This is a genomic window from Burkholderia sp. MSMB1459WGS, assembly GCF_001534535.1.
Classification (GTDB): Bacteria; Pseudomonadota; Gammaproteobacteria; order Burkholderiales; family Burkholderiaceae; genus Burkholderia.
Window position 1 is genome coordinate 56,082 of sequence record NZ_LPMU01000072.1, and the last position, 56,318, is coordinate 112,399.

Annotated in this window: 51 protein-coding genes (2 of these 51 cut by a window edge); 17 read left to right on the forward strand and 34 right to left on the reverse strand. The window is 67.2% G+C overall.

Features of this window, described 5'->3' with window-relative positions; all coding sequences use genetic code 11:
* The 3 genes from WT97_RS28410 to WT97_RS28420 form a co-directional block, all read left to right on the forward strand.
* Positions 1-261: the final stretch of a hypothetical protein gene (locus WT97_RS28410; RefSeq protein WP_059505921.1), read on the forward strand. The gene continues 960 nt to the left of window position 1, outside the view; 261 of the gene's 1,221 nt are visible here — the last part of the coding sequence; its start codon lies beyond the left edge, outside the window; the stop codon is at positions 259-261.
* 31 nt (positions 262-292) lie between these two features.
* A complete protein-coding gene (locus WT97_RS28415; protein WP_060354862.1) occupies positions 293-979 on the forward strand; it encodes a hypothetical protein in 687 nt (228 codons plus the stop codon).
* A gap of 117 nt (positions 980-1,096) precedes the next feature.
* Positions 1,097-2,062: a DMT family transporter gene (locus WT97_RS28420; protein WP_059790575.1), complete on the forward strand. Its 966-nt coding sequence runs from the start codon at positions 1,097-1,099 to the stop codon at positions 2,060-2,062.
* A gap of 42 nt (positions 2,063-2,104) precedes the next feature.
* On the opposite strand, the gene WT97_RS28425 is transcribed toward WT97_RS28420, so the two are convergent.
* On the reverse strand, positions 2,105-2,428 hold the full coding sequence (locus WT97_RS28425) for an RnfH family protein (RefSeq protein WP_050012887.1): 324 nt from the start codon (positions 2,426-2,428) through the stop codon (positions 2,105-2,107).
* Between the two features lie 4 nt (positions 2,429-2,432).
* The gene (locus tag WT97_RS28430; protein WP_034188832.1) at positions 2,433-2,870 is read right to left on the reverse strand and encodes a type II toxin-antitoxin system RatA family toxin; all 438 of its coding nucleotides are present in this window, start codon (positions 2,868-2,870) and stop codon (positions 2,433-2,435) included.
* A 99-nt stretch (positions 2,871-2,969) separates the two neighbouring features.
* Here WT97_RS28430 and smpB point away from each other — a divergent pair, with 99 nt between their 5' ends.
* On the forward strand, positions 2,970-3,416 hold the full coding sequence (gene smpB / locus WT97_RS28435; protein ID WP_034181129.1) for an SsrA-binding protein SmpB: 447 nt from the start codon (positions 2,970-2,972) through the stop codon (positions 3,414-3,416).
* A gap of 153 nt (positions 3,417-3,569) precedes the next feature.
* On the opposite strand, the gene WT97_RS28440 is transcribed toward smpB, so the two are convergent.
* The 3 genes from WT97_RS28440 to ppsA all read right to left on the reverse strand — a co-directional run bounded on the left by WT97_RS28440 (position 3,570) and on the right by ppsA (position 7,572).
* Complete coding sequence (locus WT97_RS28440; RefSeq protein ID WP_059505918.1) at positions 3,570-4,505, reverse strand: SPFH domain-containing protein; 936 nt, start codon at positions 4,503-4,505, stop codon at positions 3,570-3,572.
* Between the two features lie 32 nt (positions 4,506-4,537).
* Positions 4,538-4,972, reverse strand: coding sequence for an NfeD family protein (locus WT97_RS28445; protein ID WP_059505916.1), 435 nt, complete (start codon positions 4,970-4,972; stop codon positions 4,538-4,540).
* 200 nt (positions 4,973-5,172) lie between these two features.
* On the reverse strand, positions 5,173-7,572 hold the full coding sequence (ppsA, locus tag WT97_RS28450) for a phosphoenolpyruvate synthase (RefSeq protein WP_034207651.1): 2,400 nt from the start codon (positions 7,570-7,572) through the stop codon (positions 5,173-5,175).
* A 376-nt stretch (positions 7,573-7,948) separates the two neighbouring features.
* Between ppsA and WT97_RS28455 the strand changes: the two genes are divergently transcribed.
* Positions 7,949-8,764 carry a pyruvate, water dikinase regulatory protein gene (locus WT97_RS28455; RefSeq protein ID WP_034207652.1) on the forward strand — a complete coding sequence of 272 codons (816 nt, stop codon included), beginning with the start codon at positions 7,949-7,951 and terminating at the stop codon, positions 8,762-8,764.
* A gap of 99 nt (positions 8,765-8,863) precedes the next feature.
* Here the strand turns inward: WT97_RS28455 and WT97_RS28460 are convergent, their stop codons facing one another.
* The 16 genes from WT97_RS28460 to rpsB all read right to left on the reverse strand — a co-directional run bounded on the left by WT97_RS28460 (position 8,864) and on the right by rpsB (position 24,500).
* Complete coding sequence (locus tag WT97_RS28460; RefSeq protein ID WP_059790573.1) at positions 8,864-9,646, reverse strand: RNA methyltransferase; 783 nt, start codon at positions 9,644-9,646, stop codon at positions 8,864-8,866.
* On the reverse strand, positions 9,643-10,287 hold the full coding sequence (rnhB, locus tag WT97_RS28465) for a ribonuclease HII (RefSeq protein WP_059505913.1): 645 nt from the start codon (positions 10,285-10,287) through the stop codon (positions 9,643-9,645). Before rnhB ends, WT97_RS28460 begins: the two co-directional genes overlap by 4 nt.
* Positions 10,284-11,453, reverse strand: coding sequence for a lipid-A-disaccharide synthase (gene lpxB / locus WT97_RS28470; protein WP_059505911.1), 1,170 nt, complete (start codon positions 11,451-11,453; stop codon positions 10,284-10,286). Before lpxB ends, rnhB begins: the two co-directional genes overlap by 4 nt.
* Positions 11,454-11,456: 3 nt before the next feature.
* Positions 11,457-12,245, reverse strand: a complete 789-nt coding sequence (gene lpxA, locus WT97_RS28475) for an acyl-ACP--UDP-N-acetylglucosamine O-acyltransferase (RefSeq protein ID WP_034207656.1) — start codon at positions 12,243-12,245, stop codon at positions 11,457-11,459.
* Positions 12,246-12,312: 67 nt separating this feature from the next.
* Entirely contained in the window at positions 12,313-12,780 is a 468-nt protein-coding gene (gene fabZ, locus WT97_RS28480; protein WP_006495559.1) for a 3-hydroxyacyl-ACP dehydratase FabZ, read from the reverse strand.
* 129 nt (positions 12,781-12,909) lie between these two features.
* Positions 12,910-13,992, reverse strand: a complete 1,083-nt coding sequence (gene lpxD / locus WT97_RS28485) for a UDP-3-O-(3-hydroxymyristoyl)glucosamine N-acyltransferase (RefSeq protein WP_060354847.1) — start codon at positions 13,990-13,992, stop codon at positions 12,910-12,912.
* Positions 13,993-14,008: 16 nt separating this feature from the next.
* A complete protein-coding gene (locus tag WT97_RS28490) occupies positions 14,009-14,506 on the reverse strand; it encodes an OmpH family outer membrane protein (protein ID WP_060354848.1) in 498 nt (165 codons plus the stop codon).
* Between the two features lie 64 nt (positions 14,507-14,570).
* On the reverse strand, positions 14,571-16,880 hold the full coding sequence (bamA, locus tag WT97_RS28495) for an outer membrane protein assembly factor BamA (protein ID WP_006478499.1): 2,310 nt from the start codon (positions 16,878-16,880) through the stop codon (positions 14,571-14,573).
* Between the two features lie 61 nt (positions 16,881-16,941).
* Positions 16,942-18,312 (reverse strand): RIP metalloprotease RseP, encoded by a 1,371-nt coding sequence (rseP, locus tag WT97_RS28500; protein ID WP_060033734.1) that lies wholly within the window; start codon positions 18,310-18,312, stop codon positions 16,942-16,944.
* Between the two features lie 11 nt (positions 18,313-18,323).
* Complete coding sequence (locus WT97_RS28505) at positions 18,324-19,520, reverse strand: 1-deoxy-D-xylulose-5-phosphate reductoisomerase (RefSeq protein WP_059505904.1); 1,197 nt, start codon at positions 19,518-19,520, stop codon at positions 18,324-18,326.
* Positions 19,521-19,535: 15 nt separating this feature from the next.
* Positions 19,536-20,357, reverse strand: a complete 822-nt coding sequence (locus WT97_RS28510) for a phosphatidate cytidylyltransferase (protein ID WP_059505902.1) — start codon at positions 20,355-20,357, stop codon at positions 19,536-19,538.
* Positions 20,351-21,133 carry a polyprenyl diphosphate synthase gene (gene uppS / locus WT97_RS28515; RefSeq protein ID WP_034207662.1) on the reverse strand — a complete coding sequence of 261 codons (783 nt, stop codon included), beginning with the start codon at positions 21,131-21,133 and terminating at the stop codon, positions 20,351-20,353. Before uppS ends, WT97_RS28510 begins: the two co-directional genes overlap by 7 nt.
* Positions 21,134-21,182: 49 nt before the next feature.
* Entirely contained in the window at positions 21,183-21,743 is a 561-nt protein-coding gene (gene frr / locus WT97_RS28520) for a ribosome recycling factor (RefSeq protein WP_006483822.1), read from the reverse strand.
* A gap of 103 nt (positions 21,744-21,846) precedes the next feature.
* Positions 21,847-22,560 carry a UMP kinase gene (pyrH, locus tag WT97_RS28525; RefSeq protein WP_006402648.1) on the reverse strand — a complete coding sequence of 238 codons (714 nt, stop codon included), beginning with the start codon at positions 22,558-22,560 and terminating at the stop codon, positions 21,847-21,849.
* Between the two features lie 156 nt (positions 22,561-22,716).
* On the reverse strand, positions 22,717-23,598 hold the full coding sequence (gene tsf / locus WT97_RS28530) for a translation elongation factor Ts (protein WP_034207664.1): 882 nt from the start codon (positions 23,596-23,598) through the stop codon (positions 22,717-22,719).
* 161 nt (positions 23,599-23,759) lie between these two features.
* Positions 23,760-24,500: a 30S ribosomal protein S2 gene (gene rpsB, locus WT97_RS28535; protein WP_034207665.1), complete on the reverse strand. Its 741-nt coding sequence runs from the start codon at positions 24,498-24,500 to the stop codon at positions 23,760-23,762.
* Between the two features lie 377 nt (positions 24,501-24,877).
* Here rpsB and map point away from each other — a divergent pair, with 377 nt between their 5' ends.
* The 3 genes from map to WT97_RS33705 are packed head-to-tail and all read left to right on the forward strand — an operon-like array spanning position 24,878 to position 30,072.
* Positions 24,878-25,693 (forward strand): type I methionyl aminopeptidase, encoded by an 816-nt coding sequence (gene map / locus WT97_RS28540; RefSeq protein ID WP_059505900.1) that lies wholly within the window; start codon positions 24,878-24,880, stop codon positions 25,691-25,693.
* Between the two features lie 43 nt (positions 25,694-25,736).
* On the forward strand, positions 25,737-28,313 hold the full coding sequence (locus WT97_RS28545) for a [protein-PII] uridylyltransferase (RefSeq protein ID WP_060354849.1): 2,577 nt from the start codon (positions 25,737-25,739) through the stop codon (positions 28,311-28,313).
* A 16-nt stretch (positions 28,314-28,329) separates the two neighbouring features.
* Positions 28,330-30,072 (forward strand): pseudouridine synthase, encoded by a 1,743-nt coding sequence (locus WT97_RS33705; protein ID WP_082751499.1) that lies wholly within the window; start codon positions 28,330-28,332, stop codon positions 30,070-30,072.
* Positions 30,073-30,151: 79 nt separating this feature from the next.
* Here WT97_RS33705 and def read toward each other — a convergent pair whose 3' ends face one another.
* The 5 genes from def to WT97_RS28575 form a co-directional block, all read right to left on the reverse strand.
* Positions 30,152-30,685, reverse strand: coding sequence for a peptide deformylase (gene def, locus WT97_RS28555; RefSeq protein WP_034207668.1), 534 nt, complete (start codon positions 30,683-30,685; stop codon positions 30,152-30,154).
* Positions 30,682-32,757: an NAD-dependent DNA ligase LigA gene (ligA, locus tag WT97_RS28560; RefSeq protein ID WP_059505897.1), complete on the reverse strand. Its 2,076-nt coding sequence runs from the start codon at positions 32,755-32,757 to the stop codon at positions 30,682-30,684. Before ligA ends, def begins: the two co-directional genes overlap by 4 nt.
* 165 nt (positions 32,758-32,922) lie before the next feature.
* The gene (locus WT97_RS28565; protein WP_060354850.1) at positions 32,923-34,206 is read right to left on the reverse strand and encodes a cell division protein ZipA C-terminal FtsZ-binding domain-containing protein; all 1,284 of its coding nucleotides are present in this window, start codon (positions 34,204-34,206) and stop codon (positions 32,923-32,925) included.
* A gap of 85 nt (positions 34,207-34,291) precedes the next feature.
* Entirely contained in the window at positions 34,292-37,804 is a 3,513-nt protein-coding gene (gene smc, locus WT97_RS28570; protein WP_060354851.1) for a chromosome segregation protein SMC, read from the reverse strand.
* Between the two features lie 139 nt (positions 37,805-37,943).
* Positions 37,944-38,885, reverse strand: a complete 942-nt coding sequence (locus WT97_RS28575; RefSeq protein WP_060354852.1) for a DMT family transporter — start codon at positions 38,883-38,885, stop codon at positions 37,944-37,946.
* A gap of 159 nt (positions 38,886-39,044) precedes the next feature.
* On the opposite strand from WT97_RS28575, the gene dapC reads away from it, so the two are divergent.
* The 6 genes from dapC to cls all read left to right on the forward strand — a co-directional run bounded on the left by dapC (position 39,045) and on the right by cls (position 45,252).
* On the forward strand, positions 39,045-40,277 hold the full coding sequence (dapC, locus tag WT97_RS28580; protein WP_059505886.1) for a succinyldiaminopimelate transaminase: 1,233 nt from the start codon (positions 39,045-39,047) through the stop codon (positions 40,275-40,277).
* Positions 40,278-40,321: 44 nt separating this feature from the next.
* Positions 40,322-41,149, forward strand: coding sequence for a 2,3,4,5-tetrahydropyridine-2,6-dicarboxylate N-succinyltransferase (gene dapD / locus WT97_RS28585; RefSeq protein WP_006759623.1), 828 nt, complete (start codon positions 40,322-40,324; stop codon positions 41,147-41,149).
* On the forward strand, positions 41,149-41,517 hold the full coding sequence (locus WT97_RS28590) for an ArsC family reductase (RefSeq protein WP_006478478.1): 369 nt from the start codon (positions 41,149-41,151) through the stop codon (positions 41,515-41,517). Before dapD ends, WT97_RS28590 begins: the two co-directional genes overlap by 1 nt.
* A gap of 90 nt (positions 41,518-41,607) precedes the next feature.
* Positions 41,608-42,747, forward strand: a complete 1,140-nt coding sequence (gene dapE / locus WT97_RS28595) for a succinyl-diaminopimelate desuccinylase (protein WP_060354853.1) — start codon at positions 41,608-41,610, stop codon at positions 42,745-42,747.
* Between the two features lie 11 nt (positions 42,748-42,758).
* Positions 42,759-43,667 (forward strand): 50S ribosomal protein L3 N(5)-glutamine methyltransferase, encoded by a 909-nt coding sequence (gene prmB / locus WT97_RS28600; protein ID WP_059780841.1) that lies wholly within the window; start codon positions 42,759-42,761, stop codon positions 43,665-43,667.
* A 145-nt stretch (positions 43,668-43,812) separates the two neighbouring features.
* Positions 43,813-45,252: a cardiolipin synthase gene (gene cls / locus WT97_RS28605; RefSeq protein ID WP_060354854.1), complete on the forward strand. Its 1,440-nt coding sequence runs from the start codon at positions 43,813-43,815 to the stop codon at positions 45,250-45,252.
* A 57-nt stretch (positions 45,253-45,309) separates the two neighbouring features.
* Here the strand turns inward: cls and WT97_RS28610 are convergent, their stop codons facing one another.
* Positions 45,310-45,789, reverse strand: coding sequence for a glutathione peroxidase (locus tag WT97_RS28610; RefSeq protein ID WP_011549528.1), 480 nt, complete (start codon positions 45,787-45,789; stop codon positions 45,310-45,312).
* 136 nt (positions 45,790-45,925) lie between these two features.
* Here WT97_RS28610 and WT97_RS28615 point away from each other — a divergent pair, with 136 nt between their 5' ends.
* Positions 45,926-47,857 carry an ATP-binding cassette domain-containing protein gene (locus WT97_RS28615; protein ID WP_059790557.1) on the forward strand — a complete coding sequence of 644 codons (1,932 nt, stop codon included), beginning with the start codon at positions 45,926-45,928 and terminating at the stop codon, positions 47,855-47,857.
* A gap of 159 nt (positions 47,858-48,016) precedes the next feature.
* Here WT97_RS28615 and WT97_RS28620 read toward each other — a convergent pair whose 3' ends face one another.
* From WT97_RS28620 to alr, 3 genes are all read right to left on the reverse strand, one after another.
* Positions 48,017-48,283 carry a DUF2866 domain-containing protein gene (locus tag WT97_RS28620; RefSeq protein ID WP_059505876.1) on the reverse strand — a complete coding sequence of 89 codons (267 nt, stop codon included), beginning with the start codon at positions 48,281-48,283 and terminating at the stop codon, positions 48,017-48,019.
* Positions 48,284-48,429: 146 nt separating this feature from the next.
* Complete coding sequence (radA, locus tag WT97_RS28625) at positions 48,430-49,806, reverse strand: DNA repair protein RadA (protein WP_034207679.1); 1,377 nt, start codon at positions 49,804-49,806, stop codon at positions 48,430-48,432.
* Between the two features lie 11 nt (positions 49,807-49,817).
* A complete protein-coding gene (gene alr / locus WT97_RS28630) occupies positions 49,818-50,888 on the reverse strand; it encodes an alanine racemase (protein ID WP_060354855.1) in 1,071 nt (356 codons plus the stop codon).
* Positions 50,889-51,106: 218 nt separating this feature from the next.
* Here alr and lplT point away from each other — a divergent pair, with 218 nt between their 5' ends.
* Positions 51,107-52,414, forward strand: a complete 1,308-nt coding sequence (lplT, locus tag WT97_RS28635) for a lysophospholipid transporter LplT (RefSeq protein ID WP_059505873.1) — start codon at positions 51,107-51,109, stop codon at positions 52,412-52,414.
* Positions 52,415-52,472: 58 nt separating this feature from the next.
* Positions 52,473-53,282, forward strand: coding sequence for a bifunctional hydroxymethylpyrimidine kinase/phosphomethylpyrimidine kinase (gene thiD / locus WT97_RS28640; RefSeq protein WP_059505871.1), 810 nt, complete (start codon positions 52,473-52,475; stop codon positions 53,280-53,282).
* Positions 53,283-53,300: 18 nt separating this feature from the next.
* Here the strand turns inward: thiD and WT97_RS28645 are convergent, their stop codons facing one another.
* The 4 genes in view from WT97_RS28645 to tsaB are tightly spaced (each overlapping or abutting the next) and all read right to left on the reverse strand, a layout consistent with a single transcriptional unit that may run on beyond the window.
* A complete protein-coding gene (locus tag WT97_RS28645; protein ID WP_060354856.1) occupies positions 53,301-54,266 on the reverse strand; it encodes a DUF1853 family protein in 966 nt (321 codons plus the stop codon).
* Complete coding sequence (locus tag WT97_RS28650) at positions 54,263-55,303, reverse strand: uracil-DNA glycosylase (protein WP_060354864.1); 1,041 nt, start codon at positions 55,301-55,303, stop codon at positions 54,263-54,265. The genes WT97_RS28645 and WT97_RS28650 overlap by 4 nt, the downstream gene beginning before the upstream one ends.
* Positions 55,290-55,790 (reverse strand): ribosomal protein S18-alanine N-acetyltransferase, encoded by a 501-nt coding sequence (gene rimI, locus WT97_RS28655; RefSeq protein ID WP_059790550.1) that lies wholly within the window; start codon positions 55,788-55,790, stop codon positions 55,290-55,292. The genes WT97_RS28650 and rimI overlap by 14 nt, the downstream gene beginning before the upstream one ends.
* Positions 55,787-56,318: the 3' portion of a tRNA (adenosine(37)-N6)-threonylcarbamoyltransferase complex dimerization subunit type 1 TsaB gene (tsaB, locus tag WT97_RS28660; protein WP_060354857.1), read on the reverse strand. The gene runs 236 nt beyond the window's last position; only the last 532 of its 768 coding nucleotides appear in the window; the start codon falls outside the window, past its right edge; the stop codon is at positions 55,787-55,789. Before tsaB ends, rimI begins: the two co-directional genes overlap by 4 nt.

Below are 56,318 nucleotides of genomic sequence, written 5' to 3' on the forward strand. Positions count from 1 at the left end.
ACCGTCGTTCTCGCGCGCCCGGTCGACGATCGCCATGCGGCCGTGCTCGCGCTCCTCGCCGACGGCGAAGCATGGTCGAGCTCCGCGCTGGCGCTCGCACTTGGCGCCAGCCAGCGCACCGTGCAGCGCGCGCTCGATGCGCTCGTGGAAACCGGCAAGGTGCAGGCACTCGGCCGCGGACGTGCGCGCCGCTGGCTGACGCCGCCGCTGCCCGGATTCGCGACGACCTTGTTACTCCCGGTTGCGTTGCCGGGCGATTAGGATGGTCTCATCGAACGACGAGGTGACGAACATGAAACGCTCCACTGCAGACATCCTTCGCGAGTACGGCCCGTTTCCGGGCGTCGACGGCGTGCACGGCGTCACGTTCGACGGGCAGCACGTGTGGTATGCGTCCGGCGACAAGCTGAATGCGCTCGACCTCGAGGCCGGCACGACCGTCCGTTCGCTCGACGTCGCCGCGCACGCGGGCACCGCGTTCGACGGCCGCCACCTGTTCCAGATCGTCGAGGACCGCATCGCGAAGATCGACCCCGAATCGGGGCGCGTGCTCGCGACGATTCCGGCGCCCGGCGGTGGCGCCGATTCGGGGCTCGCGTGGGCGGAAGGCACGCTGTGGGTCGGCCAGTACCGCGAACGCAAGATTCATCAGGTGGATCCGCAATCGGGCGCCGTGCTGCGCACGATCGAATCGAACCGCTTCGTCACCGGCGTGACGTGGGTCGACGGCGAGCTGTGGCACGGCACGTGGGAAGCCGACCGGAGCGACTTGCGGCGCATCGATCCGGGCACGGGCCAGGTGCTCGAGCAGATCGACATGCCGGCCGGCGTCGGTGTCTCGGGGCTCGAATCCGACGGTCACGACCGCTTCTACTGCGGCGGCGGCAACAGCGGCAAGCTGCGCGCCGTGCGTCGCCCGGCACGCACGCGTGCCGCGACCGACGGCACGCAGGCACCGCCCGATCCGGCAGAAGACTGATGCGCCGCCCGTCGACACCGCTCGACGCGCCCCGCCCCGAGTGCAGGAATGAACAAGACGCCGCCGCGACGGCATCGCTAAGATGCGCGCACCTCGGTCATTTGTTCGGAGCGGTCGATGCGGCGCGGCGTGGTGTACGGTGTCCTGGCAGGCGCCCTGTGGGGCATGGTGTTTCTCGTTCCGCGGCTGCTGACCGATTTCTCGCCGCTGCTGCTGAGCGCCGGCCGCTACGCGATGTACGGCCTCGTGTCGCTCGCGGCCGCGTTGCCCGCCACCCGCTCGCTGCTCGCGCGGCTGACCCGCGAGGATCTCGCCGCCCTGGTGAAGCTCGCCATCGTCGGCAACGTCGCGTATTACATGCTGCTGTCCGGCGCCGTGCACCTGATCGGCATCGCGCCGAGTTCGCTGATCGTCGGCGTGCTGCCCGTGACCGTCACGCTCGCGGGCCTCGGCGACCATGGCGCCGTGCCGCTGCGGCGGCTCGCCGCCCCGCTCGCGCTGGTGATCGCGGGCATCGTCTGCATCAACGTCGACCTGTTCACGTCCGAAGCCGCACACGCCACGACGCTCGCCCGGAAACTCGCGGGCATCGCGTGTGCGGCGGGCGCGCTCGCGAGCTGGACCTGGTATGCGGTGGCGAATGCACGCTACCTGCAGCGTCATCACCGCTTCGGCGGCAACGAATGGTCGGTGCTGTGGGGTGTCGTGACGGGCCTGCTCGGCGGGCTCTGCTGGCTGGCGATCCTCGCGCTGCCGGCCGGCATGGTGCAGGCGACCGTTCCGGCGTCGCGCTGGCAGTTGTTCTGGCTGCTGAACCTCGGGCTCGCGATCGGCGCGTCGTGGCTCGGCAACGGGCTGTGGAATGCCGCGTCGAAGCGGCTGCCGCTCACGCTGTCGGGTCAGCTGATCGTGTTCGAAACCGTGTTCGCGATGCTGTATGCGTTCGTGTACGACCGGCGAATGCCGCACGCGCTCGAGATCGCCGCGCTCGTGCTGCTGCTCGCCGGCGTATACGGCTCGGTACGACGGCACGGCGACACGCCGGGCAGCGCGCCGGCAAACGCAAACGCCGCGGCCCACTGAGCGCCGCGGCGTTTGATCCGACCAATCGGGGCGAACGACGCGTCAGCGCGCGTCCTTGTGCATCCACTTGCGGCCCTCGATCGAGCCGTCGCGGCGGGATTTGTCGACGCGCCGCTGGCGCGCGAGCTTCGGATCGACGATCAGCGGACGGTAGATCTCGACGCGGTCGTGATCGACGAGCGGCGCGTCGAGCGGCGCGAGCTTGCCGTAGACGCCCGTCTTCGCGTGCGCGAGATCGATCTCCGGATGCAGCGCGAGCACGCCGCTCGCGTCGATTGCCGAGCGCACGGTCGCCCCTTCGGGCAGCGACAGCGGAATCAGCGTCTGGCGGTCCGGCAGTGCGTAGCAGACTTCGATCGACAGCATCGCGTCACCCCTTTCCGTAGCGCTGGTCCGCGCGCTTCACGAACGAATCGACGAACGTGTTCGCGATGTGGCTGAACACCGGCCCGATGATCTTCTCGAGCAGGATGCTCGAAAACTCGTAATGCAGCGCGAATTCGATCTTGCACGCATCGGCGCGCAGCGCCGTGAAACGCCACGAGCCCGTGAACTTCTTGAACGGGCCGTCCGTGAACTCCATGTCGATCCGCGTCGGGCGCTGCTGCGTGTTGCGCGTCGCGAAATGCTGCTTGATGCCCTTGAAGTTGATGTCGATGCGCGCTTCCATTCCGCTCTCGTCCTGACGGCGAATCTCGACACCGCCGCACCAGGGCAGGAAATTGGGGTAGTCGGCCACGTCGGTGACGAGGTCGAACATCTGTTCCGCCGAATGACGGATCAATACGGTTTTCTGGACATCTGCCATAAATCGCGCGGCATCGCTCAAAGTGGGAACGCCAAGCCGGGCGATTCTCGCCCCGCTTTGCTAAAATCGTGATTTTAAACGACTTGGCCCGATCCTTTCATGAGCATCATCGACAACAGGAAAGCGCACTTCGATTACCACATCGAGGAACGCTACGAGGCGGGGCTCGTGCTCGAAGGCTGGGAAGTCAAGGCGCTGCGCGCCGGGCGCGGCCAGATCAAGGAAGGCTACGTCGTGGTGAAGAACGCCGAGATCTTCCTGATCGGCACCCATATCAGCCCGCTGCCCGAAGCCTCGACGCACATCAAACCCGACCCGGTTCGCACGCGCAAGCTGCTGCTGCACCGCGAGGAAATCAAGAAGCTGATCGGCAAGGTCGAGCAGCGCGGCTACACGCTCGTGCCGCTGAACTTCCACTACAAAGGCGGTCGCGTGAAGTGCGACATCGCGCTCGCGAAGGGCAAGAAGCTGCACGACAAGCGCGAAACCGAAAAGAAGCGCGACTGGGAACGCGAGAAGGCGCGCATCATGCGCGCCGGCGCCTGACGCTCGCGGCGCTCATCGCCAACGACACGGCCCGCTCGAAGCGGGCCGTGTTGCTTTGGTATTCCTGAATCGCGCCGGCTGGTCACCGGCTGCGCGACGATTCGCCGCACGACGACGCGCACGCGGCCACCGCGTGCGCATCGATCACCGGGCTCAGCCCTTCGCGCCGGACGCCGCCCCCGCGCTCTTGACGATCGTGAGCGCCGACGAGATCGCGGTGCCGAGATCCGCCAGGTTCGACGGCACGATCAACGTGTTGCCCTGCTTCGCGAGATTCGAGAACGCGCCGACATACTGCTCGGCGACCTTCAGGTTCACCGCGTCCATCCCGCCTTGCGACTGAATCGCGCTCGCGATTTTCTGGATCGCCTGCGCGTTCGCCTCGGCCACCGCCAGAATCGCGGCGGCTTCGCCCTGCGCCTGGTTGATCGCGGCCTGCCGCTCGCCTTCGGACTTCTGGATCGCGGCTTCGCGCGCCCCCGACGCGAGGTTGATCTGTTCCTGCTTGCGGCCCTCGGAGGCGGCAATCAGCGCACGCTTTTCGCGCTCCGCGGTGATCTGCGCCTGCATGGCGTGCAGGATCTCCTTCGGCGGCGTCAGGTCCTTGATCTCGTAGCGCAGCACTTTCACGCCCCAGTTCGCCGCGGCGTCGTCGAGCGCCGACACGATGCTGTGGTTGATGAAATCGCGCTCCTCGAAGGTCTTGTCGAGTTCGAGCTTGCCGATCACCGAGCGCAGCATCGTCTGCGACAACTGCGTGATCGCGAGCACGAAGTTGCTCGACCCGTACGACGCCTTCATCGGATCCATCACCTGGAAATACAGCACGCCGTCGACCTGCAACTGCGTGTTGTCGCGCGTGATGCAGACCTGGCTCGGCACGTCGAGCGGAATTTCCTTCAGCACGTGCCGGTACGCGATGCGATCGACGAACGGCAGCACGATATTGAGACCGGGCGACAGCGTCGCGTGGTAGCGCCCGAAGCGCTCGAGCACCCACGCATGCTGCTGCGGCACGATCTTCACCGTCTTCGACACGATCACGATCGCGATGACGAGCAGGACAACCCAGATGATCAGCGAATCCATGAATATTTCCTCCTTGTTGTATCAGCGGACGATCAGCCCGCGGGTTTCGCCACGACCACGAGGCAGTTGCCGCGCACGGCGCTCACCTGGTACACGTGCGCATCGTCGCGCTCGCCGTGCGCGAGCTCGACGTCCCAGTCGGCACCGCGATACCGTACGCGCGCGCGGCCGTCACGCCACGCGTCGACCGTGACGGTCGAGCCGATATCGAGATTGACGTCGGGATTCGTCGACGTGTCGCGCTTCTGCTTGCGGCCGAGCCCCGAGCGACGCAGCACGATCATCGCGACGATCGCGACCGCGGCCGCCGCGCCGAACTGCACGTGCGGCGCGAAACCGGCCAGTTGCAACAACCCGCCCGCGAGAAAGCCGAGCGCGATCATCAACAGATAGAACGTGCCCGTCAGCAATTCGGCGACGACCAGCACACCCACCCCGACCCACCAGAACAGATGCCCCGACATCATTGTGGTCTCCAGAAAAACGCCCCGCGCTCACCCTGTTCGCAGCCCCGCGGGGTAGTCGGCACGCTTGGGGCGGCCCGACACGTACCGACAAACAAAAACACCCCGGTGCTTACCGGGGTGTTTATAGCATGAACCTTGCATTTTGCCTTCATCGAAAGAGCGGCGATGCCGCTCCTTCGTCGAAAAGGCATGACCGACCGTTACTTCCGGTTGGCGAGCGCCTGCCACGTATCGATGATCGTGTCGGGGTTCAGCGAGATCGACACGATGCCTTCGTCGGTCAGCCATTGCGCGAAGTCCGGGTGATCGGACGGGCCCTGGCCGCAGATACCGACGTACTTGCCCATCTTGCGGCAAGTATCGATCGCACGCTTGAGCAGGAACTTGACGGCAGGGTCGCGCTCGTCGAAGTCGACTGCCAGCAGTTCCATGCCCGAATCGCGGTCGAGGCCGAGCGTGAGCTGCGTGAGGTCGTTCGAGCCGATCGAGAAGCCGTCGAAGTGTTCCAGGAACTCTTCGGCGAGGATCGCGTTGGTCGGGACTTCGCACATCATCACGAGGCGCAGACCGTTTTCGCCGCGCTTCAGGCCGAACTTCTCGAGCAGGCCGACGACGCGCTCCGCCTGCTTCACGGTCCGCACGAACGGCACCATGATCTCGACGTTCGTCAGGCCCATCTCGTCGCGCACGCGCTTCAGTGCACGGCATTCCATCTCGAACGCCTGCGCGAAATCGTCGGCGATGTAGCGCGACGCGCCGCGGAAGCCCAGCATCGGGTTTTCCTCGTCCGGCTCGTAACGCGAACCGCCGATCAGCTTCTTGTACTCGTTCGACTTGAAGTCGGACAGACGCACGATCACGGGCTTCGGATAGAACGCCGCCGCGATCGTCGCGACGCCTTCCGTCAGCTTGTCGACGTAGAACTGACGCGGCGACGCGTGGCCGCGCGCGACGCTCTCGACCGCCTTCTTCAGGTCCTGGTCGATGTTCGGGTACTCGAGAATCGCCTTCGGGTGAACGCCGATGTTGTTGTTGATGATGAACTCGAGACGCGCGAGGCCCACGCCGGCGTTCGGCAGTTGCGAGAAATCGAACGCGAGCTGCGGGTTACCGACGTTCATCATGATCTTGACCGGGATTTCCGGCAGTTCGCCGCGCTGCACTTCCGTGACTTCGGTCTCGAGCAGCCCGTCGTAGATCTTGCCTTCGTCGCCTTCCGCGCACGACACGGTGACGAGCGCGCCGTCCTTCAGGATGTCGGTCGCATCGCCGCAGCCGACGACGGCCGGCACGCCGAGTTCGCGCGCGATGATCGCCGCGTGGCAGGTGCGGCCGCCGCGGTTCGTGACGATCGCCGCGGCACGCTTCATCACCGGCTCCCAGTTCGGGTCGGTCATGTCGGCCACCAGCACGTCACCCGGCTGCACGCGTTCCATTTCCGACGGATCCTGGATCACGCGCACGGGGCCCGCGCCGATCTTCTGGCCGATCGCACGCCCCGTCGCCAGCACCTGCGACTGGCCCTTCAGCTTGAAGCGCTGCTCGGCCTTGCCGGTTGCCTGGCTCTTCACCGTTTCCGGACGCGCCTGCAGGATGAAGATCTTGCCGTCGCGGCCGTCCTTGCCCCACTCGATGTCCATCGGACGCTGGTAGTGCTTCTCGATGATCACCGCGTACTTCGCGAGCTCGATCACGTCGTCGTCGGTGATCGAGTAGCGGTTGCGCTGCTCGTGCGGCACGTCGACCGTCTTCACGCGGCCCGGCTCGCCCGGCTGCGTGAATTCCATCTTGATCAGCTTCGAGCCGATCGAGCGGCGGATGATCGGGTACTTGTCCTGCGCGAGCGTCGTCTTGAACACGTAGAACTCGTCCGGGTTCACCGCGCCCTGCACGACGGTTTCGCCCAGGCCGTAGCTCGACGTGATGAACACGGCGTCCTTGAAGCCCGATTCGGTATCGATCGTGAACATCACGCCGGCGGCGCCGACGTCCGAGCGGACCATGCGCTGCACACCGGCCGACAGCGCGACTTCGGCGTGCGTGAAGCCCTTGTGCACGCGGTACGAGATCGCGCGGTCGTTGTACAGCGACGCGAACACGTGCTTCATGCGGTCGAGCACGTCGTCGATGCCGACGACGTTGAGATACGACTCCTGCTGGCCGGCAAACGATGCATCGGGCAGGTCTTCCGCGGTCGCGGACGAGCGCACGGCGAACGACAATTCGCTCGGCGAGCCGTTCTTCAGCACTTCGAACTGCGCGCGAATTTCCTGCTCGAGGCGCGGCTGCAGCGGCGCGTCGACGATCCACTTGCGGATTTCGGCGCCGGCTTCGGCGAGCGCCTTCACGTCGTCGATGTCGAGCGACTCGAGACGCTTGGCGATGCGATCGGTGAGGTCGTTGTGCTTGAGGAAATCGCGGAACGCGAGCGCGGTCGTGGCGAAACCGGTGGGTACGCGAACGCCTGCTTCGGAAAGCTGGCTGATCATCTCGCCGAGCGACGCATTCTTGCCGCCCACGATCTCCACATCGGTCATCCGCAACTGCTCGAACGGAATTACATACGCCTGGTCCTTTGCGACGTTTGCTGCGTTAGTCATACAAGCCCCTAAGTGTGAAAAAAATACTCGATCGCGCAAGTGGGCTCGAACGCGGGCGCTTGCAAAAAGGCGCGGCGCGTCTTGCGCAACCTGTTAGATAAACACTCGCAGCAGCGGAAATCTTCCGACCCGATTTGCAAAAATCCCGGCAGAAGGGCGATATTTTCAGACAAATCGCCAGACTTGCCGGGAATTCGGGAATCGCGCGGCCCAGCCACCGGGCGCCGTTCGCGCCCTGCCCCCGCAATTGCTTATCCAACAGGTTGCCGCTATTCTACCGTGCCGGCTGCCGGATGTGGCGCGACCTTGTCACTGGGTCTGGAGGCTCGCCTCCAGCCGCCCGCGCAACTGCCCTTCACGCTCGACGTCCAGATTCATGCTGCCTACCGTATTCATCGTCTCCGACGGCACCGGGATTACTGCCGAAACCTTCGCGCATTCGATCCTTTCCCAGTTCGACCAGAAATTCCGCCTCGTGCGCGTGCCGTTCGTCGACTCGCTCGACAAGGCCTATGCGACCGTCGAGAAGATCAACGAGGCCGCCGTGCACGACGGCCGTCGCGCGATCGTGTTCACGACGCTCGTCGACAGCGAGTCGAACGACATCGTCAAGCGCTCGAACGCGCTCGTGCTCGACATGTTCCAGCGCTTCGTCGAACCGCTCGAGCAGGAACTGGAACTCAAGTCGAGTCACGCGATGGGCCGTGGCCACCAGAATGCGGACACCGAGGAATACAAGACGCGGATCGAGGCGATCAACTTCTCGCTCGCGCACGACGACGGCCAGTCGAACCGCAACCTGTCGGAAGCCGACGTGATCCTCGTCGGCGTGTCGCGCAGCGGCAAGACGCCGACGAGCCTGTACCTCGCGATGCAGTACGGCGTGAAGGCCGCCAACTATCCGCTGATTCCGGAGGATTTCGAACGCGGCAAGCTGCCGTCGGCGCTGTCGCCGTACAGCGACAAGCTGTTCGGGCTGTCGATCGACCCGCAGCGCCTGTCGGAGATCCGCAACGAGCGCCGGCCGGGCAGCAAGTATGCGGCGCCCGAGAACTGCCGCTACGAGATCAACGAGGCCGAGGCGATGATGCGCCGCGAAGGGATCAAGTGGCTGTCGTCGACGCACAAGTCGATCGAGGAAATCGCGACGACGATCCTGCAGGAAATCCGCCTCGACCGGCAGTCCTACTGAGCGCGAAAGCACTGGCGGCGGTCCGGCCGCCGCCGAAAGCAACAAGGCCGCGTCGAACGCGGCCTTGTTTCGTTTTACGGCGAATACGCGCGTGCGGCGTCACGCAGGCCGCTGCTGCCGCACCTGCTCGAACAGGCATACTGCCGCCGCCGCCGCAACGTTCAACGACTCCATCCCGCCCGGCTGCGGAATCGTCACGCGATGCGTGGCCGCGTCGCGCCAGAATGCCGACACGCCGGCGCCTTCGTTGCCGAACACCCACGCGACGGGCCCCGACAGATCGCAGTCGTAGACCGCCTGCGCGCCATGCGAGTCGGTCAGCGCGACCGGTACGTCGAGGCGTTCTGCAAGCGCCGCCGCGTCGACATCCTCATGGATCGACAGCAGGAAATGCGCGCCCATGCCCGAACGCAGCACCTTCGACGACCACGCATGGGCCGTTCCCGGCGCGCAGAACACGTGACGCACGCCGGCCGCCGCCGCGCTGCGCAGGATCGAACCGACGTTACCGGCATCCTGCACGCCGTCGAGCACGACCGACGTATGCGTCACGCGTTCGGGCAGCGGTTGCGCCGGCCGGTCGACCAGCAGCAGGAAACCGACGCCGTTGACGACGTTCGACAACTGCCCGAACAACGCGTCCGGCAGCGTGACGATCCGCTGCGCGTCGATACGCGCGACGATCGCTTGCGCGTCGGCGTGGCCGAGCGCACCTTCGGTCGTGACGCACAGCTCGGGTGTCGCACCCGTGTCGAGGTACGCGCTCGCCAGATGGAAACCTTCGAGCAGCGCCTGGCCGCTGCGGCGCTGATGGGGCGTCGAACCCGCGAGCACCTTCAGGCGCTTGTACAGCGGGTTGTCGCGGGAAGTAATGCTTTTCATCGAATCAGATCAAGCGCCGCACGCACGGGCGCGAACGAGCGCCGATGCGCTTCGCACGGGCCGTGCTCGCGTAATGCGGCAAGATGTTTCGCGGTGCCGTAGCCCGCATGTACGTCGAAGCCGTACACCGGGAAGCGTTCGTGCAGATCGACCAACATCCGGTCGCGCGTGACCTTCGCGAGGATCGATGCGGCCGAGATGCTCGGCACGAGCGCGTCGCCGCTGACGATCGCCTCGGCGCGCACGCTCAGCGTCGGGCAACGGTTGCCGTCGATCTGCGCGAGCGTCGGCAGCACCGACAGCCCTTCGACGGCCCGCTTCATCGCGAGCATCGTCGCGTGCAGGATGTTCAGCGTATCGATTTCGTCGACGCTCGCCGACGCGACGCAGTATGCGTGCGAACGCTCGACGATCAGGTCGTACAGCATGTCGCGCTTCTTCGCGGACAGCACTTTCGAATCGTCGAGCCCGTCGATCGGCCGCGCCGGATCGAGGATCACCGCGGCGGCCACCACCGGCCCCGCGAGCGGGCCGCGGCCGGCTTCGTCGACGCCGCAGACGATCTCGTCCGGGCGGCTGAAATCGAAACCGCCCTGCACGTCGCTCGACGCGCGGCGGCGCGGTGCACGGACTGCGGTCATGCGCGCCCCTTGCGTTGCTCGAGCACGCGCACGACGGCCTCGGCCGCCTTCGCGGCCGTGTTCTGCCGCAGCGAAAGATGCATTTCGGTAAACACTTCGGTCAGCGTGCGGCGGTTCGCATCGTCGCGCAGCTGGGTGAGCGTCGCATCGGCAAGCGCCTCTGGCGTCGCGAAATGCTGCAGCAGCTCGGGCACGACGAAGCGCCCCGCCAGGATGTTCGGCAAGCCGACATACGGCAGGTAGCCCTGCCGGCGCATGATCTGCCCGGTCAGCCAGGGCACCTTGTACGAGATCACCATCGGCTTCTTCAGCAGCGCGGCTTCCAGCGTGACGGTGCCGCTCTTCACGAGGATCGCGTCGGCGGCCGTCATCGCGACCTGCGAGCGGCCGTCGGTGATCGTCAGCGCGAGCTGCGGGTGCGCGTCGACGAGCGGCTGCAGCAGCTCGCGCAGCGCGGGCGTCGCCGCCGGCATCACGAACCGCACGCCAGGCTCGCGCTGCTGCATCAGCGCCATCGCCGCGAAGAACGTCGGGCCGATCAGCGCGATCTCCGAGCGCCGGCTGCCCGGCAGCACCGCGATCACCGGGCCGTCGGCCGGCAGACCCAGCGCGATGCGCGCGCCGTGCGTATCGGGTTCGAGCGGAATTTCGTCGGCGAGCGGATGGCCGACGTAGGTCGATGCGACGCCGGCCTTGTCGAGAATCGCCGGTTCGAACGGGAACAGGCACAGCATGTGGTCGACGGACTTCGCGATCTTCTTGATCCGGCCGCCGCGCCACGCCCAGATCGACGGGCACACGAAGTGGATCGACGGGATGCCCGCGTCGCGCGCGGCCTGCTCGACGTTGAAGTTGAAATCGGGCGCGTCGACGCCGATGAACGCATCCGGCCGCTCGGCGAGCAACTGGCGCTTCAGTTCGCCGCGAATCCGCAGGATCTCGGGAATCTGGCCCAGCGCCTCGACATAGCCGCGCACGGTCAGCTTGTCCATCTGCCAGTGCGAGTCGAAGCCATGCGCGATCATGCGCTGCCCGCCGATCCCGTAATACTGGGCCGATTCGGGCAGCCGCTCGCGCAGCCCGCCGAGCAGCGATGCCGCGAGCAGGTCGCCCGACGGCTCGCCGGCCACCATCGCGAGCCGCAGCTGATTGGTCGGGAGCGGCATCGCTTAGCGGATGATGCCGCGTTGCGACGCGTCGATGAACTCGACGAGCGCCTTCACCGGTGCATCGCCGTCGCCGCCGGCTTGCGCGAGCTCGCGCAGTTGCACTTTCGCTTCCTCCAGCGACAGGCTGTTCTTGTACAGCACGCGGTACGCGCTGCGCAGCGCCGAGATCGCGTCGGCCGAGAAACCGCGCCGGCGCAGCCCTTCGACATTGATCCCGTGCGGCTCGGCCTTGTTGCCCGCCGCGATCACGAACGGCGGAATGTCCTGCACGAGCGCCGACGCGCCGCCCAGCATCGAATGCGCGCCGATACGCACGAACTGGTGCACGCCCGACATGCCGCCGACGATCGCGAAGTCGCCGATCTCGACGTGGCCGGCCATCTGCGCGTTGCTCGACAGGATCACGTTGTTGCCGACGCGGCAGTCGTGGCCGATGTGCACATAGGCCATGATCCAGTTGTCGTCGCCGAGCGTCGTCACGCCGACGTCCTGCACGGTGCCCGTGTGGATCGTCGTGAATTCGCGGATCGTGTTGCGGTTGCCGATCACGAGCTTCGTCGGCTCGTCCTTGTATTTCATGTCCTGCGGACGGCCGCCGACCGACGCGTAATGGCCGATGCGGTTGTCCTCGCCGAGCGTCGTATGGCCTTCGATCACGCTGTGCGAGCCGATCGTCGTGCGCGCGCCGATCGTGACGTGCGGGCCGACGATCGCGTACGGGCCGATCTCGACCGATTCGTCGATCTGCGCGCCCGGCTCGACGATCGCGGTAGGATGAATCCTGGTCATGCGCCGTTGCCTCTCGATATGATGTGTCGCGTTGCTCGCGTTACGTTATCCATGCGTGCCGCGTCGCTCAGGGCGCCGCGTCGGCCGTCTTGACCGTGCACATCAGTTCGGCTTCCGCCGCCACCTTGCCGTCCACTTCCGCCACCGCCTTGAATTTCCAGATGCCGCGAATGTAGCGCTCGAACGTCACGTTCAGGATCAGCTGGTCGCCCGGTTCGACCACGCGCTTGAAGCGGGCACCGTCGATCCCGACGAAGTAGTACAGCGTGTTCTCCGGATCCTTCGGCTGCTCTTCCGCGAACGTCAGCAGCGCCGCAGCCTGGGCGAGCGCCTCGAGGATCAGCACGCCCGGCATCACCGGCCGCTTCGGGAAGTGCCCCTGGAAGAACGGCTCGTTGATCGACACGTTCTTCAGCGCTTTGATCCCTTTGTGCGGTTCGAGTTCGAGCACGCGGTCGACGAGCAGAATCGGGTAGCGATGCGGCAGCAGCGTGAGGATCTTGTGGATGTCGAGATTGATTTTTTCAGTGCTCATGATGGTTCGTCTCACGCAGAGGCTGCGCGGTGGTGATGCAAAGGCTGAAGCGGGCCGCCGTGCGACCCAGTCTGACGAACCGGGCCGGTTGCGCTGGCCGTGCCCGGTTCGTGGTCTCGCATGATGGGCTCAGGCGTGGGTGCCGCCCTGGGCGGCGAGCGCGGCTTCGAGCGCCTTGACGCGCTCGCGCAGCTTGTCGAGGTTGCGCACGAGCGCGGCGCTCTTGTTCCATTCGCCGTGGTCGACGGCCGGGAACGCGCTGGTATAGATGCCGGCCTTCGGCAGCGATTTCGATACGCCCGACTTCGCGGTGATGATGACATAGTCGCCGAGCGTCACGTGGCCGGCGATTCCCGCCGCGCCGCCGATCATGCAGTGGCGGCCGATCGTCGTGCTGCCCGCGATACCGGCGCTGCCGGCGATCACCGTGTACGCGCCGATCCGGCAGTTGTGGCCGATCTGCACCTGGTTGTCGATCTTCACGCATTCCTCGATGACGGTATCCGCCATCGCACCGCGGTCGATCGTCGTGTTCGCGCCGATTTCGACGTCCGGCCCGATCGTCACGCCGCCGACCTGCGGGATCTTGACCCAGCTGCCGGTGCGCGCATCGCCGTCGCCGACGAAATCCGGCGCGAAGCCGAAGCCGTCCGAGCCGATCACGGCGCCCGCATGGATGATCGCGCGCGGGCCGATCTTGCAGCCGTGGTACACCGATGCGTTCGGATAGACATGCGAGCCGGCGCCGATCGTCGTGCCGCGGCCGATGAACACGTTCGCGTCGAGTTGCACGCCGTCTTCGATCACCGCGCCGGCCTCGACCGTCACGTGCGGGCCGATCACCGCGGTCGCGGCGACCTGCGCGGCCGGATCGATCGTCGCGCTCGGATGCACGCCGGCCGCACGCGGCGGCGTGGCGAGATCGATGAACATCTGCGCGACGCGCGCGAAGTACGCGTACGGATTCGGCGTCACGATGAAGTTGCGGGGGCCGGCGGCGGCCGCGCCCAGCTTCTCCAGATCCTTCGGCGCGATCAGCACCGCGCCGGCGCGGGTCGTCTCGACCTGCGACAGGTACTTCGGGTTCGCGAGAAACGCGAGTTGCTGAGGGCCTGCCTGATCGAGCGGCGCGAGGCCGCCGACCGTGCACTGTGCGTCGCCGGCGATCTCGCCGCCGAACCGCTTTACGAGTTCCTCGAGCGTCAATGCCATTCGTCGTCTGCTCCGTTCAGTTCGCCGAGCCGGACGCGAGCGCCTTGAGCACCTTGTCGGTGATGTCGATGCGCGGGCTGACGTACACGGCTTCCTGCACGATCAGGTCGTAATTCTGCTGCTCGGCGATCTGCTTGATGACCTTGTTCGCCTTTTCCAGCACGGCAGCCAGCTCTTCGTTGCGACGCTGGTTCAGGTCTTCGCGGAACTCGCGCTGCTTGCGCTGGAAGTCGGTGTCGAGCTGCGCGAGATCGCGCTGCTTCTGCGCGCGATCGGCCGCCGACAGCGACGTGCCGTTCTTGTCGAGCGAATCGGACATCGACTTCAGACGTGCCGCCAGATCCTGCAGATCCTTGTCACGCTTCGCGAACTCGGCTTCGAGCTTCGTCTGCGCCGCCTTTGCGGGCGCCGACTCGCGCAGGATCCGATCCGAATTGACCGCCGCGATGCGAGCGACGTCCTGTGCGTGCACCGTCGCCGCGCCCAGGGCCAGCACAACGGTCAGCGCGCACATCACTCGTTTCGAAAACTTACCGGTTAGCAAAATTACCCTCTCGTTGCTGTTGTCATGCGTTCGATCAGAACGCCGTCCCGATCTGGAACTGGAATTTCTGGTACTGGTCGCCTTCATGCTTCTGCAGCGGGAAGCCGAGGCTCAGCTTCAGCGGGCCGATCGGCGAGATCCACGCGAGACCCACACCGTAGCCGTAGCGCAGGCCGTTCGCGCCCGTACTCGTGCCGCCCGGCGCATTGCCCCACACGTTACCGCCGTCGAGGAACGTGAACACGCGCAGCGTGCGGTCGTAACCCGTACCCGGCAGCGGGAACGTCAGCTCGATGTTGCCGACCAGCATCTTCGAACCGCCGATCGGGTCGTTCGTCTTCGTGTCGCGCGGGCCCAGCGAGCTCGGCTCGTAGCCGCGCACGGAGCCGATACCGCCCGCGTAGTAGTTCTTGAAGATCGGGTACGGGTTGCCGATACCGTTACCGTAACCGCCCTGCAGGTTCAGGCCCAGGATGAAGCCGCGCGAGAACGAATAGTAGTATTGCGCCTGCAGGTCGGCCTTGTAGTACTGGATCTTGCCGACCGGCACGCCGTACTCCATGTTCGCCTGCGTGAAGTAGCCGCGGCTCGGAATCAGCGCGCTGTCGCGCGCATCGCGCGACCATGCCACCGTCAGCGGCACCGTGTTCGACACGCGGCCGAACTCGTTCACGTAATCCTGGTAGCTCTGCGGCGTGTTCGAATCGACGTCGAGGCGGTTCTGCTCGAAGCCCGCGCCGAAGTACACGGTGTCGACTTCCGAGAACGGAATGCCGAACTTCAGGTTGCCGCCCGCGCTGATGATCCGGAAGCTCGAGCTCGTCGAATAGTAGAGCGGCTGGTACGTGCGGTAGAAGACGTCCGTGATCCGCTTGATGCCGTCGACCGTGAAGTACGGGTCGACCTGCGTGACGGTCAGCGTACGGTAGCTCTTCGCGGTGTTGACGTTTACCGACAGGCTCGTGCCCGAACCGAACACGTTGTCCTGCGACACGCCGGCCGACAGCACGACCTTGTCCGTCGACGAGAAGCCGGCGCCCAGCGTGATCGCGCCGGTCGGCTTTTCGTCGACCTTCACGTTCACGTCGACCTGGTCGTTCGTGCCTTCCACCGGCACCGTCGTCACGTCGACGTTGGTGAAGTAGCCGAGACGGTTCACGCGGTCCTTCGACAGCGCGAGGCGGTTCGAGTCGAACCACGAGCTTTCGAGCTGGCGCATTTCGCGGCGCACCACTTCGTCACGCGTGCGCGTGTTGCCGACCACGTTGATGCGGCGCACGTACACGCGGCGGCTCGGGTCGACGACGAGGTTCAGGTTCACCTTGTGGTTCGCCTGGTCGATGTCCGGCTGCGCATTGACGGTCGCGAATGCGTAGCCGTATTCGCCGAGCTTGTCGACGATCGACTTGGTGGTCTGCTGCAGCTTTTCGGCGGAGAAGCGGTCGCCCGGCTTGATCTTGATCAGCTTGTTGAGCTCGGCTTCGCGATCGAGCAGGTTGCCCGACAGCTTGATGCCCGACACCGTGTACGGCTCGCCTTCGTGCAGCGTGACCGTCAGGTACATGTCCTTCTTGTCCGGCGAGATCGACACCTGGGTCGACTCGATGTTGAACTCGAGGTAGCCGCGGTTCAGGTAGTACGAGCGCACGGCCTCGAGGTCGCCCGTGAGCTTTTCCTTCGAGTACAGGTCGTTCTTCGTGTACCAGGAGAACCAGTTCGGCGTCGACAGCTGCATCTCGTCGCGCAGCGTGCTGGTGCTGAACGCCTTGTTGCCGATGAAGTTGATCTGGCGGATCTTGGCGCTCGGGCCTTCGGCGACCGCGAACAGGATCGACACGCGGTTCGCGTCGACCGGCGTGATCGTCGTCTTGACCTCGGCCGCATAGAAGCCGCGCGTCAGGTACTGGCGCTTGAGCTCCTGCTCAGCCTTGTCGACGAGCGCCTTGTCGTAGTAGCGACCATCGGCGAGGCCGACCGCGCGCAGCGCCTTCGTCAGGTTGTCCTTGTCGAATTCCTTCGTGCCGGTGAAGTCGATCGACGCGATGGCCGGACGCTCCTGCACCTGCACGATCACGACGTTGCCCTGCGTGGCGATGCGAACGTCGTTGAAAAAGCCCGTCGCGTACAACGCGCGGATTGCTTCGGATGCCTTGTCGTCCGTGAAGGTATCGCCCTGCTTGATCGGCAGATAGGCGAACACCGAACCCGCTTCGACGCGCTGCAGCCCCTCGATCTTGATGTCTTGCACCACGAACGGTGCCGCTGCATGCGCCGCGAGGCCGTGCGCGGCGAGCGCGGCCGCTGCAACTGTCTTAGGTACAAAGCGATGAGGTTTGAACAACATGCATCCCCAATATTTAGCTGCATCAAATCGGGCGGCTGACCAGCGGCCGCCGCCTGACGCTTCAGAAATGGATTAACCGAGCCAAATCGTTGAACAGCGCGATCGCCGACAATGCGACGATGCAGATCAATCCGGCTCTTTGCAGAATCAGCTGCCAACGCTCCGAGACGGCTTTCCCGGTCGCGGCTTCAACCGCATAATATAACAGATGCCCCCCGTCCAAAACGGGAATCGGCAACAAGTTCAGGACGCCAAGGCTAATGCTGACAAGGGCGAGGAACGACAGGAACGCCGACGGGCCGAGCCGCGCACTCTTGCCTGCGTAGTCGGCGATCGTCACCGGGCCGGACAGGTTCTTCAGCGACGCGTTACCCGTGATCATCCGCCCGAACATCTTCAGCGAATACACGGAAATGTCCCACGTGCGATGCGCGCCGAGCCGCAGGCTCTCGATCGGCCCGTAGCGCACGTCCACCGACGGCGCGTGCATCGACAGCGCCGCGCCGATCCGGCCGACCTGCTGCCCGGATTCGTCGTCGCGCTGCATCTGCGGCACGATCGACACCGTCTGCGCGGCGCCGTTGCGTTCGATCTGCAGGTCGAGCGGCTGGCCCGCGTGGTGCTTCACCGTATCGATGAAGCGCGCCGCGCCGCCGAGCGGCTTGCCGTCGAGCGCGACCAGCTTGTCGCCGACCTTCAGGCCGGCCTGCTCCGCCGCGCTGCCCGGCTGCACCGACGCGACCGACAACGTGCCGCCGCCGGCCTCGAAGCCCAGATGAGCCATGAAGTCGTCGTCGAGCTGGCTGTCGGGCACGTTGCGCAGGTCGACGCGGAAATCGAACGTCGCATTGCCGTCGCGCGCGCCGAGCACGACCTCGCGATGGTCGAACGCGGCCGACAGCAGCTTCCAGCGCAGGTCCGACCACGATCGCACCGGTTCGGACTCGCCGCCCTGCGCGTTGCGGATCGACACGACCGTCTCGCTGCCGTCGAAGCCCGCGCGGGCCGCCGCCGTACCGGCGGCCGGCGGCGCGACGATCGCGGCCGGCTCGGTCACGCCGGTGGCGAATACGGCGGAGAACAGCACGATTGCCAGCAGGAAGTTCGCAATCGGCCCGGCCGCGACGATCGCGATGCGCTTGTAGACCGACTGGCGATTGAATGCCTGCCCGAGCTCCTCGGGCGGAATGCCGGGGCCCGGATCGCGCTCGTCGAGCATCTTCACGTAGCCGCCGAGCGGCAGCGCGGACAGCGTCCACTCGGTGCCCGTCCTGCGGCTGACCCAGCGCGCGACGGGCTGGCCGAAGCCGATCGAGAAACGCAGCACCTTCACGCCGCACCAGCGCGCGACGCGATAATGTCCGTACTCATGCACGACGACCAGCACCCCGATCGCCACCGCAAACGCGACCAGTTCAACCAGCACGTTCATGAGCACCCCATTCAGACCGTACGCTCCACGCGTGGCGCAGGCGCTTTTGCAATGATCGCGGCCGCGAGGCGGCGAGCCTCGGCATCCGCCGCGAGGACGTCGTCGAGCCCGTCGGGCGCGCGGTTCGGCAGCGTGTTGAGCACCGCGTCGACCGTCGCCGCGATCGCCATGAAGCCGATCCGGCGCTCGAGAAATGCTTCGACCGCCACTTCGTTCGCCGCGTTCAATGCGGCGCTCGCGATACCGCCTTCCTCGAGTGCCTTCAGCGCGAGCGCGAGACACGGGAAGCGCGCGTAATCGGGCTTCTCGAACGACAGCTGGGCGATCTGCGCGAGGTCGAGCTGGTCGACGCCCGCGTCGACGCGCTCGGGGAATGCGAGTGCGTGTGCGATCGGCGTGCGCATGTCGGGGTTGCCGAGCTGCGCGAGCACCGAGCCGTCGCGGTACGACACGAGCGAATGGATCACGCTCTGCGGATGGATCAGCACGTCGATCCGGTCACCCGGCAGCCCGAAGATCCAGTGCGCCTCGATCACCTCGAGGCCCTTGTTCATCATCGTCGCGGAATCGACCGAGATCTTGCGGCCCATCACCCAGTTCGGGTGCTTGCACGCCTCGTCCGGCGTCACGTCGACGAGCGTGGCCGGCTCGCGCGTGCGGAACGGGCCGCCCGACGCGGTCAGGATGATCTTCGAAATCCCGCCGTGTTCGGCCGCGTCGCGCGGCATGCACTGGAAGATCGCGTTGTGTTCGCTGTCGACCGGCAGCAGGATCGCGCCATGGTCGCGCACGGCGTCCATGAAGATCGCGCCCGACATCACGAGCGCTTCCTTGTTCGCGAGCAGGATCCGCTTGCCGGCGCGTGCGGCCGCCAGGCTCGGCGCGAGGCCGGCCGCGCCGACGATCGCCGCGACCACCGTGTCGCAGCCGTCGCTCTTCGACACGTCGACGAGCGCCTGCGGGCCGTGCAGCACGATCGTCTTGCTGCCCGCCGCGCGCAGTTTCGCGTCGACGTGCGCGGCCGTCGCGGCATCGCCGACCACCGCCACTTCAGGCGCGAAGCGCAGACACTGCTCGACGAGCTTGTCGCCGTTGCGGTGCGCGGTCAGCGCGTAGACCGAGAAGCGCTCGGGATGGCGCGCGACCACATCGAGCGTGCTGTCTCCGATCGAGCCCGTGGAACCGAGCAATGTCAGACGTTTTTGCATAACAGAAATAATGGTTTAACCAAGCAGCAGCATCGCGAGCGGCAGCACCGGCAGCAGCGCGTCGACACGATCGAGCACGCCGCCGTGGCCCGGCAGCAGTCCGCTCGAATCCTTCACGCCCGCCTGCCGCTTCAGCAGCGACTCGAACAGGTCGCCGATCACGCTGTACGCGACCAGCAGCGTCAGCGCGGCCCACGCGCCGGGCATTCCGTAACGCGCGGCGAATGCAGAAAACAGGGTCGGCTCGAATGCGTGCACGGCCATCGCGACACCGGCGACGGCCATGACCGCGAACCAGCCGCCGATCGCACCTTCCCAGCTCTTGCCGGGGCTGATCGTGACGGCCAGTTTACGCTTTCCGAAGGCCTTGCCTGCGAAGTATGCGCCGATATCGGCCAGCCAGACGACCAGAAGCAGCGACAGCACGAACGGCACGCCCTGCGCGCGAGCTGCGACGAGCGCGTGCCAGCAGGCGGCGAATACGACGAGGCCGGCGGCGAGCAGGAACGGCCGCCAGACGCCGCCCGCGAGTTCGGGCTTGCGTCGCAGCGCGAACGGGCCGACCAGCAGCCAGAACACGCCGGCCGCCATGAAAAGGGGACGGGACGAAGCCGCATCGACGCCGAGCGGCGCGGTGGCCGCGAGCGCGAGCGCCGCGACGACGGCGTAGACGACGGGGCCGGCGCCGCCGAGTTTCAGCAGGCGCGCCCACTCCCACGCGGCGAACACGAGCACGACGCCGATCAGCGCGCCGAACCCGTCGAGCGGCGCGAACAGCGTCACCGGCAGCAGCACCGCCAGCATCACGATCGCCGTGATCACACGGGTTTTCAGCATGAAAGGGAGTCGGCGTTCTGCGATTGCGGTTCGAGCTGCGCACTCGTGCGCCCGAAACGGCGCTCGCGCTCGGTATACGACGCCATCGCGTCGGCCAGTGCCGCGCCGTCGAAATCCGGCCAGTACTTGTCGGTGAAATAGAATTCGGCGTACGCAAGCTGCCACAGCAGGAAGTTGCTGACGCGCTGCTCGCCGCCGGTGCGGATGAAGAGATCGGGCTCCGGCGCGTAAGCCATTGCCAGGTGCGGCGCGAATGCGTCCTCGGTCACTTCGACCTCGCGACCTTCGCGCACGGCCTGCTCGACGAGTTTCTTCGTCGCCTGCAGGATGTCCCACCGGCCGCCGTAGTTGGCCGCGATGGTGAGCGTCAGACGGGTATTGCGCGCCGTCTTGGTTTCGGCGCGGCGAATCAGTTCGCGGATGCGCGGCTCGAAACGCTCGAGATCGCCGACGACCCGCAGGCGAATGCCGTTCGCATGCAGCTTGCCCACTTCGCGCTCGAGCGCGGTGATGAACAGCCGCATCAGGAACGACACTTCGTCGTTCGGCCGGCGCCAGTTTTCCGAACTGAACGCGAACAGCGTCAGGTATTCGACGCCGGCGCGCGCGCAGCCTTCGACCACCGCCCGCACGGCATCGACGCCGCGGGTATGCCCCGCGACGCGCGGCAAGCGGCGTTCGGTCGCCCAACGGCCGTTGCCGTCCATGATGATCGCGATGTGACGCGGCACGACACCGACGTCAGGCACGCGAACGGTAGAGCTGGTATAGGTCATGGCCGTTGAGACAGTAAGGCGGGAAGAAGGCGGCGCGCGAGGACGGTCGTCAGACCGTCATGATCTCGGCTTCCTTGGTCTGCACGAGCTTGTCGACTTCGGCAACGTGCTTGTCGGTCAGCTTCTGCACGTCGTCGCTCGCGCGGCGCTCGTCGTCTTCCGAGATTTCCTTGTCCTTCACGAGCTTCTTCAGCGCTTCGTTCGCGTCGCGGCGCAGGTTGCGGATCGCGACCTTGGCCGTTTCGCCTTCGCTCTTCACGACCTTGGTCAGCTCGCGGCGGCGCTCTTCCGTCAGCGCGGGCATCGGCACGCGGATCAGGTCGCCGGCCGTCGCCGGATTCAGGCCCAGATCGGCTTCGCGGATGGCCTTCTCGACCTTCGCGACCATGTTCTTTTCCCACGGCTGCACGCCGATCGTGCGTGCATCGACGAGCGTCAGGTTCGCGACCTGCGAGATCGGCACCATCGAGCCGTAGTAGTCGACCTGCACGTGATCGAGCAGGCCGGTGTGTGCACGGCCCGTACGGATCTTGGCCAGATCGTTCTTGAACGCTTCGATCGAGCGCTGCATCTTTTGCTCGACGCCCTTCTTGACATCAGCGACACTCATTTCAACCTCCGAACCTTCAAACCTTCAAAAGAACGCGAGCCCCGCCCGGCGCGTGTCGCGCCGCGGCCGGCAACCCGCGCCGATCGCCCGCATCCGCGGGAGTTTACACGTGGACGAGCGTACCTTCGTCCTCGCCCAGCACGATGCGCTTGAGTGCGCCCGGCTTGTTGATCGAAAACACGCGAATCGGCAGCTTCTGGTCGCGGCACAACGCAAACGCCGTCGCGTCCATCACCTGCAGGTTGCGGCTGATCGCCTCGTCGAAGCTGATCGTCGTATAGCGCGTGGCCGACGGGTCCTTCTTCGGATCGGCAGAATATACGCCATCGACCTTGGTCGCCTTCAGCACGACTTCGGCACCCACTTCCGAGCCGCGCAGCGCGGCGGCGGTATCGGTCGTGAAGAACGGGTTGCCGGTGCCGGCCGCGAAGATCACGACGCGGCCTTCCTCGAGCTGACGGATCGCGCGGGGCCGGATGTACGGCTCGACGACCTGGTCCATGCGCAGCGCGGACTGTACGCGCGCCTCGATGCCGGCGTGGCGCATCGCGTCCTGCAGCGCCAGCGCGTTCATCATCGTCGCGAGCATCCCCATGTAGTCGGCCGTCGCGCGGTCCATGCCGGCCGCGCCGCCCGCGACGCCGCGGAAAATATTACCGCCACCGATCACGACCGCGAGCTGCGTACCGAGACGCACGACTTCCGCGATATCGGCCACCATCCGTTCGATCGTCGCGCGATTGATGCCGAAGGCATCGTCGCCCATCAGCGCTTCGCCGGAGAGTTTGAGGAGGACGCGTTTATAGGCATTGGACATAGGGGCTTCCGAGCGACGAGAGGATGACAACCACGAACTGTAGGGGCGAAATACTGATTCGGGCAAGCGCCGACGACCGGACCGGGGTTCCCGGCCGGCCGGCGGCGCCGCCGGCCGCGGCGGAGCGGACGCCCGCCGCGGATACTGCCTGACTGCTTACTGCTGCTTTGCTGCTGCGACTTGCGCGGCCACTTCGGCGGCGAAGTCGTCCTGGCGCTTCTCGATGCCTTCGCCGACGACGAACAGCGCGAACTTCTGCACTGCGGCATTCGCGGCCTTCAGCATCTGCTCGATCGTCTGCTTGTCGTTCTTCACGAACGTCTGGTTCAGCAGCGACACTTCCTTCAGGTACTTCTGGACGCTGCCATCGACCATCTTCGCGACGATTTCGGCCGGCTTGCCCGATTCGGCAGCCTTCTGCTCGGCCACGCGGCGCTCCGTCTCGATCAGTTCCGCCGGCACGTCGGCCGACGACAGCGCGACCGGCTTCATCGCGGCGATGTGCATCGCGACGTCCTTGCCGACCTGCTCTTCCGCGCCCGTGTACTCGACGATCACGCCGATACGCGCGCCGTGCAGGTACGTGGCGATCTTGTTCGCGGTTTCGAAACGGACGAAACGGCGGATCGAGATGTTCTCGCCAATCTTGCCGACCAGCGCCAGACGCACTTCGTCGACCGTCTTGCCGTCGAGCGGCAGCGCCGACAGTGCTGCCACGTCGGCCGGGTTCTTCGTCGCGACGAGTTCCGCGACCGTCTTCGAGAATGCGAGGAAGTCGTCGTTCTTCGCGACGAAGTCGGTTTCGCAGTTCAGTTCGACCAGCGCGCCCGCGTTGCCGCCGACGAACGATGCGACGACGCCTTCGGCCGTCACGCGCGATGCGGCCTTGCTCGCCTTGTTGCCGAGCTTGACGCGCAGCAGCTCTTCAGCCTTGGCCAGATCGCCGTCGGCTTCCGTCAGCGCCTTCTTGCACTCCATCATCGGTGCGTCGGTCTTTGCGCGCAGTTCTGCCACCATGCTTGCGGTAATTGCCGCCATCATTCGCTCCTTGAGTCTGTATTCACAACGCCGCCCGCTTGGACGCGAACGGCCGGGATTCGTTTCCGGACCCGCGCGATTCGGCGCGATCAGGTCCGGCGCACAAGCTTAAAAAAAGGGGGCCTGTTGAGAGCCCCCTTTTTGCGCCGGCTCGGGGCCAGTTACGCGTTTTCCTCGACGTACTCGTCGTCGCCGCGCGCTGCCTGGACCACTTCGTTGACCGCATTCGCACGGCCTTCCAGGATCGCATCGGCCACGCCTTGAGCGTACAGCGCGACTGCCTTGCTCGAGTCGTCGTTACCCGGGATCACGTAGTCCACACCTTCCGGCGAGTGGTTCGTGTCGACCACGGCGATGACCGGCACGCCCAGCTTGTTCGCTTCCGTGACGGCGATCTTGTGGTAGCCGACGTCGATGACGAAGATCGCGTCCGGAATGCCGCCCATGTCCTTCACGCCGCCAATCGACTTCTGCAGCTTGGCGATTTCACGCTCGAACAGCAGCGCTTCCTTCTTGCTCATCTTCTCGGTTTCGCCCGCTTCGACGGCCGCTTCCATGTCCTTCAGGCGCTTGATCGACACCTTCAGCGTCTTGAAGTTGGTCATCATGCCGCCGAGCCAGCGTGCGTTGACGTACGGCATGCCCGCACGCTGCGCTTCCTGGGCGATCGTGTCACGCGACTGGCGCTTCGTGCCGACGAACAGGATCGTGCCGCGGTTCGCTGCCAGCTGGCGCACGTACTTCTGTGCGTCCGTGAACATCGGCAGCGTCTTTTCGAGGTTGATGATGTGAATCTTGTTGCGGTGACCGAAAATGAACGGAGCCATCTTCGGGTTCCAGAAGCGCGTCTGGTGACCGAAATGGACACCCGCTTCCAGCATTTGGCGCATCGTGACTGCCATGTAAATTCTCCACGAGGGTTGGGTCTTAAGCCGGCTGCCGTACCGCCGCGCGAACCCGCCCGAAGGGCGCGGACTTCGCGCGGCCGGCACCCTGGTTGCGCCGGCTTGCGATTCGGCACGTGCAAAATGCCCGTGCCGCAAGTCTTTCACCGCGATGCCGCCCCAAAATGGGGAAAGTTCGGCATTTGGATATCGACTTAGCCAAAGAGTATAGCACGCGGATTTGTCGGCCCTCAAGTCGCGCGGCACTTTCGCTTGCCGCGCGGCAGCGGGCCGAACAATCCGCGAAAACCCGCATCCGCGCGGCCGGCAGGGGCTGCGAGGCCCGCCATAAGGTGCGATAATCCGTCAATTCACCGCATTCCAGGCATACCTCGATGGCTATTACGCTCAAAAACGAACACGATATCGCGGAGATGCGCGTTGCCTGCCGTCTCGCGAGCGAAGTGCTCGACTTCATCACGCCGCACGTCGTCGCGGGCATCACGACCGCCGAGCTCGACCGGCTCTGTCACGAATTCATGCTCAATGAACAGGGCACGATCCCCGCGCCGCTGAATTACCAGCCGCCCGGCTATCCGCCGTACCCGAAAGCTACCTGCATCTCGGTCAACGACGTGATCTGCCATGGCATTCCGGGCGAGAAGGTGCTGAAGAACGGCGACGCGCTGAACATCGACATCACCGTGATCAAGAACGGCTATTTCGGCGACACCAGCCGGATGTTCATCGTCGGCGAGGGTTCGATCCTCGCGAAGCGCCTCGTGCAGACCACCTACGAATGCATGTGGCTGGGCATCGACCAGGTCAAGCCCGGCGCGCACCTCGGCGACATCGGCTACGCGATCCAGAAGCACGCGGAAGCGCAGGGCTACAGCGTCGTGCGCGAATACTGCGGCCACGGCATCGGCACGGTGTTCCACGAGGATCCGCAGGTCGTCCACTACGGCCGCCCGGGCACCGGCATCGAGCTGAAGGCCGGGATGATCTTCACGATCGAGCCGATGATCAACGCCGGCAAGCGCGACATCCGCACGATGCCCGACCAGTGGACGGTCAAGACGCGCGACCGCAGCCTGTCCGCGCAGTGGGAGCACACGGTGCTCGTCACCGACACCGGCTACGAAGTGCTGACCGTGTCGGCCGGCACGCCGGCGCGCCCCGTGTTCGCGCAACCGGCCGCCGCCGTCTGAGCGCCGTCGCGCCCGCCCCACTCCCGCACCCGAACGGCCGCCCATGAGCGCTCACGCTGCCCCCTCGCCCGAAGCGCTGTCGCGGCGCGCCGAATTCAAGGCCGCCAAGACGGAGATGCTCGAGCGCTTTCGCCGCGCGACGAACGTCGCGTCGCTGATGCACGCGCTGTCGAGACTCACCGACGACGCATTGAAGCGCGTGTGGGACGAATGCGCGCTGCCCGCGACGCTCGCGCTCGTCGCCGTCGGCGGCTACGGGCGCGGCGAGCTCGCGCCCTATTCCGACGTCGACATCCTCGTGCTGCTGCCCGATGCGCACGACCCGGCGCTCGACGCGCGCATCGAGCGCTTCATCGGGATGGCGTGGGATCTCGGCCTCGAGATCGGCAGCAGCGTACGGACGGTCGCGCAGTGCATCGAGGAGGCGTCGCAGGACGTCACGGTGCAGACCTCGCTGCTGGAAGCGCGCCGCATCGTCGGCAGCACCGCGCTGTTCGAGCGCTTCACCGTGCGCTATCACGAAGCGCTCGACGCTCGCGCGTTCTTCACCGCGAAGGTGCTCGAGATGCGTCAGCGCCACGCGAAGTTCCAGGACACGCCGTACAGCCTCGAACCGAACGTGAAGGAAAGCCCCGGCGGGCTGCGCGACCTGCAGACCATCCTGTGGATCGCGCGCGCGGCCGGCTTCGGCAGCAGCTGGCGCGAGCTCGACACGCGCGGCCTCATCACCGACCGCGAAGCGCGCGAGCTGCGCCGCAACGAAGGCTTCCTGAAGACGCTGCGCGCGCGGCTGCACGTGATCGCCGGGCGCCGTCAGGACATGCTCGTGTTCGACCTGCAGACGCAAGCCGCCGAAAGCTTCGGCTACCAGCCGACGCAGGCCAAGCGCGCGAGCGAGCAGCTGATGCGCCGCTATTACTGGTCCGCGAAAGCGGTCACGCAGCTCGCGACGATCCTGATCCAGAACATCGAGGCGCAGCTCTTTCCCGCGACGAGCGGCATCACGCGCGTGCTGTCGGCCGATCGCTTCGTCGAGAAACAGGGGATGCTCGAGATCGTCGACGACGGCGTGTTCGAACGCCATCCCGATGCGATCCTCGAAGCGTTCCTGCTGTACGAAACGACGCGCGGCGTGAAGGGCCTGTCCGCCCGCACGCTGCGTGCGCTGTACAACTCGCGCGAAATCATGAACAACGCGTGGCGCCGCGATCCGCGGAACCGCGACACGTTCATGCGGATCCTGCAGCAACCCGAAGGGATCACGCACGCGTTCCGGCTGATGAACCAGACGAGCGTGCTCGGCCGCTACCTGCTGAATTTCCGCCGCATCGTCGGGCAGATGCAGCACGACCTGTACCACGTGTACACGGTCGACCAGCACATCCTGATGGTGCTGCGCAACATCCGCCGCTTCGCGGTGGCCGAGCACGCGCACGAATATCCGTTCTGCAGCCAGCTGATCGGCAACTTCGAGCGCCCGTGGGTGCTGTATGTCGCGGCGCTGTTCCACGACATCGCGAAGGGCCGCGGCGGCGATCACTCGACGCTCGGCATGGCCGACGCGCGGCGCTTCTGCCGCGAGCACGGCATCGCCGGCGACGATGCCGCGCTGATCGTGTGGCTCGTCCAGCATCACCTGACGATGAGCCAGGTCGCGCAAAAGCAGGACACGAGCGACCCCGACGTCATCAAGCGCTTCGCCGAGGTCGTCGGCAACGAACGGTATCTCACCGCGCTCTACCTGCTGACCGTCGCCGATATCCGCGGCACGAGCCCGAAGGTGTGGAACACGTGGAAGGGCAAGCTGCTCGAGGATCTCTACCGCATCACGCTCGCGGTACTCGGCGGCGCGAACCCCGACGCGCATTCGGAGCTGAAGTCGCGGCAGGAGCAGGCACTCGCGCTGCTGCGCCTGGAAACCGTGCCCGACGATGCGCACCGCGCCTTGTGGGATCAGCTCGACGTCGGTTTCTTCCTGCGTCACGACGCGGCCGACATCGCATGGCAGACGCGCGTGCTGTACCGGCATGTGAACGCCGAAACCGCGATCGTCCGCGCGCGGCCGTCGCCGATCGGCGACGCGCTGCAGGTGCTCGTGTACGTGAAGGACCGCCCCGACCTGTTCGCGGGCATTTGCGCGTATTTCGACCGCAACGGGCTGTCGGTGCTCGATGCGCGCGTCAGCACGACGCGGCACGGCTATGCGCTCGACAACTTCATCGTCACGCAGACCGAACGCGACGTGCGCTACCGCGACATCGCGAATCTCGTCGAACAGCAGCTCGCGACGCGGCTCGCCGAAACCGCACCGCTGCCGGAGCCGTCGAAGGGCCGCCTGTCGAGGCTGTCCCGGACGTTTCCGATCACGCCGCGCGTCGACCTGCGGGCCGACGAGCGCGGTCAGTACTACATCCTGTCCGTGTCGGCCAACGACCGGCCGGGCCTTCTCTATTCGATCGCGCGCGTACTCGCCGAACATCGGATCGGCGTCCATGCGGCGCGGATCAATACGCTCGGCGAGCGCGTCGAAGACATCTTCCTGCTCGCGGGCGCCGGCCTGTCCGACAATCGCCTGCAGATCCAGCTCGAAACCGAATTGCTGCGCGCGATCGCAGTCTGAATGAATCCCAGCGTTTATGCGCACCAAATTAACCGTCAAGAATCCGAAGCCGGCGTCGCCGACTCGCGCCCCTGTCCGCTCCGGCAGCCTCGTCGCCCGCAAGGCGGTGCGCCCCGCTGCGCCGCCCGCCGCAGACAAGCCGGCCCGCCCGAAGAAGGTGTCTGCGGCAGCCGCCGGCGAACGCCCGTTCAAGCCGCGCGGCGCCGCAGGCGTCGAGCGCGCGGGTGCGGATCGCGCACCGGCCCAGCGTGCGCCGCGTGACGGCGGTGCCGAACGCGGCCCGCGTGCCCCGTATCGCGACAACGCGACCGGCGAAGGCGCGAAGCGCAGCTATGGCGATCGCCGCACATCGTCCGATCGCCCACCGCGCCGCAGCGACGACGCTGCACGGCCGCGTCGTGCGGGTGCCGACGAAGGCAAGCGCCCGTCCTACCGCGACAACGCAGCCGGCGAAGGCGCGAAGCGCGGCTTCGGTGATCGCCGCACGTCGTCCGATCGCCCGCCGCGCCGCAGCGACGACGATGCACGGCCGCGTCGTGCGGGTGCCGACGAAGGCAAGCGCCCGTCCTATCGCGACAAGACAGCCGGCGAAGGCGCGAAGCGCAGCTTCGGTGATCGCCGCACGTCGTCCGATCGCCCGCCGCGTCGCAGCGACGACGATGCACGGCCGCGTCGTGCGGGTGCCGACGAAGGCAAGCGCCCGTCCTATCGCGACAAGACAGCCGGCGAAGGCGCGAAACGCAGCTATGGCGATCGCCGCACGTCGTCCGATCGCCCGCCGCGTCGCAGCGACGACGATGCGCGTCCCCGCCGCACAGCAGGTACTGACGACAGCAAGCGTCCGTCCTATCGCGACAAGACAGCCGGCGAAGGCGCGAAGCGCAGCTTCGGCGACCGCCCGACCCGCCCCGCGCGCGACGGCGAGCGCCGTTCGTTCGGCGCGGTGAAGACCGCGCAACCCGTCAAGCGCGCGGCGGCCGACGTCGGCTACGGCGACGAAACGGGCTTGATGCGCCTGTCGAAGCGGATGTCCGAACTCGGCATGTGCTCGCGCCGCGAAGCCGACGAATGGATCGAAAAGGGCTGGGTGCTCGTCGACGGCGAACGCATCGACACGCTCGGCACCAAGGTGCGCGCCGACCAGAAGATCGAGATCGACGAGCGCGCGAGCGCGGCACAGGCCGCGCAAGTGACGATCCTGCTGCACAAGCCGGTCGGCTACGTGTCGGGCCAGGCGGAAGACGGCTACGAGCCGGCCGCCGTGCTGATCACGCGCGCGAACCGCTGGAGCGGCGATCATTCGCCGGTGCGGTTCTCGCCGCAGCACCTGCATGCGCTCGCACCGGCCGGCCGTCTCGACATCGACTCCACCGGCCTGCTCGTGCTGACGCAGAACGGCGTGATCGCGAAGCAGCTGATCGGCGAGCAGTCGGACATCGACAAGGAATACCTGGTGCGCGTGCGCTTCGGCGAACGACTGATCGACATCGACCAGCACTTCCCCGCGGAATCGCTCGCGAAGCTGCGCCACGGCCTCGAGCTCGACGGCGTGGCGCTGAAGCCCGCGCTGGTGAGCTGGCAGAACGGCGAGCAGTTGCGGTTCGTGCTGCGCGAAGGCAAGAAGCGCCAGATTCGCCGCATGTGCGAACTGGTCGGCCTCGACGTGATCGGCCTGAAGCGTGTGCGGATGGGCCGCGTGATGCTCGGCGCACTGCCGCAAGGCCAATGGCGCTACCTGTCCGCCGACGAGGCGTTCTGAGCTCGCGCACGTAACGTGCGCCCGCCATGAAAAAAACCCGCGCAAGCGGGTTTTTTCTTTTCCGCGGGAGCACGGCCGATCAGTCGTCGTCGGCCGGATCGAGCCCCGGGAACAACACCTCGGTAAAGCCGAAGCGCGTGAAGTCGGTAATCCGCATCGGATACAGCTTGCCGATCAGGTGATCGTATTCGTGCTGGACCACGCGCGCGTGGAACCCCTCGGCAACACGATCGATCTTCTCGCCGAACTGGTCGAAGCCGCTGTAGCGCACCTTCGCGTAGCGACTGACGACGCCGCGCATGCCCGGCACCGATAGGCAGCCTTCCCAGCCCTCTTCCATGTCCGGCGGCATGTACTCGATCTTCGGGTTGATCAGCACGGTCTCGGGCACCGGCGGCGCATCCGGGTAGCGGTTGTTGTTGCCGAAGCCGAAGATGATGATCTGCAGCCCGATGCCGATCTGCGGCGCGGCCAGCCCGGCGCCGTTCGCATGGTGCATCGTCTCGAACATGTCCGCGACGATCTCGTGCAGTTCGGCCGTATCGAACCGCTCGACCGGCTGGGCGATTTCGAGCAGGCGCGGATCGCCCATCTTCAGGATCTCGCGAATCATGGCGTATTGCCCTCCAGGAGTTGGTGCAGACCGTCTTCGTCCAGCACGGGGATGCCGAGTTCCTCGGCCTTCGCGAGCTTGCTGCCGGCTTCGGCGCCCGCGACCACGTAGTCCGTCTTCTTCGATACCGAACCGGCCACCTTGGCGCCCGCCGCTTCGAGCATCTCCTTCGCCGCATCGCGCGTGAGATTCGGCAGCGTGCCCGTCAGCACGACGGTCTTGCCGGCGAGCACGCCCTGCGGCGCCTTCGGCGCGGGCGGCCCTTCCGGCCACGTGACCTTGCCCGGTGCGCGCAACTGCTCGATCACGGTCCGGTTGTGCTCCTCCGCGAAGAACTGGTGGAGCGACTCGGCGACGATCGGCCCGACGTCGTTGACTTCGAGCAGTTCCTCGATCGAGGCGTCCATGATCGGCGTCAGCGAGCCGAAATGCTTCGCGAGATCCTTCGCGGTCGATTCGCCGACATGGCGGATGCCGAGCCCGTAGATGAAGCGCGCGAGCGTCGTATGCTTCGCCTTCTCGAGCGAGTCGAGCAGATTCTGCGCGGACTTCTCCGCGAACCGGTCGAGTTCGGCCAGCGTCGCGAAGCCGAGATTGAACAGGTCTGCCGGCGTACGTACCAGATTCAGCTCGACGAGCTGGTCGATGATCTTCTCGCCGAGGCCGTCGATATCGAGCGCGCGGCGCTGCGCGAAATGCCACAGCGCCTGCTTGCGCTGCGCCGGGCAGAACAGCCCGCCCGTGCAGCGCGCGATCGCCTCGTCCGGCAGGCGCTCGATCTTCGAGCCGCACACCGGGCATTCGGTCGGCATCACGAATTCGGCCGCATCCGCCGGGCGCCGGTCGAGCAGCGCGCCGACGACTTCCGGAATCACGTCGCCCGCGCGGCGCACGATCACAGTGTCGCCGATCCGGATGTCCTTGCGGCGCACTTCGTCCTCGTTGTGCAGCGTCGCGTTGGTCACGGTCGCGCCGCCGACGAACACCGGCTCGAGACGCGCGACCGGCGTGATCGCGCCAGTACGGCCGACCTGCACGTCGATCGCGACGAGCTTCGTCAGCGCTTCTTGCGCGGGAAACTTGTGGGCGAGCGCGAAGCGCGGCGCACGCGACACGAAGCCGAGGCGCTCCTGCTCGTCGCGCCGGTTGACCTTGTAGACGACGCCGTCGATGTCGTACGGCAGCGCATCGCGCTTCTCGCCGACCTTGCGGAAGAACCCGAGCAGGCCATCGGCGCCGTGCACGACCGCGCGCTCGCGGTTCACCGGCAGGCCGAACGCCTCGTACCAGTCGAGCAGCGCGCTGTGCGTGTCGGGCATCGGCATGCCGTCGAGCACGCCGATCCCATATGCGAAGAATGACAGCGGACGCTGCGCGGTGATCTTCGGGTCGAGCTGGCGCAGGCTGCCCGCCGCCGCGTTGCGCGGGTTCGCGAATTCGCGCTGCCCGGCCGCGCGTTGACGTTCGTTCAGGCGTGCGAAATCGCGCTTGAACATCAGCACCTCGCCGCGCACGTCGAGCACGGCCGGCACGTGCTTGCCCTTCAGTTTCAGCGGAATCGAGCGGATCGTGCGCACGTTCTCGGTCACGTCCTCGCCCGTCGTCCCGTCGCCGCGCGTCGATGCCTGCACGAACACGCCGCGCTCGTAGCGCAGCGAAATCGCGAGGCCGTCGAACTTCAGTTCGCACGCGTATTCGACGGGGTCCGTCACCGAGCCGGCGAGATCGGTCGTCTTGGCCAGCGCGTCGGCGACGCGCTTGTCGAACGCGACGATGTCCTCGTCGGCGAAGCCGTTGTTCAGCGACAGCATCGGCGCATCGTGGACGACCGGCGTGAAGCCGCCGGCCGCTTCGCCGCCGACGCGCTGCGTCGGCGAATCGGGCGTCACGAGTTCGGGATGGTCGGTTTCGAGCTGCTGCAGCTCACGGAACAGCCGATCGTATTCGGCGTCCGGCAGATCCGGCTGGTCGAGCACGTAATAGGCGTAGTTCGCCCGCTCGAGTTGGTCGCGCAGCCACGCGGCGCGCGCGTCGGGCTGGCTGGCTGGCGGTTCGGCTTGGGTTCGGGCCATGCTGGCGGCAGATTCGTTCTGAAAAAATCGGATACCCGATTATCTCAGTTTGACGCCGCGGCGGGGCGCGCAATGCGGGCCTGATGACGTGCTGCGGCGTACACGAAACGGTGTGCGCCGCAGCGGCGAACGACGGCGCCGCCGACCGCCGTCCGCGCCGTCGCGTTACTGGCTGAAGAGGCGCCGCGTGACCGGCGAACCGGCCGGGATGCCGGCTTCCTCGAGCTTCGCGTACAGCTTCATCAGTTGCTGCTCGATCGCGAGCAGCGTCGACTCCGGCAGCGGCCGGCGCGAATCGTCGACGACGCGTGCGCCGATCCGCTCGGACAGCGATTTCGCGTAATCGCACATCAGCCGGAACGGCAGGATGTCCTCTTCGGCCACCGGCACGTCGAGCACCAGCGTGATCATGTTGCCGCCCTTGTACGTCAGGTCGTCGCGCAGGAAGTTCGTATCGCCGAACTGCAGCATGAACACCGGGTTCTGCTTCGCGTCGAGCTTCACGAAGCGCGTGCCGTCGCGCGACAGCAGCAGCCCGTCCTGGGAAGCGACCGCCTGCACGTAGTTCGCGGACCACGGCGCGCCGTCCGACATCACGTTGATCGACAGCTGTGCATCGCATTGCGCGGCAAACGCGTCGAGCTCGCGCGCCATCGCGACCGTTTCCATCATGTCCGGGAATTCCGGCGCGCCGTCGATCGCGTCGGCGAACTGCTGGACGCCCGTCACGAATTCGGAGAATTCGAGCTCGTTCAGCGCGCCGCTGCGGTTCGCGAGCTGCGCGGCCGCGCGCAGCTCTTCATAGCGCACGCCGTTCTGCAACAGCTCCCACTGGCCGCCTTCCGGCTTGCCTTCAATATGCACGGGCTTGCTGCCCGCACGGCGCAGCCGCTGCGCGGCCGGCAGGATCTTGTCGCCCGGCAGCGGACCGGTGAGGCGGATCGGTACGATGCAGTCGATCCGGCGGTCGACGATCGCGGGCGGCGCCGACGAGACCGTCGTCGCGGCCGGCATCACCGGTTCGGTCGGCTCGGCCGATTCGGCCGCCGCTTCGCGTGCGGCGGCGGGCACGGCTTCTTCACCGGCAGCCGGTTCGGTCGGTTCGGACGACGTGTCGACGCCCGTCGCCTCGGCCTGCAGGTCGGCCGGCATATCGGCCGGCGCCGCACCGCCGGCGGCCCCGCCGAACGTCGGCTCGACGCGCGCGGCGTCGGCCGCAGTCGCCGTCGCGGTCGGTACCGCGGGTTCGCGACGCACCGGCTGACGCACCGGCTCGATGAACGGCAACTCTTCGTCGCGCTCCGGGCGGTTCATCGCCTCGGTCGCTTCCTCCGGCATCGGACGCGGCATCCTGCGCCGCACCTTCGCGCCCTGCCATGCGTTGTAGACCACGACGCCGCCCACCACGACGGCGCCCGCGCCGATCAAACCGAGTGTCAACTCGTCCATGCACGCTCCATCAGCAATTCTTTTTCGTCGGGACCGCGAACGGGCGCCCATGCGCCGCGCGAACGCGGTCCGGTTTCGTCAAACGTCAATTCTGGGCAAAACCCGCGGCGGTTTCCATGTCCACCGCAACGATCCGCGACACGCCCTGCTCCTGCATCGTCACGCCGATCAGTTGCTGCGCCATTTCCATCGCGATCTTGTTGTGCGAGATGAACAGGAACTGCGTCTTGTCGGACATCGCGCGCACGAGATTCGCGAAACGCTCGGTGTTCGCGTCGTCCAGCGGCGCGTCGACCTCGTCGAGCAGACAGAACGGCGCCGGGTTCAGCTGGAACATCGCGAACACCAGCGCGGTCGCGGTCAACGCCTTCTCGCCGCCCGACAACAGGTGAATCGTCGCGTTCTTCTTGCCGGGCGGCTGCGCCATCACCTGCACGCCGGCATCGAGAATTTCGTCGCCCGTCATGATCAGCTTCGCCTGGCCGCCGCCGAACAGGCGCGGGAACAGGTCGCTGAAATGACGGTTGACCTCGTCGAAGGTGCCCTGCAGCAGCGTGCGGGTTTCCTGGTCGATCTTGTGGATCGCATCCTCGAGCGTCGTGATCGCGTCGATCAGGTCGGCCGATTGCGCATCGAGGAACACCTTGCGCTCGCTCGCGGCCTTCAGCTCGTCGAGCGCGGCCATGTTGACCGGGCCGAGCGCATTGATCGCGTTGTTCAGGCGCGTGACTTCGCCCTGCAGGTACGACGGCTTCAGATCCGGCGTCAGCTTCGCGGCCAGCGCGGCCTCGTCGACCTCGGCGGCCGCGAGCTGCTCGGCGAACTGCTCGACGGACAGGCGCGCAGCCTGCTCCTTCAGCTGCAGCTCGGTGATGCGGTCGCGCAGCGGCTGCAGCGAACGCTCGGCGACGAGCCGCTGCTCGTCCGACGCGCGCAGCTTCGCGGTCAGGTCGTCGAGCTCGATCCGCGCGGCCTGCAGCGCCTCTTCCTTCACCGCGCGAATCTCGAGCGCGTCCTGCAGGCCGGTGTGCGCGGTCTGCTCGTTGATCGTCTCGAGTTCGGCGCGCGCGTCTTCCAGCGACGCGGCGACGCGCTCGCTCTGCTCGTGCGCCACCTGGATCGTGCGCTTGAGCTCGTCGATCCGCGTCACCGCGTTGCGTGCGGCGAAGCGCGCGTCGTTGGCGCCGCGCTCCAGGTCGCGCGCTTCCTGACGCGCCTGCGTCAGCGATTCGTCGAGCGACTCGAACGCGAGCTGATTGTCCTCGAAGCGGGCCTGCAGTTCCGCGAGCTCGCCGTCGAAGCGCTCGAAATTCGCTTCCGACTCCGCGCGCAGCGCACGCTGCTCCTCGATCTGCGCGCCGATTTCCTCGAGTTCCTCGCGGATCTGTGTGCTGCGCTGCGTATAGCGTTCGTGCGCCTGTGCGAGCTTCAGCACGTCCATCTGCAGCGCATGCACGCGCTGCGTCGCACGTTCGGCCTGCGCGCGCACGTCGCCGAGCGCCTGCGTGGCCTGGGTGTGCGCGGCTTCCGCACGCACGGCAGCCGTGCGCGCCTCGTCGGCGAGCAGCGCCTGCGCACGCACCTGGCGCGCCAGGTTTTCGATTTCCTGCTGGCGGGCCAGCATCCCGGCCTGCTCCGAATCGGCGGCGTACAACTGCACGCCGACGCGCGTGACGATATGGCCGGCCTTGACGACGAACGCACCGCCTGCCGGCAGCTGCGTGCGCGTCGCGAGCGCCTGCGCGACGTCGTCGGCGACATAGACGTTGCCGAGCCAGTCGTTCAGCACCGCGCGGATGCCCGCGTCGTCGATGCGCACGAGCGACAGCACCGGCCGCAGCCCGGCCACCGCGGCGGGCGGCTCGCCGGCCGCGGGCGGCGCGTAGAACGCGAGCTTCGCGGGCGGCGCGTCGGTCGCGAATGCCTTCACCCAGTCGAGATTCGATACTTCGAGCGCGGCGAGACGCTCGCGCAGCACGGCCTCGAGCGCCGCTTCCCAGCCAGCCTCGACGTGCAGCTTCTTCCACAGACGCGGCAGCGCGCCGAGCTCGTGCTTGTCGAGCCACGGCTGGATCTTGCCTTCGGTCTGCACGTTCTCCTGCAGCTGCTTGAGTGCGGCGAGCCGCGCCTCGAGCTGGTGGATCTGCGCGCTTTCGGCCTGCACGCGCTCCTGCGCGGCACGGCGCTCGCCGTCGAGGCGCGGCAGCGCCTCCTGCGCATCGCTCAGACGTGCCTGCGCTTGCGCGAGGATCTCTTCCTGCTCGGCGAGCTGCATGCGCAACTCCTCGAGCTGCGCTTCATCGGGCGCATCCAGCCCGCCCGCCTCCGCCTTCAGGCGCTCGTGGCGCTGCTGAAGCTGCTGGAGCTGCTGGTCGGCGTTGCGCTGGTGCGCGGCTTCGAGCTTCAGCGACTGCTCGGTCTGCGCGATCCGCGCGCGCTCGTCGTTGAGCTGCGCCTGCGCGTCGCGCCACTTCGCTTCGAGCGCCGGCAGCGCATCGTGCTTCGCGGCCGCGTTGTCTTCGGCGAGCGCGGCCTTCTCGTCAGCCATCGCGCGCGCCTCTTCGGCCTCCTCGAGCTCGTCCTGCGACTTCTCGGCCTGCGCGCGCCACTGCTCGCGCTGTGCGTTCAGCGCGGCGATCTGCGCCTGCACGCGATTGCGCGATTCGACGATGAACTTGATCTCGGCTTCGAGGCGGCTCACCTCGGCGTTCGCCTCGTAGAGCGCGCCCTGCGCGCCCTGCATCGCGTCGCTCGCCGAGTAGTGCGCGACGCGCAGCGTCTCGAGCTGCGCCTCGACTTCGCGCAGCTTCGCCGTCTGCGCTTCGAGGTCGATCTGCGCCTGCTCGATCGCACGCTGCTGCTTCTGCTGCTCGCCGGCGGCCTCATTCTTGCGCAGCAGCCACAGCAGGCGCTGCTTCTCCTCGCCGTCGGCGACGAGTTCCTTGTACTTGGTCGCGACCACCGCCTGCGCCTCGAGCTTCTCGAGGTTCGCGCCGAGTTCGCGCACGATGTCCTCGACGCGCGTCAGGTTCTCGCGCGTGTCGTGCAGACGGTTCTCGGTTTCGCGGCGGCGTTCCTTGTACTTCGACACGCCGGCGGCTTCCTCGAGGAACACGCGCAGCTCTTCCGGCTTCGCCTCGATGATCCGCGCGATCATGCCCTGCCCGATGATCGCGTACGCACGCGGCCCGAGGCCGGTGCCGAGGAAGATGTCCTGGATGTCGCGGCGGCGCGCCGGCAGGTTGTTGATGTAGTAGCTCGACGTGCCGTCGCGCGTCAGCACGCGCTTGACGGCGATCTCGCCGTACTGGCCCCACTGCCCGGCCGCGCGGCCGTCGGAGTTGTCGAAGATCAGTTCGACGCTGGCCCGGCTGCCGGGCTTGCGGGCGGTCGAACCGTTGAAGATCACGTCCTGCATCGATTCGCCGCGCAGCTCGGACGCGCGCGACTCACCGAGCACCCAGCGCACGGCATCGATGATGTTGGATTTGCCGCATCCGTTCGGGCCGACCACGCCGACGAGCTGGCCCGGAACCTGGAAATGCGTGGGATCGACGAAGGATTTGAAGCCAGCGAGTTTGATCGAGCTCAGACGCACGGCGGTATCGGATGTGAAGAAGGTGTGAAACGGACGGGGCCGCACGGCGCGGGGCCGGAGAGCCCCTGCGCGCCACGCGCCCCGGAATTCAAAAACGGGGCCGCGCGCATCCAGCGTTGGGCCCCGCAAACGGCTTCCATCATACCATCGCGCGTGCGCCGTCCCGACCGTCGCCGGGTTTGTCCGGTGCCGGCTCGGCACGATGGACCCGGCTCGACAGCAGCGTCGCCAGCACGATGCACGCGCCGCCCGCCCACTCGCGCGCGCTCGGCAGCTCGTTCGCGAACACCCACGCCGACAGCGCGGTGATCACGATCTCGAACAGCATGATGATCGACGCACGGTTCGCCGGCACGCGCGCGAGGCCGTACTGGACGAGCAGGTTGTTCGACGCCATCGTCACGCCGATCGCCGCGACGATCAGCGCGGCGACGCCCAACTGACCGCTCGCCGGCGCGGCCGGCAACCCTTCGAACAGCGACGCGATCGCGCCGAACACGGCCGCGCCGCCGAACAGCGTCGCGGTGCGCATTTCGGCGCGCATGTCGGGCAGCTCGCGGCTCGCCTTGATCACCAGCACGTTGCTCATCGCGAAGCTCAGCCCGGCCGCGAGGCCCGCCCATTCGGCCGGGTTGGCCGGCAGCGGCAAGCCGAGCGCCGGCGACCACAGCATCAGCATCGCACCGCCGATCGACAGCGCGGCCAGCCCTGCGCCCGCCCAGGTCAGCCGCTCGCGCAGCAGGAAGTGCGCGTAGATCGCGGTCCAGGCCGGCGTCAGGTAGAACAGCAGCATCACGCGCAGCACCTCGCCGTGGATCGTGCCCCATACGAACCCGAGGTTCGTCACGCCGGCCGTCACCGCGATGCCCGGCAGCACCCAGTGCCAGCGCAGCGTCGCGATCGTGCGGTGCCGCGCGACGATCACGAACAGGAACGCGACGAGGCTCGTCAGCGCGCTCGCGAGCGTGCCCGTCACGCCGAGCGATGCGAGGATCCGCAGCGGATACCAGATCAGGCCCCATACCGACGCGCCGATCAGGATGGCCAGCGTCGGCAGGCTGCCGCGTACCGCGTTGTTCATTTGGTTCGATACCCTTTATTCGACCGGCACGGCCGCCGCGCCGGCAGGCCGTGACCGCATTTCGTCACGTTATAATCGTCCGCTGCGACCCGCGCGCCCGCCGCGCCCGTTCGCAGCCGCGCGGCGCGCCCGCCGCTTCTTTCGCTCCAACCGGCCGCGATGGCCGCTTCGCCCGTGAACCCTCGACTCGACTCGCTTCAGCCCTATCCCTTCGAAAAGCTGCGCGCCCTGTTCAAGGACGTGACGCCTTCCGGCGACCTCAAACCGATCAGCTTCGGCATCGGCGAGCCCAAACACGCGACGCCGGCGCTGATCCGCGACGCCGTGGTGGCCGCGCTCGACGGCCTCGCGTCGTACCCGGCCACGGCCGGCTCCGACGCGCTGCGCACGTCGATCGCGCACTGGCTCGAGCGCCGCTACGGGCTGCCGGCGATCGATCCGGCCACGCAGGTGCTGCCGGTGTCGGGCTCGCGCGAGGCGCTGTTCTCGCTCGCGCAGACCGTGATCGACGCACGGCCGTCCGCGCACGGCGAGAAGGCGATCGTACTCTGTCCGAATCCCTTCTATCAAATTTACGAAGGCGCGGCCCTCCTGGCCGGTGCCGAACCCTATTTCGCGAACAGCGACCCGGCGCGCAACTTCGCGTGCGACTATGCGGCCGTGCCCGACGAAGTGTGGGCGCGTACGCAGCTCCTGTACGTGTGCTCGCCCGGCAACCCGACGGGCGCCGTGCTGACGCTCGACGACTGGCGCGAGCTGTTCGCGCTGTCGGACCGCCACGGTTTCGTGATCGCGTCCGACGAGTGCTATTCGGAAATCTATTTCGACGAAGCGGCGCCTCCGCTCGGCGGCCTCGAGGCCGCGCACCGACTCGGCCGCGGCTTCGAGCGGCTCGTGATGCTGTCGAGCCTGTCGAAGCGCTCGAACGTGCCGGGCATGCGCTCGGGCTTCGTCGCAGGCGACGCCGCGCTGCTGAAGAAATTCCTGCTGTACCGCACGTACCACGGCGCCGCGCTGTCGCCGGTCTGGCAGCACGCGAGCATCGCCGCGTGGAACGACGAGGCGCACGTGCGCGAGAATCGCGCGATGTACGTGCAGAAGTTCGATACGGTCACGCCGATGCTCGCCGACGTGATCGACGTGAAACTGCCCGACGCCGCGTTCTACCTGTGGGCCGACGTGTCGCGCACCGGCCTGTCGGACACCGAGTTCGCCCGCCGCCTGTACGCCGACTATAATGTGACGGTTCTGCCCGGCTCGTACCTGGCGCGCGATGCGCACGGCACCAACCCGGGCCGCGATTTCATCCGGATCGCGCTCGTCGCGGGCACCCCCGAATGCGTCGAGGGCGCGCAACGCATCGTCGATTTCTGCCGCGCTCTCGCGCGGTAATCGTCCATCCCGATCAATTCCATCCATCTCCTGCGAAAACGAACATGTCGCAACAACTTCAGCAAATCATCGATACCGCCTGGGAAAACCGCGCCGAGCTGTCGCCGAAGGCCGCGCCCGCCGACGTCCGCGAAGCCGTCGCTCACGCGATCGAGCAGCTCGACCGCGGCGCACTGCGCGTCGCCGAGAAAATCGACGGCAACTGGACCGTGCACCAGTGGCTGAAGAAGGCCGTGCTGCTGTCGTTCCGCCTGGAGGACAACGCGCCGATGCCGGCCGGCGGCTATTCGCAGTTCTACGACAAGGTGCCGTCGAAGTTCGCGAACTACACGGCCGAAGACTTCGCCGCGGGCGGCTTCCGCGTCGTCCCGCCGGCCATCGCGCGCCGCGGCTCGTTCATCGCGAAGAACGTCGTGCTGATGCCGTCGTACACCAACATCGGCGCCTACGTCGACGAAGGCACGATGGTCGACACGTGGGCGACGGTCGGTTCGTGCGCGCAGATCGGCAAGAACGTGCACCTGTCGGGCGGCGTCGGCATCGGCGGCGTGCTCGAGCCGCTGCAGGCGAACCCGGTCATCATCGAAGACAACTGCTTCATCGGCGCGCGCTCGGAAGTCGTCGAAGGCGTGATCGTCGAGGAAAACTCGGTGATCTCGATGGGCGTGTACCTCGGCCAGAGCACGAAGATCTACGACCGCGAGACGGGCGAAGTGAGCTACGGCCGCATCCCGGCCGGCTCGGTCGTCGTCGCAGGCAACCTGCCGTCGAAGGACGGCTCGCACAGCCTGTACTGCGCGGTGATCGTGAAGAAGGTCGACGCGAAGACGCGTGCGAAGGTCGGCCTGAACGAGCTGCTGCGAGGCGACTGATGGCAAAGCCGCACACCGTGGTCGTCTACGGCATTCCGAACTGCGACACCGTGAAGAAGGCCCGTGTGTGGCTCGACGATCACGGCGTCGAATTCGAGTTCCACGATTTCAAGAAGCTCGGCGTCAGCGCGCCGCTGATCGAAGACTGGCTGAAGGACGTGTCGCTCGACGCGCTCGTGAACAAGCGCGGCACCACGTGGCGCGGCCTGGACGACGCGATGAAGGCCGCCGCCGAAACGAAGACCGGCGCGGTCGCGCTGATGATCCACAAGCCGTCGGTCATCAAACGCCCCGTGCTCGTCGTCAACGGTCGCGTGAAATCGCTCGGCTTCGTGGCCGATCAATACGCGGCGCTGTTTGCCGCATAAGGCCGCCCGCGCGGCGCCTGCAGGCGCCGCCCGACGCCCTGTCGCTGCCGGCCACCGCGCCGGCATTTTTTATCGAAAGTGGTCCGAACCATGTCCGCCACCCTAGCCCTTACCGAACAACTGATCGCCCGCGCGTCCGTGACGCCCGACGACCAGCATTGCCAGCAGATCATGACCGAGCGCCTCGCCGCGCTCGGCTTCGAATGCGAGACCATCGCGTCGCACGGCGTGACCAACCTGTGGGCCGTCAAGCGCGGCACCGACGGCCGCGACGGCAAGCTGCTCGCATTCGCGGGCCACACCGATGTCGTGCCGACCGGCCCGCTCGAACAGTGGACCTCGCCGCCGTTCATCCCCGCCCATCGCGACGGCAAGCTGTACGGCCGCGGCGCGGCCGACATGAAGACGTCGCTCGCGGCGTTCGTCGTCGCATCCGAGGAATTCGTCGCGGCCCATCCCGGCCACCGCGGCGCGATCGCGTTCCTGATCACGAGCGACGAGGAAGGGCCGGCCACCGACGGCACCGTGAAGGTCGTCGAACTGCTGCAGGCACGCGGCGAGCGGCTCGACTACTGCATCGTCGGCGAGCCGACGTCGAGCGCCGAGCTCGGCGACGTCGTCAAGAACGGCCGCCGCGGATCGATGTCCGGCGAACTCGTCGTCAAGGGCGTGCAAGGCCACATCGCATATCCGCACCTCGCGAAGAACCCGATCCACCTGCTCGCGCCGGCACTCGCCGAGCTCGCGGCCGAACAGTGGGATGAAGGCAACGAATACTTCCCGCAGACCACCTGGCAGGTGTCGAACCTGCATGCCGGCACCGGCGCGACCAACGTGATCCCCGGCCACGCCGACCTGCTGTTCAACTTCCGCTTCTCGACCGCGAGCACGGTCGAGGGCCTGCAGGCCCGCGTGCACGCGATCCTCGACAAGCACGGCCTCGAATACACGCTGAAGTGGTCGGTGAGCGGCCTGCCGTTCCTCACGCCGCGCGGCGAACTGTCGGGCGCGCTGGAAAACGCGATCCGCGCCGAGACCGGCATCACGACCGAGCTGTCGACGACGGGCGGCACGTCGGACGGCCGCTTCATCGCGCGCATCTGCCCGCAGGTGATCGAGTTCGGCCCGCCGAACGGCAGCATCCACAAGATCGACGAGCACATCGAGGTGCGCTTCGTCGACCCGCTGAAGAACGTGTACCGACGCGTGCTCGAACAACTGATCGCCTGACGGAGCCTCGCATGACGACACCTTTCGCCACAATTCGCGACCTGCTGCGCTACGCGGTCACGCGCTTCTCGAAAGCGAAGCTCGCGTTCGGCCACGGCTCCGACAACGCGTACGACGAAGCGGCCTACCTCGTGCTGCATACGCTCGACCTGCCGCTCGACACGCTCGAGCCGTTCCTCGACGCGCGCCTGCTGCCCGACGAAATCGCGGCCGTGCTCGCGGTAATCGAACGACGCGCGACCGACCGCGTGCCGGCCGCCTATCTCACGCATGAAGCGTGGATGCACGGCCACCGTTTCTACGTCGACGAACGCGTGATCGTGCCGCGCTCGTTCATCGGCGAGCTGCTCGACGACGGACTGCAGCCGTACGTCGCCGATCCCGAGCAGGTCGGCGCGGTGCTCGAACTGTGCACCGGCTCCGGCTGCCTCGCGATCCTCGCGGCGAGCGCGTTCCCGAACGCCGAGATCGACGCGGTCGACCTGTCGGACAAGGCGCTCGAAGTCGCGGAGATCAACGTGCGCGACTACGGTCTGGAAGACCGCATCGGGCTGCACCGCGGCGACCTCTACGCCCCGCTGCCCGCGTTCCGCACCGATCCCGACTCGCGCTACGACGTGATCCTGACGAATCCGCCGTACGTGAACGCCGCGTCGATGGCCGCGCTACCGCCCGAATACCGGCACGAGCCGGAGATGGCGCTCGCCGGCGGCGACGACGGGATGGACATCGTGCGGCGCATCGTCGCCGAAGCGCACCGCTGGCTGCATGACGACGGCGTGCTCGTCGTCGAGATCGGCAACGAGCGCGAGCACGTCGAAGCGGCGTTCGGCGGCCTCGAGCTCACGTGGCTGCCCACCAGCGCGGGCGACGACGCCGTGTTCCTGATCCAGGCGTCGGACCTGCCGCGCAAGGCCTGAGCGTTTCCGGACCGCCCGCCGTGCGGCGCACCGTTGCGCCGCCCGGTTGGGTAAGATGCGCGGAGGCGGCCACCCGGCCGCACGACCTCCGGAATCTCCTCCGGAATCTCCTCCGGAGTCCCCTTCGGGAGTCCTTGACGCGCCCATGACCCTCGACTGGCTACATCTCGGCACCCTGATCCTGACCATCCACGTGCTCGGGATCGTCGCGGCGTGCCACGCAATCATGAACACGCGCACGTCGCAAGGCGCGATCGCATGGGCCGTCTCGCTCACGGCCATGCCGTACCTGACGCTCGTTCCGTACCTGTTCCTCGGCCGCAGCAAATTCTCCGGCTACGTCGACGCCCGGCGCCACGAGCTGGACATGTTGCGCACGCACACACCGCGCGCGCCGTGGCGCACCGCCGACGCGACCGACGGGCCGGCCGCCGACGCGCTGGGCCAGGCCGCCGTGCTCGCGCTCACGCGGCTCGGCGGCATGCCGTTCCTCGGCGGCAATTCGGTGCGCACGCTCGTGAACGGCGACGCGACGTTCTCGGCCATCCTGTCGGCGATCGACGCCGCGCGCGACTACGTGCTCGTCCAGTTCTTCATCGTGCGCGACGATGCGCTCGGCCGGATGCTGCGCGACTCGCTGCTCGCGCGCGCGGCCGCCGGCGTACGCTGCTGCCTGCTGTACGACAGCATCGGCAGCTTCGACCTGCCGCACGGCTACGTCGACGCATTGCGCCGGGGCGGCGTCGAGGTCCATCCGTTCGCGACCAACCGGAAATTCGTCAACCGCTTCCAGCTGAACTTCCGCAACCATCGCAAGATCGTCGTCGTCGACGGCAATCGCGCGTTCGTCGGCGGCCACAACGTCGGCGTCGAATATCTCGGCGCGAAGCCACGCCTGTCGCCATGGCGCGACACCCACATCGAGATACGCGGCCCCGTGGTGGCGAGCATCCAGTATGTGTTCGCCGAAGACTGGCACTGGGCGACGCAGAAGCTGCCGCCCATCGCGCTGCCGCCGCCCGCGCAGCCCGGCGACGCCATGCATTGCCTCGCGGTGCCGATGGGGCCGGCCGACAAGCAGGAAACCGGCTCGCTGTTCTTCGTCGAATCGATCAATGCCGCGCGCGAGCGGGTCTGGATCACCACGCCGTACCTGGTTCCCGACGAAGCCGTGCTGTGCGCGCTGAAGCTCGCCGTGATGCGCGGCGTCGACGTACGCATCCTGATCCCGAGCCGGCGCGACCACTACGTCGTGTTCGAAGCGTCGAAGCTTTACGCGCGCGATCTCGTCGATGCGGGCGTGAAGGTGTTCCGCTACCGGCCCGGCTTCCTGCACCAGAAGGTCGTGCTGATCGACCGCATCGCGGCGGCGATCGGCAGCGCGAATCTCGACAACCGCTCGTTCCGCCTCAATTTCGAGATCATGGTGCTGACCGTCGACCCGGCGTTCGCCGACGAGGTCGAGACGATGCTCGATGCCGACTTCGCGCTGGCGTACCAGGTCGATGCTGACGAATACCGGCAGTCGCCCGCGTGGCGGCGCATCGCGATGCACGTCGCGCGGCTGTTCGCGCCGATCCTGTAGCGGCCCTGACGAGCGCCGCGCCCGCTGCACCGGCGCGGCGCACGCCGCGCTGCGCCGTCACAGCAGTTTGTCGATGTCCGCGGCGATCTCGTCGGGCTTGGTGGACGGCGCGTAGCGCTTGACGATGCGCCCTTCGCGGTCGATCAGGAATTTCGTGAAATTCCACTTGATCGCCTTGAGGCCGAGAATGCCGGGCGCCTCGTCGGTCAGGTAGCGATACAGCGGATGCGCATGGTCGCCCTTCACGTCGATTTTCGCGAACATCGGGAACGTGACGCCGTAGTTGCGCTCGCAGAACGCACCGATCTGCGCGGCGTCGCCCGGCTCCTGCTTGCCGAACTGGTTGCACGGGAAGCCGAGCACGAAGAAGCCGCGCGCCGCGTACTGGTCGTACAGCTTCTGCAGACCCGCGTACTGCGGCGTGAAACCGCACTCGCTCGCGGTATTGACGATCAGCAGCACCTTGCCGCGATACGCATCGAGCGATACCGGCGCACCGGCGAGCGTCTCTGCGCTGAACGAATACAGGGTGGACATCGGGTACTCCTTATACGAAACCGGATCGACGTGGAGTCTAGGCGAAATTGCGCCGTTGCGGCATCGGCCGAGCGGCCGATGCCCGGCACGACCGGTGCGCGGTCTAGAATAGCGGTTTTGGCCAGTCATTTCCGCCGTGATCCGTTTCAATCAGTTCAGCCTTGCGCGCGGCACCAAGCCGCTGTTCGAGTCGACCTCGTTCGTGCTCAATCCCGGCGAGAAAGCCGGCCTGATCGGCGCGAACGGCGCCGGCAAGTCGACGCTGTTTTCCGTCCTGCGCGGCGAGCTGCATTCCGACGGAGGCGATTTCTCGATGCCGCCGTCGTGGCGGATCGCCCACGTGTCGCAGGAAACGCCCGCAGTCGACCGCTCGGCGCTCGACTACACGCTCGACGGCGATGTCGCGCTGCGCGAGATCGAGGCCCGCATCGCCGCCGCTTCGGCCGCGCATGACGGCGCCGCCGAAGCCGACGCGCACGCGGCGTTCGCCGATGCCGACGGATACACCGCGCCGGCCCGCGCCGAAGCGCTGCTGCTCGGCCTCGGCTTCACGCTCGCGCAAACCCGCGAATCCGTCGCGAGCTTCTCCGGCGGCTGGCGCATGCGGCTGAACCTCGCGCAGGCGCTGATGTGCCGCTCCGACCTGCTGCTGCTCGACGAACCGACGAACCACCTCGACCTCGATGCGATCGTGTGGCTCGAAGACTGGTTGCACCGCTACCCCGGCACGCTCGTCGTGATCTCGCACGACCGCGAATTCCTCGATTCGATCTGCAACGTCACGCTGCATCTGGAAAACCGCCAGGTGAAGCGCTACGGCGGCAACTACTCGCAGTTCGAAGTGCTGCGCGCGCAGCAACTGGCGCTGCAGCAAAGCGCATACGAAAAGCAGCAGAAGACGATCGAGCACCTGCAGAGCTTCGTCGACCGCTTCAAGGCCAAGGCGACGAAGGCCAAGCAGGCGCAAAGCCGAATGAAGGCGCTCGAGAAGATGGAACTGATCGCGCCCGCGCACATCGCGTCGCCGTTCACGTTCGAATTCCGCACGCCCGATGCCGCACCGAACCCGATGATGGTGATGGAGGACGTCCGTTGCGGCTACCACGCCGACGACGGAGCGGACATCCCGATCGTCGAGCGCGTCGCACTGTCGATCCAGAACGGCCAGCGCATCGGCCTGTTGGGTGCGAACGGTCAGGGCAAGTCGACGCTGATCAAGACACTGGCCGGCACGCTCGCGCCGCTGTCGGGGCACGTGCGCGACGGCAAGGGGCTGACGATCGGCTATTTCGCGCAGCACCAGCTCGAAACGCTGCGCGAAGACGATTCGCCGCTCGCGCACCTGGCGCGGCTCGCGCCCGACACGCGCGAGCAGGAATTGCGCGACTTCCTCGGCGGCTTCAATTTCTCGGGCGACATGGCGACCAGCCCGGTCGGGCCGTTCTCGGGCGGCGAAAAAGCGCGCCTCGCACTGGCCCTGATCATCTGGCAGAAGCCGAACCTGCTGCTGCTCGACGAACCGACGAACCACCTCGACCTGGAGACGCGCCACGCGCTGACGATGGCGCTCGCGCAGTTCGAAGGCACGCTGATCCTCGTGTCGCACGACCGTCACCTGCTGCGCGCGACGACCGACCAGTTCATGCTGGTCGCGAAGCACCGGCTGCAGCCGTTCGACGGCGACCTCGACGACTACCGCGACTGGCTGCTGCAGCATGCGGCCGAGCAGCGCGCGGCCGCGAAGGCCGACAGCGCGGCCGCCGCGGGTGCCGATCCGGGCGTCAACCGCAAGGATCAGAAGCGCCAGGCGGCCGAGGAACGCCAGCGGCTGTCGCAGTTGAAGAAGCCGCTGCAGAACCGCATCACGAAGCTCGAAAAGGAAATGGAAGCGCTACACGCGGAGAAGGCTCGCCTCGATGCGTTCGTCGCCGATCCGGCGAGCTACGAGGCCGCGCGCAAGACGGAACTGACCGACGCGATCCGCAAGCTAGGCGAGGTCAACACGCGGCTCGAGACGGTCGAGGCCGACTGGCTCGCCGCGCAGGAAGAACTCGAGCAGATCGGCTGACCGCGGCCGCCGGGCCGTCAGCCGACGATCGCGTCATCGGCGGCGCGGTGCGTCGGAGCGTCCATGCCCGACGAAACGGCCCGGCCGCGAAAACGACGAAGCCGGGCACATGGCCCGGCCTCGTCGGTCACTGCTGCGTCGGCCCGCCGCGCGATCCGCTCAGCGGCGCGGCAGCGTGTCGCGCGGCATCTGCTCGTCGTCGCCCATCAGGTATCGGCGCCCTTTGGTCGGCCGGCGAATCGCCGCGACGACTTCCGCTTCCGTCACATCCTCGGACACGACCTTGCGCGCCAGGCGCCCTTCTTCGTCGATCCATTCGACGATCCGGCATCCGCCGCCCCACGGCTGGCGAATCGGCTCCGACACGCGGCAGCCGCGCAGGTTGTAAAGGCGTCCGCCAGGCGCTTCCCCATACGATTTCAACATAGGTTCCCTTCGCATTGCGCGGTTCGACAATCCGGCAAAGGATAGGGAAAAGCGATGTCCGGCGGGTTACAGCAGCCTACATATTCTTTACAGTGAATTACGCGACAGATCGTCCGGCGACGCCCGGCCCGCACGCGCCGGCTCGCTCATTCGAGATCGCGCACGCGGTCGATCGCCTGCTCGAGCCGCTCGACGGCCATCACGTTCAGCCCTTCGATCGCCTGTTTCGGCGCATTCGCCTTCGGAATCAGCGCGGACGTGAAGCCGAGCTTCGCCGCTTCGCGCAGTCGTTCCTGCCCGCGCGGAGACGGCCGGATCTCGCCTGCCAACCCCACCTCGCCGAACACGATCAGCCCTTTCGGCAGCGCCTTGTTGCGCATCGACGAGTGAATCGCGAGCAGCACCGCGAGGTCGGCGGCCGGTTCGGTGATCTTCACGCCGCCCACCGCATTCAGGAACACGTCCTGGTCGAAGCACGCGATGCCCGCGTGCCGGTGCAGCACCGCGAGCAGCATCGCGAGCCGGTTTTGCTCGAGGCCGACTGCGAGCCGGCGCGGGTTCGGCACGTGCGCCGTATCGACGAGCGCCTGGATTTCGACGAGCAGCGGCCGCGTGCCTTCCTGCGTGACGAGCACGCACGAACCGGGCACGACCTGCTCGTGTTGCGATAGGAACAACGCGGACGGGTTGGCTACGCCGCGCAGCCCGCGCTCGGTCATCGCGAACACGCCGAGCTCGTTGACTGCGCCGAAGCGGTTCTTGAACGCACGCACGAGCCGGAACGACGAATGCGTGTCGCCCTCGAAATACAGCACCGTGTCGACGATGTGCTCGAGCACGCGCGGCCCGGCCAGGTTGCCTTCTTTCGTCACGTGCCCGACCATGATGATCGCGGTGCCCGACTGTTTCGCGATGCGCGTGAGCTGCGCCGCGCATTCGCGCACCTGCGCGACCGAGCCGGGCGCCGACGTGAGCGCGTCCGAATAGACGGTCTGGATCGAGTCGATGACGGCCACGTCCGGCCGCTCCGCATCGATCGCGGCCTGGATCTTCTCGAGCTGGATCTCGGCGAGCAGCTTCAGTTCGGCCGCCGGCGCGCCGCCGTCCAGCAGCGCGAGCCGTTGCGCACGCAACGCGATCTGCGCGGCCGATTCCTCGCCGCTGATATAGAGCGCGCGCCGCTCGCTCGCGATATCCGCGAGCGACTGCAGCAGCAGCGTCGACTTGCCGATGCCCGGATCGCCGCCGATCAGCACGACGCCGCCGGGGACCAGCCCGCCGCCCAGCACGCGGTCGAATTCGCCGATGCCGGTCGAGAAGCGCGGTACGTCGGCGGCCTCGATGTCGACGAGACGCTGCACCGGCGCCCGCTTCGCGAGCGACTGGAAACGATGGGCCGCCGGCGATTCGGCGACCGATTCGACGAGGGTGTTCCAGGCCTGGCACGACGGGCACTGGCCCTGCCACTTGGGGGTCTGTCCGCCGCACTCGCTGCAGACGTAAACGGTTTTCTGTTTGGCCACGCGCGACGCCCTTATTCCGCTCGCACCGGCACGCGCGCGGCAACCGCGCACATCAGCTCGTAGCCGATCGTGCCGCAATGGCGCGCGACGTCGTCGATCGGCAGCGCGTTGCCCCACAGCTCGACGCGTGCGCCGACGCCGGCCTGCGGGCACGGCGTCAGGTCGACGGTGATCATGTCCATCGACACGCGACCGACGATCCGCGTGCGGATGCCGTCGACGATCACCGGCGTGCCTTCCGGCGCGACGCGCGGATAGCCGTCCGCGTAGCCGCACGCGACGACGCCGATCCGCATCCGCGCCTGCGCGGAGAACGTCGAGCCATAGCCGATCGCCTGGCCCTTCTCGATCGTCTGCACCGCGATCAGCTCGGACGCGAGCGTCATCGCGGGCTTCAACCCCGTGTCGGCGATATCGGACGACAGCCCGGACGGCGACGCCCCGTACAGCACGATCCCCGGCCGCACCCAGTCGAAGTGCGTGTCCGGATGCCACAGCACGGCCGCCGAATTCGCGAGACTGCGCGCGCCGGCGATGTTTTCCGCGCCGCGCTCGAACGTCGAGAGCTGCTCGGCGACGCCGCGCTCGTTGTCCGCGTCCGAAAAATGGGTCATCAACGTGATCTGGCCGATGCCCGGGCACGCGCGGGCGCGCTCCCACGCGGCACGGTACTTCTCCGGCACGTAACCGAGCCGGTTCATCCCGCTGTTCATCTTGAGCTGCACGTTGACGGGCTTCGACAGCCGCGCCGTCTCCAGCATCCGCATCTGCTCGTCGTTGTGGACGGTCGTCGTCAGGCTGTAGCGATCGATCACGTCGATGTCGGTCGAGCGGAAGAAGCCTTCGAGCAGCAGGATCGGGCCGGCCCAGCCGAGCTCGCGCAGCTTGACGGCTTCGTCGAGGTCGAGCAGCCCGAACCCGTCGGTGCCGCGCAGGCCGGGGAACACGCGCGCGAGCCCGTGGCCGTATGCGTTCGCCTTGACGACCGCCCAGACCTTGGACGGGCCGGCATAGCGGCGGACGACGGAGAGATTGTTCGCCAGAGCGGCGGTGTGGATGGTGGCGGAGATCGGGCGCGGCATGGGAAATTTACGTAAAGACGCTTGCGAATCATCAGCTTACCGCGCCTTTTGAGCACCGAAGCCGACAATTGGCGGAACGATCGGGGAATCTTGCTAGTCCGAATTGCCGTATTTTCGTGTTATAAAGCCGTGCGCACAACCCATTTCGAACGGAATAAGCCGATCGCATACCAGGCGGCCTACGCGGCCCTGCCGCAGCGACGAAAGCATCGCATCAGATGAAAAAAGGTTTTTACACCATCATGGCCGCGCAGTTTTTCTCGTCGCTGGCCGACAATGCGCTTCTCATCGCCGCCATCGCCCTGCTGAAAGACCTCCACGCCCCCAACTGGATGACACCGCTGCTGAAGCTGTTCTTCGTGTTGTCGTATGTGGTGTTGGCGGCGTATGTCGGTGCGTTCGCGGATTCGCGCCCGAAGGGCCGCGTGATGTTCATCACCAACTCGATCAAGGTGGTCGGCTGCATGATCATGCTGTTCGGCGCCCACCCGCTGATTGCATACGGGATCGTCGGTTTCGGCGCGGCGGCCTACTCGCCCGCCAAGTACGGGATTCTCACCGAACTGCTGCCGGCCGACCGGCTGGTCGCCGCGAACGGCTGGATCGAAGGCACGACCGTCAGCTCGATCATCCTCGGCACCGTGCTCGGCGGCGCGCTGATCAGCCCGCACATCGCATCGCACGTGATCGCGCACACGCCCGCCTGGATCGGCACGCCCGCCGAAGCCGCGATGGCGATCATCATGGCGATCTACGTGGTCGCCGCGCTGTTCAACCTGCGCATTCCCGACACGGGCGCCCGCTATCCGAAGCAGGAACGCGGCCCGGTCAAGCTGCTCACCGATTTCGCCGACTGCTTCATGGTGCTCTGGCGCGACAAGCTCGGCCAGATTTCGCTCGCGGTCACCACGCTGTTCTGGGGGGCCGGCGCGACGCTGCAGTTCATCGTGCTGAAATGGGCCGAGGTATCGCTCAACATGTCGCTGTCCGAAGGCGCGATCCTGCAGGCCGTGGTCGCGGTCGGCGTCGCGGCCGGCGCGATCGCCGCCGCCGCCCGGATTCCGCTGAAGAAGTCGCTGACCGTGCTGCCCGTCGGCATCGTCATGGGCATCGCGGTGATGCTGATGGCGTTCTACACGCGCGACCTGTTCCCGTCGCACTGGGCCGTGCACTTCGGCCATCTGCGCCTGCCGTTCTACCTGATCGTCGCCTACATCTTCCTGATCGGCGTCGGCGCGCTGTCCGGCTACTTCGTCGTGCCGATGAACGCGCTGCTGCAGCATCGCGGCCACGTGCTGCTGTCGGCCGGCCATTCGATCGCGGTGCAGAACTTCAACGAGAACCTGTCGGTGCTCGTGATGCTGTGCCTGTATGCGGTGCTCGTGTGGCTCGACGTGCCGGTCGGCGTCGTGATCGTGCTGTTCGGCACGTTCGTCTGCCTGACGATGTGGCTCGTGATGCGCCGCCACCAGGCGAACCAGCGTCAGTTCGACTCGGTTGCGCTGATCGGCGAATCGCGGCACTGACGCTACACTTTCCGTTTTCGTCCGCCGGCGCCGGTCGTCGAACCGGCACGTTGCCCTCATGACGCACCCGATACCCAACATCCTGACGATCGCCGGCTCCGATTCGGGCGGCGGCGCAGGCATCCAGGCCGACCTGAAGACGTTTTCCGCGCTCGGCGCGTATGGCGCGAGCGTGATCACCGCGCTGACCGCGCAGAACACGCGCGGCGTGACGGGCGTGCATGCGCCGGACGCCGCATTCGTCACCGCGCAACTCGACGCGGTGTTCGACGACATCCGCATCGATGCGGTCAAGATCGGGATGCTCGCCAACGCGGCGATCGTGCACGCGGTCGCCGACGCGCTGCGCCGTCACGCGCCGCGCTTCGTCGTGCTCGACACGGTGATGATCTCGAAGAGCGCCCACGCGCTGCTCGCGCCCGATGCCGTCGACGCGCTGCGCGACACGCTGCTGCCGCTCGCGACGGTCGTCACGCCGAACCTGCCCGAAGCGGCCGCCTTGCTGAACGATGCGCCCGCGTCCACCGAAGACGACATGGTCCGGCAAGGCCAGACCTTGCTGCAGACGGGTGCGCGCGCCGTGTTGATGAAGGGCGGCCACTTGCCCGACGCGTCCGCGAGCCCCGACTGGCTCGTCGACGCGACACGCACCGTGCGGCTCGACGGCGCGCGCCTGCCGGTCGGCAACACGCACGGCACCGGCTGCACGCTGTCGTCGGCGATCGCCGCGCTGCTGCCGCAGCGGCCCGACCTGGAAAGCGCGGTACGCGACGCCAAGACCTACCTGACCGGCGCGATCGCCGCGAGCGGCCAGCTCGACGTCGGCCACGGCGTCGGCCCGGTCCATCACTTTCATCGCTGGTGGTGAGCGCCGGCTGACGCGGCGTCAGCGATCCTGCGCCGCGAACGCCTGCGCGCGCGCCGGCCAGTCGTCGGGCACGACGAAACCGCGCGCCGTCTCGTGCCACGTGCCGTCGCGGCCCTTTTCATGGATGCCGATCAGGTCGGGCGCCTGGCGCATCGCCAGCACGGGCGGCAGTTCCGGTGCGCTCGCCAGCGGCTCGGGCTCGACACCTGCGCCGGCGGCGGCTCGCCGCGGCGCCAGCCACGCCAGCCTCGGCAACACGCTCCATGCCGCGCCGTCACGCTGCGCGGCCGCCCACGCCGGCCACTGCGCGTGCGTCAACCAGAAACCGCGCGGGTGGTCCGGCGCGATTTCGGCGGACACCGGCGATACCGGTGTGCCGTACGGATGGAACAGCCAGCCCTTGATGAACATCTGCGCGTCGGACGGCGCGCCGTAGCCAAGCCGGGCAAAGCCGTCGTGTTCGCCCAGCCGCAACTGGTGGTCGAGCAGCCGGCTGCGCTTGCGATCGAACCGGTCGACGAGATTGGGGCCGACGAAGTCGGCGAGCGACGCGCCGTCGCGGACCGGCGCGCACAGATAGCACTTCACCGCGAGTTCCCAATGCAGGCGCCGGCCGTCCGGCGCATCGACGAGAAAATCGACTTCGCCGAGCGTGCGGCCGTTGCTGCGCAGCGGCAGATTGGCCGCGACGAGCCGCAGCGACGGCCCGTGCGTCAGAAAACACTCGAGCAGGCATTCGGCGTAGCGTCCGAGCCGGGTGGGCCGAAACCCGTCGAGCGCGCGATGCAGCGGCTCCGGCCGTGCATCGAGCGCGGCGAGCCACGCTTGCCCGGCCGCTTGCCCGGCCGCGTCCGGCCAGGGGCGTGCGAGCGGTGCGCCCGGCACTGCGGTGAGCAGGCTCGGGCTGGCCAGTAGCCAGCCCAGGTCGCGCACCGCGACGTCATGCAGCGTATCGACGAACGCGCACGCCGCGCCAGTCGTCATTGCCCGGTCGGGCCGTTCGCGTCGGCGCCTTCCGCACGCCGGAACGTGTCGCGCGCGAGGCACAGGTCGGCCCACGCCTTCGACTTGTCCTGCAGGCTGCGCAGCAGGTAGGCCGGGTGGTAAGTGACGATCACCGGCACGCCCTCGTACGCATGCACGCGGCCGCGCAGCGACGCGATGCTCGCGTCCGTCTTCAGCAGCGTCTGCGCGGCAAAACGGCCGAGCGCGACAATCAGCTTCGGCTTCACGAGCGCGACCTGGCGCTGCAGATAAGGCTCGCAGCTCGCGACCTCGTCCGGCTCCGGGTTGCGGTTGCCAGGCGGACGGCACTTGATCACGTTCGCGATGTACACGTTGTCGCCGCGCTTGAGCGACAGCGACTGCAGCATGTTGTCGAGCAGCTTGCCGGCCTGGCCGACGAACGGCTCGCCCTGCTTGTCCTCGTTCTCGCCCGGCGCTTCGCCGATCAGCATCCAGTCCGCTTCGCGGTCGCCTACCCCGAACACGGTGTTGGTCCGCTTCTCGCACAGACGGCACAGCGTGCAGTCCGCCACGCGCGCGGCCAGCGCATCCCAGTCGAGCGCGGCGACCGGTGTGCCGGCGGGACGCGATTCGACGGCCGGCACGGAATCGTCCTGCGGCGCCGCGTCGAACCATGCGAAATCGTCGTCCGCAGCGGGCGACGCATCAGCCTTCGGCGGCATCGTATCGGGCGATGCGGCCGAGGCGGACGATACGGCCTGCGCGGGCGGGCGATCGCCATCGACGACACCGTGCGCCGGCGCCGGCGCCCGCGACTCGCGAGCCGGCAAGCCGCCGGCAGCGCCACGCGCGACGGCCGCTGGCGCGTCGTCCTGCCCCGGTGCACGCGCCGCACGCGTCGGCCGATCGGCCGCGACGACGGGACCGTCGTCGGCCGCCGCGGTTGGCGCGACGGCACGCGCGTCGGCTGCCGCACCCTCGCCCGCGCGTTGCCCGCGCCGTACCCAGATCTGCGCGAGGCCCAGTTCCTCGAGCGCCGCTTCAGCCCACGCCATGCGCATCCCCCTCGTCCTTGTTCAGCGTCAGACGCATCACGATCGCGTCCTCCCGGCTGCGATGCTTCGCCGGATAGTAGTTCTTGCGCCGGCCTATCGTCACGAAGCCGAAGCGCTCGTACAGACGAATCGCGCGCGGATTGGACGGCCGCACCTCGAGCAGCACGCCGTCGAGCCGCTCCGCGCGCGAAATGCGCACCGCCTCGCGCAGCAGCGCGAGGCCCGCGCCCGCATGCTGCGCGGCCGGCGCGACGCACAGGTTCAGCAAATGCATCTCGTCGATCACGGGCATCAGCACGCAATAGCCGACGAGCGACCCGGTCACGTGCCGCAGGCACACGCCCAGATAGCCGTTGCGCAACGAATCCTCGAAGTTGCCGCGGCTCCACGGGAATTCGTACGCGACCTGCTCGATCGCGACGACCTCGTCGAGATCGGCGTCCGTCATCGGCGCCAGATAGCGGTCGCTCAGCAGGACACCCGTCATCCCTTCGCTCCGCCCGTCTGCGCGGCCCGTGCCGCGATGCGCTCGGCCGTGGTCTGCGCGACCTTGTCACGCACGTATTCGGGCGCGGCCCGGTCGGCCGGCACCGCACGCCCCGCGCGGAACGCGCGCAGCGCGGCATGCGCGACCGCCAGCGCATGCGGCAGCGCGTCGCCGTCGATCGCGGCGGCCCGCGCGGCGGCCGGCAATTGCGCGCCGAATGCCGCGGCCGCATTGCCGGCGAGCGTGAACGGCGCGTCGGGTACGCCGACCGCACCCGGTGCGTCGAGCGACGCCGGATGCACCGTGCGCCAGTCGCCGGCGCCGTCGTCCCACGCGAAATCCGCCCAGTAGGCTTCGTCCATCCGCGCGTCGAGCGCGGCGAGCACACGGGCCGTGCCGGGTGCGCGCAGCCGCGCGTGCTCGGCGCATGCGAGCAGCGTGCCGATCGGCACGACCGGCAGCCCGCTCCCGAACGCGAGGCCCTGGGTAATGCCCGTCGCGGTACGCAGGCCCGTGAACGAGCCGGGG

What these genes read in the sequence shown, in the direction of transcription:
- WT97_RS28505 (WP_059505904.1), bottom strand. Translation starts at nt 19,520, where the DNA reads ATGCAAAAACGTCTGACATTGCTCGGTTCCACGGGCTCGATCGGAGAC.
- lpxA (WP_034207656.1), bottom strand. Translation starts at nt 12,245, where the DNA reads ATGACCAGGATTCATCCTACCGCGATCGTCGAGCCGGGCGCGCAGATC.
- lpxD (WP_060354847.1), bottom strand. Translation starts at nt 13,992, where the DNA reads ATGGCATTGACGCTCGAGGAACTCGTAAAGCGGTTCGGCGGCGAGATC.
- WT97_RS28590 (WP_006478478.1), top strand. Translation starts at nt 41,149, where the DNA reads ATGGCAAAGCCGCACACCGTGGTCGTCTACGGCATTCCGAACTGCGAC.
- fabZ (WP_006495559.1), bottom strand. Translation starts at nt 12,780, where the DNA reads ATGAGCACTGAAAAAATCAATCTCGACATCCACAAGATCCTCACGCTG.
- WT97_RS28425 (WP_050012887.1), bottom strand. Translation starts at nt 2,428, where the DNA reads ATGCTGTCGATCGAAGTCTGCTACGCACTGCCGGACCGCCAGACGCTG.
- def (WP_034207668.1), bottom strand. Translation starts at nt 30,685, where the DNA reads ATGATTCGCGAGATCCTGAAGATGGGCGATCCGCGCCTGCTCGAAATC.
- WT97_RS28620 (WP_059505876.1), bottom strand. Translation starts at nt 48,283, where the DNA reads ATGTTGAAATCGTATGGGGAAGCGCCTGGCGGACGCCTTTACAACCTG.
- cls (WP_060354854.1), top strand. Translation starts at nt 43,813, where the DNA reads ATGACCCTCGACTGGCTACATCTCGGCACCCTGATCCTGACCATCCAC.
- alr (WP_060354855.1), bottom strand. Translation starts at nt 50,888, where the DNA reads ATGCCGCGCCCGATCTCCGCCACCATCCACACCGCCGCTCTGGCGAAC.
- WT97_RS28645 (WP_060354856.1), bottom strand. Translation starts at nt 54,266, where the DNA reads ATGACGACTGGCGCGGCGTGCGCGTTCGTCGATACGCTGCATGACGTC.
- ppsA (WP_034207651.1), bottom strand. Translation starts at nt 7,572, where the DNA reads ATGACTAACGCAGCAAACGTCGCAAAGGACCAGGCGTATGTAATTCCG.
- WT97_RS28490 (WP_060354848.1), bottom strand. Translation starts at nt 14,506, where the DNA reads ATGTGCGCGCTGACCGTTGTGCTGGCCCTGGGCGCGGCGACGGTGCAC.
- WT97_RS28455 (WP_034207652.1), top strand. Translation starts at nt 7,949, where the DNA reads ATGCTGCCTACCGTATTCATCGTCTCCGACGGCACCGGGATTACTGCC.
- thiD (WP_059505871.1), top strand. Translation starts at nt 52,473, where the DNA reads ATGACGCACCCGATACCCAACATCCTGACGATCGCCGGCTCCGATTCG.
- lpxB (WP_059505911.1), bottom strand. Translation starts at nt 11,453, where the DNA reads ATGCCGCTCCCGACCAATCAGCTGCGGCTCGCGATGGTGGCCGGCGAG.
- rnhB (WP_059505913.1), bottom strand. Translation starts at nt 10,287, where the DNA reads ATGACCGCAGTCCGTGCACCGCGCCGCCGCGCGTCGAGCGACGTGCAG.
- WT97_RS28565 (WP_060354850.1), bottom strand. Translation starts at nt 34,206, where the DNA reads ATGGACGAGTTGACACTCGGTTTGATCGGCGCGGGCGCCGTCGTGGTG.
- dapC (WP_059505886.1), top strand. Translation starts at nt 39,045, where the DNA reads ATGGCCGCTTCGCCCGTGAACCCTCGACTCGACTCGCTTCAGCCCTAT.
- WT97_RS28575 (WP_060354852.1), bottom strand. Translation starts at nt 38,885, where the DNA reads ATGAACAACGCGGTACGCGGCAGCCTGCCGACGCTGGCCATCCTGATC.
- WT97_RS28650 (WP_060354864.1), bottom strand. Translation starts at nt 55,303, where the DNA reads ATGGCGTGGGCTGAAGCGGCGCTCGAGGAACTGGGCCTCGCGCAGATC.
- prmB (WP_059780841.1), top strand. Translation starts at nt 42,759, where the DNA reads ATGACGACACCTTTCGCCACAATTCGCGACCTGCTGCGCTACGCGGTC.
- smpB (WP_034181129.1), top strand. Translation starts at nt 2,970, where the DNA reads ATGAGCATCATCGACAACAGGAAAGCGCACTTCGATTACCACATCGAG.
- rpsB (WP_034207665.1), bottom strand. Translation starts at nt 24,500, where the DNA reads ATGGCAGTCACGATGCGCCAAATGCTGGAAGCGGGTGTCCATTTCGGT.
- bamA (WP_006478499.1), bottom strand. Translation starts at nt 16,880, where the DNA reads ATGTTGTTCAAACCTCATCGCTTTGTACCTAAGACAGTTGCAGCGGCC.
- WT97_RS28430 (WP_034188832.1), bottom strand. Translation starts at nt 2,870, where the DNA reads ATGGCAGATGTCCAGAAAACCGTATTGATCCGTCATTCGGCGGAACAG.
- WT97_RS28460 (WP_059790573.1), bottom strand. Translation starts at nt 9,646, where the DNA reads ATGAAAAGCATTACTTCCCGCGACAACCCGCTGTACAAGCGCCTGAAG.
- uppS (WP_034207662.1), bottom strand. Translation starts at nt 21,133, where the DNA reads ATGACCTATACCAGCTCTACCGTTCGCGTGCCTGACGTCGGTGTCGTG.
- rimI (WP_059790550.1), bottom strand. Translation starts at nt 55,790, where the DNA reads ATGACGGGTGTCCTGCTGAGCGACCGCTATCTGGCGCCGATGACGGAC.
- lplT (WP_059505873.1), top strand. Translation starts at nt 51,107, where the DNA reads ATGAAAAAAGGTTTTTACACCATCATGGCCGCGCAGTTTTTCTCGTCG.
- dapE (WP_060354853.1), top strand. Translation starts at nt 41,608, where the DNA reads ATGTCCGCCACCCTAGCCCTTACCGAACAACTGATCGCCCGCGCGTCC.
- map (WP_059505900.1), top strand. Translation starts at nt 24,878, where the DNA reads ATGGCTATTACGCTCAAAAACGAACACGATATCGCGGAGATGCGCGTT.
- frr (WP_006483822.1), bottom strand. Translation starts at nt 21,743, where the DNA reads ATGAGTGTCGCTGATGTCAAGAAGGGCGTCGAGCAAAAGATGCAGCGC.
- ligA (WP_059505897.1), bottom strand. Translation starts at nt 32,757, where the DNA reads ATGGCCCGAACCCAAGCCGAACCGCCAGCCAGCCAGCCCGACGCGCGC.
- tsf (WP_034207664.1), bottom strand. Translation starts at nt 23,598, where the DNA reads ATGGCGGCAATTACCGCAAGCATGGTGGCAGAACTGCGCGCAAAGACC.
- WT97_RS28415 (WP_060354862.1), top strand. Translation starts at nt 293, where the DNA reads ATGAAACGCTCCACTGCAGACATCCTTCGCGAGTACGGCCCGTTTCCG.
- WT97_RS33705 (WP_082751499.1), top strand. Translation starts at nt 28,330, where the DNA reads ATGCGCACCAAATTAACCGTCAAGAATCCGAAGCCGGCGTCGCCGACT.
- pyrH (WP_006402648.1), bottom strand. Translation starts at nt 22,560, where the DNA reads ATGTCCAATGCCTATAAACGCGTCCTCCTCAAACTCTCCGGCGAAGCG.
- dapD (WP_006759623.1), top strand. Translation starts at nt 40,322, where the DNA reads ATGTCGCAACAACTTCAGCAAATCATCGATACCGCCTGGGAAAACCGC.
- WT97_RS28445 (WP_059505916.1), bottom strand. Translation starts at nt 4,972, where the DNA reads ATGATGTCGGGGCATCTGTTCTGGTGGGTCGGGGTGGGTGTGCTGGTC.
- WT97_RS28610 (WP_011549528.1), bottom strand. Translation starts at nt 45,789, where the DNA reads ATGTCCACCCTGTATTCGTTCAGCGCAGAGACGCTCGCCGGTGCGCCG.
- WT97_RS28440 (WP_059505918.1), bottom strand. Translation starts at nt 4,505, where the DNA reads ATGGATTCGCTGATCATCTGGGTTGTCCTGCTCGTCATCGCGATCGTG.
- WT97_RS28420 (WP_059790575.1), top strand. Translation starts at nt 1,097, where the DNA reads ATGCGGCGCGGCGTGGTGTACGGTGTCCTGGCAGGCGCCCTGTGGGGC.
- rseP (WP_060033734.1), bottom strand. Translation starts at nt 18,312, where the DNA reads ATGAACGTGCTGGTTGAACTGGTCGCGTTTGCGGTGGCGATCGGGGTG.
- WT97_RS28510 (WP_059505902.1), bottom strand. Translation starts at nt 20,357, where the DNA reads ATGCTGAAAACCCGTGTGATCACGGCGATCGTGATGCTGGCGGTGCTG.
- WT97_RS28545 (WP_060354849.1), top strand. Translation starts at nt 25,737, where the DNA reads ATGAGCGCTCACGCTGCCCCCTCGCCCGAAGCGCTGTCGCGGCGCGCC.